Annotated in this window: 55 protein-coding genes, 1 tRNA gene and 1 pseudogene (2 of these 57 cut by a window edge); 23 read left to right on the top strand and 34 right to left on the bottom strand. The window is 56.6% G+C overall.

The genetic code is table 11. From position 1 onward, the window contains the following. On the top strand, positions 1 to 668 hold the 3' portion of the coding sequence (locus QWJ10_RS00570; protein ID WP_010797529.1) for a LysR family transcriptional regulator. The gene continues 190 nt to the left of window position 1, outside the view; only the last 668 of its 858 coding nucleotides appear in the window; its start codon lies beyond the left edge, outside the window; it ends in the stop codon at positions 666 to 668. A 40-nt stretch (positions 669 to 708) separates the two neighbouring features. Here QWJ10_RS00570 and QWJ10_RS00565 read toward each other — a convergent pair whose 3' ends face one another. Both QWJ10_RS00565 and hmpA read right to left on the bottom strand, forming a co-directional pair. Further along, positions 709 to 1,887, bottom strand: a complete 1,179-nt coding sequence (locus QWJ10_RS00565) for an HPP family protein (RefSeq protein ID WP_289923503.1) — start codon at positions 1,885 to 1,887, stop codon at positions 709 to 711. A gap of 143 nt (positions 1,888 to 2,030) precedes the next feature. Further along, positions 2,031 to 3,212 (bottom strand): NO-inducible flavohemoprotein, encoded by a 1,182-nt coding sequence (gene hmpA, locus QWJ10_RS00560; RefSeq protein ID WP_289923501.1) that lies wholly within the window; start codon positions 3,210 to 3,212, stop codon positions 2,031 to 2,033. A 142-nt stretch (positions 3,213 to 3,354) separates the two neighbouring features. On the opposite strand from hmpA, the gene norR reads away from it, so the two are divergent. Together norR and QWJ10_RS00550 are read left to right on the top strand one after the other, a co-directional pair. Beyond that, positions 3,355 to 4,905 (top strand): nitric oxide reductase transcriptional regulator NorR, encoded by a 1,551-nt coding sequence (norR, locus tag QWJ10_RS00555; protein ID WP_019366613.1) that lies wholly within the window; start codon positions 3,355 to 3,357, stop codon positions 4,903 to 4,905. A 97-nt stretch (positions 4,906 to 5,002) separates the two neighbouring features. Continuing rightward, positions 5,003 to 5,398: a hypothetical protein gene (locus tag QWJ10_RS00550; RefSeq protein WP_019366612.1), complete on the top strand. Its 396-nt coding sequence runs from the start codon at positions 5,003 to 5,005 to the stop codon at positions 5,396 to 5,398. A gap of 46 nt (positions 5,399 to 5,444) precedes the next feature. On the opposite strand, the gene QWJ10_RS00545 is transcribed toward QWJ10_RS00550, so the two are convergent. The 7 genes from QWJ10_RS00545 to QWJ10_RS00515 all read right to left on the bottom strand — a co-directional run bounded on the left by QWJ10_RS00545 (position 5,445) and on the right by QWJ10_RS00515 (position 12,479). Next, positions 5,445 to 6,560 (bottom strand): response regulator, encoded by a 1,116-nt coding sequence (locus QWJ10_RS00545; RefSeq protein ID WP_019366611.1) that lies wholly within the window; start codon positions 6,558 to 6,560, stop codon positions 5,445 to 5,447. Beyond that, entirely contained in the window at positions 6,553 to 8,313 is a 1,761-nt protein-coding gene (locus QWJ10_RS00540; RefSeq protein WP_010797535.1) for an ATP-binding protein, read from the bottom strand. The genes QWJ10_RS00545 and QWJ10_RS00540 overlap by 8 nt, the downstream gene beginning before the upstream one ends. Continuing rightward, a complete protein-coding gene (locus QWJ10_RS00535) occupies positions 8,306 to 9,292 on the bottom strand; it encodes a SpoIIE family protein phosphatase (protein WP_019366610.1) in 987 nt (328 codons plus the stop codon). The genes QWJ10_RS00540 and QWJ10_RS00535 overlap by 8 nt, the downstream gene beginning before the upstream one ends. Next, complete coding sequence (locus QWJ10_RS00530) at positions 9,283 to 9,681, bottom strand: anti-sigma regulatory factor (protein ID WP_010797537.1); 399 nt, start codon at positions 9,679 to 9,681, stop codon at positions 9,283 to 9,285. Before QWJ10_RS00530 ends, QWJ10_RS00535 begins: the two co-directional genes overlap by 10 nt. Further along, positions 9,641 to 10,063 (bottom strand): STAS domain-containing protein, encoded by a 423-nt coding sequence (locus tag QWJ10_RS00525; RefSeq protein WP_010797538.1) that lies wholly within the window; start codon positions 10,061 to 10,063, stop codon positions 9,641 to 9,643. Before QWJ10_RS00525 ends, QWJ10_RS00530 begins: the two co-directional genes overlap by 41 nt. A gap of 9 nt (positions 10,064 to 10,072) precedes the next feature. Further along, complete coding sequence (locus QWJ10_RS00520; protein WP_019366609.1) at positions 10,073 to 10,912, bottom strand: STAS domain-containing protein; 840 nt, start codon at positions 10,910 to 10,912, stop codon at positions 10,073 to 10,075. A gap of 277 nt (positions 10,913 to 11,189) precedes the next feature. Then, complete coding sequence (locus tag QWJ10_RS00515; protein ID WP_289923487.1) at positions 11,190 to 12,479, bottom strand: MFS transporter; 1,290 nt, start codon at positions 12,477 to 12,479, stop codon at positions 11,190 to 11,192. A gap of 613 nt (positions 12,480 to 13,092) precedes the next feature. Between QWJ10_RS00515 and QWJ10_RS00510 the strand changes: the two genes are divergently transcribed. Continuing rightward, on the top strand, positions 13,093 to 14,454 hold the full coding sequence (locus QWJ10_RS00510; RefSeq protein ID WP_289923485.1) for an OprD family porin: 1,362 nt from the start codon (positions 13,093 to 13,095) through the stop codon (positions 14,452 to 14,454). A gap of 35 nt (positions 14,455 to 14,489) precedes the next feature. Here QWJ10_RS00510 and QWJ10_RS00505 read toward each other — a convergent pair whose 3' ends face one another. Beyond that, positions 14,490 to 15,212: an SOS response-associated peptidase family protein gene (locus tag QWJ10_RS00505; RefSeq protein WP_122044823.1), complete on the bottom strand. Its 723-nt coding sequence runs from the start codon at positions 15,210 to 15,212 to the stop codon at positions 14,490 to 14,492. 202 nt (positions 15,213 to 15,414) lie between these two features. On the opposite strand from QWJ10_RS00505, the gene QWJ10_RS00500 reads away from it, so the two are divergent. Further along, on the top strand, positions 15,415 to 17,640 hold the full coding sequence (locus QWJ10_RS00500) for an ATP-binding protein (protein ID WP_289923484.1): 2,226 nt from the start codon (positions 15,415 to 15,417) through the stop codon (positions 17,638 to 17,640). Between the two features lie 7 nt (positions 17,641 to 17,647). Here QWJ10_RS00500 and QWJ10_RS00495 read toward each other — a convergent pair whose 3' ends face one another. The 7 genes from QWJ10_RS00495 to QWJ10_RS00465 all read right to left on the bottom strand — a co-directional run bounded on the left by QWJ10_RS00495 (position 17,648) and on the right by QWJ10_RS00465 (position 21,765). Beyond that, entirely contained in the window at positions 17,648 to 17,818 is a 171-nt protein-coding gene (locus tag QWJ10_RS00495) for a hypothetical protein (protein ID WP_289923482.1), read from the bottom strand. A 76-nt stretch (positions 17,819 to 17,894) separates the two neighbouring features. Beyond that, complete coding sequence (locus QWJ10_RS00490) at positions 17,895 to 18,191, bottom strand: cyd operon YbgE family protein (protein ID WP_010797544.1); 297 nt, start codon at positions 18,189 to 18,191, stop codon at positions 17,895 to 17,897. Continuing rightward, entirely contained in the window at positions 18,188 to 18,298 is a 111-nt protein-coding gene (gene cydX / locus QWJ10_RS00485; protein WP_010797545.1) for a cytochrome bd-I oxidase subunit CydX, read from the bottom strand. Before cydX ends, QWJ10_RS00490 begins: the two co-directional genes overlap by 4 nt. 95 nt (positions 18,299 to 18,393) lie before the next feature. Beyond that, entirely contained in the window at positions 18,394 to 19,536 is a 1,143-nt protein-coding gene (gene cydB / locus QWJ10_RS00480) for a cytochrome d ubiquinol oxidase subunit II (protein ID WP_289923477.1), read from the bottom strand. A 10-nt stretch (positions 19,537 to 19,546) separates the two neighbouring features. Next, positions 19,547 to 21,154, bottom strand: coding sequence for a cytochrome ubiquinol oxidase subunit I (locus QWJ10_RS00475; protein WP_289923475.1), 1,608 nt, complete (start codon positions 21,152 to 21,154; stop codon positions 19,547 to 19,549). Further along, entirely contained in the window at positions 21,151 to 21,354 is a 204-nt protein-coding gene (gene cydP, locus QWJ10_RS00470; protein ID WP_010797548.1) for a cytochrome oxidase putative small subunit CydP, read from the bottom strand. Before cydP ends, QWJ10_RS00475 begins: the two co-directional genes overlap by 4 nt. A 117-nt stretch (positions 21,355 to 21,471) precedes the next feature. Beyond that, on the bottom strand, positions 21,472 to 21,765 hold the full coding sequence (locus QWJ10_RS00465) for a metal-sensing transcriptional repressor (RefSeq protein WP_289923472.1): 294 nt from the start codon (positions 21,763 to 21,765) through the stop codon (positions 21,472 to 21,474). A 914-nt stretch (positions 21,766 to 22,679) separates the two neighbouring features. Between QWJ10_RS00465 and QWJ10_RS00460 the strand changes: the two genes are divergently transcribed. Further along, positions 22,680 to 23,966 (top strand): GGDEF domain-containing protein, encoded by a 1,287-nt coding sequence (locus QWJ10_RS00460; RefSeq protein ID WP_289923470.1) that lies wholly within the window; start codon positions 22,680 to 22,682, stop codon positions 23,964 to 23,966. Here the strand turns inward: QWJ10_RS00460 and QWJ10_RS00455 are convergent. Next, positions 23,953 to 24,570, bottom strand: coding sequence for a TetR/AcrR family transcriptional regulator (locus QWJ10_RS00455; protein WP_289923468.1), 618 nt, complete (start codon positions 24,568 to 24,570; stop codon positions 23,953 to 23,955). The two genes, QWJ10_RS00460 and QWJ10_RS00455, sit on opposite strands and share 14 nt — an antisense overlap. A 242-nt stretch (positions 24,571 to 24,812) precedes the next feature. On the opposite strand from QWJ10_RS00455, the gene QWJ10_RS00450 reads away from it, so the two are divergent. The 4 genes from QWJ10_RS00450 to QWJ10_RS00435 all read left to right on the top strand — a co-directional run bounded on the left by QWJ10_RS00450 (position 24,813) and on the right by QWJ10_RS00435 (position 28,670). Further along, entirely contained in the window at positions 24,813 to 27,038 is a 2,226-nt protein-coding gene (locus tag QWJ10_RS00450; protein ID WP_289923466.1) for a beta-glucosidase, read from the top strand. Between the two features lie 127 nt (positions 27,039 to 27,165). Further along, a complete protein-coding gene (locus QWJ10_RS00445; RefSeq protein WP_289923464.1) occupies positions 27,166 to 27,666 on the top strand; it encodes a UPF0158 family protein in 501 nt (166 codons plus the stop codon). A 198-nt stretch (positions 27,667 to 27,864) separates the two neighbouring features. Next, positions 27,865 to 28,194, top strand: a complete 330-nt coding sequence (locus QWJ10_RS00440) for a hypothetical protein (protein WP_010797552.1) — start codon at positions 27,865 to 27,867, stop codon at positions 28,192 to 28,194. A gap of 86 nt (positions 28,195 to 28,280) precedes the next feature. Beyond that, the gene (locus tag QWJ10_RS00435) at positions 28,281 to 28,670 is read left to right on the top strand and encodes a DUF1475 family protein (protein WP_289923461.1); all 390 of its coding nucleotides are present in this window, start codon (positions 28,281 to 28,283) and stop codon (positions 28,668 to 28,670) included. A 10-nt stretch (positions 28,671 to 28,680) separates the two neighbouring features. On the opposite strand, the gene QWJ10_RS00430 is transcribed toward QWJ10_RS00435, so the two are convergent. Then, a tRNA-Gly gene (locus QWJ10_RS00430) sits at positions 28,681 to 28,754 on the bottom strand. Between the two features lie 174 nt (positions 28,755 to 28,928). On the opposite strand from QWJ10_RS00430, the gene QWJ10_RS00425 reads away from it, so the two are divergent. Together QWJ10_RS00425 and QWJ10_RS00420 are read left to right on the top strand one after the other, a co-directional pair. Continuing rightward, the gene (locus tag QWJ10_RS00425) at positions 28,929 to 29,987 is read left to right on the top strand and encodes a M4 family metallopeptidase (RefSeq protein WP_289923459.1); all 1,059 of its coding nucleotides are present in this window, start codon (positions 28,929 to 28,931) and stop codon (positions 29,985 to 29,987) included. A 10-nt stretch (positions 29,988 to 29,997) separates the two neighbouring features. After that, positions 29,998 to 30,321, top strand: a complete 324-nt coding sequence (locus tag QWJ10_RS00420) for a protealysin inhibitor emfourin (RefSeq protein WP_010797555.1) — start codon at positions 29,998 to 30,000, stop codon at positions 30,319 to 30,321. Between the two features lie 13 nt (positions 30,322 to 30,334). On the opposite strand, the gene QWJ10_RS00415 is transcribed toward QWJ10_RS00420, so the two are convergent. From QWJ10_RS00415 to QWJ10_RS00405, 3 genes are all read right to left on the bottom strand, one after another. Then, positions 30,335 to 31,321: an aldo/keto reductase gene (locus tag QWJ10_RS00415; protein WP_289923455.1), complete on the bottom strand. Its 987-nt coding sequence runs from the start codon at positions 31,319 to 31,321 to the stop codon at positions 30,335 to 30,337. Positions 31,322 to 31,388: 67 nt separating this feature from the next. After that, positions 31,389 to 32,090: a 16S rRNA pseudouridine(516) synthase gene (locus QWJ10_RS00410; RefSeq protein WP_289923454.1), complete on the bottom strand. Its 702-nt coding sequence runs from the start codon at positions 32,088 to 32,090 to the stop codon at positions 31,389 to 31,391. Next, entirely contained in the window at positions 32,090 to 32,311 is a 222-nt protein-coding gene (locus QWJ10_RS00405; protein WP_289923452.1) for a cysteine-rich CWC family protein, read from the bottom strand. Before QWJ10_RS00405 ends, QWJ10_RS00410 begins: the two co-directional genes overlap by 1 nt. A 249-nt stretch (positions 32,312 to 32,560) precedes the next feature. Between QWJ10_RS00405 and QWJ10_RS00400 the strand changes: the two genes are divergently transcribed. Further along, positions 32,561 to 33,700, top strand: coding sequence for a glycerophosphodiester phosphodiesterase (locus QWJ10_RS00400; protein WP_289923450.1), 1,140 nt, complete (start codon positions 32,561 to 32,563; stop codon positions 33,698 to 33,700). Positions 33,701 to 33,911: 211 nt separating this feature from the next. Continuing rightward, on the top strand, positions 33,912 to 34,328 hold the full coding sequence (locus QWJ10_RS00395; protein WP_289923448.1) for an NUDIX hydrolase: 417 nt from the start codon (positions 33,912 to 33,914) through the stop codon (positions 34,326 to 34,328). Positions 34,329 to 34,800: 472 nt separating this feature from the next. Here QWJ10_RS00395 and QWJ10_RS00390 read toward each other — a convergent pair. After that, positions 34,801 to 35,079 (bottom strand): annotated as a pseudogene (locus QWJ10_RS00390) (allophanate hydrolase); the annotation flags it as partial. A 183-nt stretch (positions 35,080 to 35,262) separates the two neighbouring features. Between QWJ10_RS00390 and ung the strand changes: the two are divergent. Further along, complete coding sequence (gene ung, locus QWJ10_RS00385; protein ID WP_289923446.1) at positions 35,263 to 35,952, top strand: uracil-DNA glycosylase; 690 nt, start codon at positions 35,263 to 35,265, stop codon at positions 35,950 to 35,952. Between the two features lie 149 nt (positions 35,953 to 36,101). Further along, positions 36,102 to 37,283 (top strand): tetratricopeptide repeat protein, encoded by a 1,182-nt coding sequence (locus QWJ10_RS00380; protein ID WP_289923444.1) that lies wholly within the window; start codon positions 36,102 to 36,104, stop codon positions 37,281 to 37,283. A gap of 44 nt (positions 37,284 to 37,327) precedes the next feature. Here the strand turns inward: QWJ10_RS00380 and QWJ10_RS00375 are convergent, their stop codons facing one another. Genes QWJ10_RS00375 through QWJ10_RS00360 form a run of 4 tightly spaced genes read right to left on the bottom strand, consistent with a single transcriptional unit; the run spans position 37,328 to position 41,356 of the window. After that, positions 37,328 to 38,005, bottom strand: coding sequence for a DUF4197 domain-containing protein (locus QWJ10_RS00375; RefSeq protein ID WP_010797571.1), 678 nt, complete (start codon positions 38,003 to 38,005; stop codon positions 37,328 to 37,330). Between the two features lie 14 nt (positions 38,006 to 38,019). Beyond that, entirely contained in the window at positions 38,020 to 38,505 is a 486-nt protein-coding gene (locus QWJ10_RS00370; RefSeq protein ID WP_125888727.1) for a YbaY family lipoprotein, read from the bottom strand. Between the two features lie 24 nt (positions 38,506 to 38,529). After that, positions 38,530 to 41,031 (bottom strand): glycerol-3-phosphate 1-O-acyltransferase PlsB, encoded by a 2,502-nt coding sequence (gene plsB / locus QWJ10_RS00365; RefSeq protein WP_289923439.1) that lies wholly within the window; start codon positions 41,029 to 41,031, stop codon positions 38,530 to 38,532. 16 nt (positions 41,032 to 41,047) lie between these two features. Further along, positions 41,048 to 41,356, bottom strand: coding sequence for a hypothetical protein (locus QWJ10_RS00360; RefSeq protein ID WP_125888725.1), 309 nt, complete (start codon positions 41,354 to 41,356; stop codon positions 41,048 to 41,050). A 74-nt stretch (positions 41,357 to 41,430) separates the two neighbouring features. Here QWJ10_RS00360 and QWJ10_RS00355 point away from each other — a divergent pair, with 74 nt between their 5' ends. After that, entirely contained in the window at positions 41,431 to 41,640 is a 210-nt protein-coding gene (locus tag QWJ10_RS00355; RefSeq protein WP_010797575.1) for a cold-shock protein, read from the top strand. 56 nt (positions 41,641 to 41,696) lie between these two features. Here QWJ10_RS00355 and QWJ10_RS00350 read toward each other — a convergent pair whose 3' ends face one another. Genes QWJ10_RS00350 through dapE form a run of 3 tightly spaced genes read right to left on the bottom strand, consistent with a single transcriptional unit; the run spans position 41,697 to position 44,040 of the window. Beyond that, the gene (locus QWJ10_RS00350) at positions 41,697 to 42,077 is read right to left on the bottom strand and encodes a hypothetical protein (RefSeq protein WP_019366583.1); all 381 of its coding nucleotides are present in this window, start codon (positions 42,075 to 42,077) and stop codon (positions 41,697 to 41,699) included. 20 nt (positions 42,078 to 42,097) lie between these two features. Then, entirely contained in the window at positions 42,098 to 42,904 is an 807-nt protein-coding gene (locus QWJ10_RS00345) for a putative RNA methyltransferase (protein WP_289923434.1), read from the bottom strand. Beyond that, positions 42,901 to 44,040, bottom strand: a complete 1,140-nt coding sequence (gene dapE / locus QWJ10_RS00340) for a succinyl-diaminopimelate desuccinylase (protein WP_289923432.1) — start codon at positions 44,038 to 44,040, stop codon at positions 42,901 to 42,903. The genes QWJ10_RS00345 and dapE overlap by 4 nt, the downstream gene beginning before the upstream one ends. 135 nt (positions 44,041 to 44,175) lie before the next feature. Here dapE and tcdA point away from each other — a divergent pair, with 135 nt between their 5' ends. After that, on the top strand, positions 44,176 to 44,973 hold the full coding sequence (tcdA, locus tag QWJ10_RS00335) for a tRNA cyclic N6-threonylcarbamoyladenosine(37) synthase TcdA (RefSeq protein WP_289923430.1): 798 nt from the start codon (positions 44,176 to 44,178) through the stop codon (positions 44,971 to 44,973). A gap of 9 nt (positions 44,974 to 44,982) precedes the next feature. Here the strand turns inward: tcdA and mltF are convergent, their stop codons facing one another. Next, positions 44,983 to 46,455: a membrane-bound lytic murein transglycosylase MltF gene (gene mltF, locus QWJ10_RS00330; RefSeq protein WP_037030091.1), complete on the bottom strand. Its 1,473-nt coding sequence runs from the start codon at positions 46,453 to 46,455 to the stop codon at positions 44,983 to 44,985. A 335-nt stretch (positions 46,456 to 46,790) separates the two neighbouring features. On the opposite strand from mltF, the gene purL reads away from it, so the two are divergent. Together purL and QWJ10_RS00320 are read left to right on the top strand one after the other, a co-directional pair. Next, positions 46,791 to 50,690 carry a phosphoribosylformylglycinamidine synthase gene (purL, locus tag QWJ10_RS00325; protein ID WP_289923423.1) on the top strand — a complete coding sequence of 1,300 codons (3,900 nt, stop codon included), beginning with the start codon at positions 46,791 to 46,793 and terminating at the stop codon, positions 50,688 to 50,690. A gap of 64 nt (positions 50,691 to 50,754) precedes the next feature. Further along, positions 50,755 to 51,066, top strand: coding sequence for a YqfO family protein (locus QWJ10_RS00320; RefSeq protein WP_289923421.1), 312 nt, complete (start codon positions 50,755 to 50,757; stop codon positions 51,064 to 51,066). A gap of 49 nt (positions 51,067 to 51,115) precedes the next feature. Here the strand turns inward: QWJ10_RS00320 and QWJ10_RS00315 are convergent, their stop codons facing one another. Continuing rightward, positions 51,116 to 51,619, bottom strand: coding sequence for a L,D-transpeptidase family protein (locus QWJ10_RS00315; RefSeq protein ID WP_037030094.1), 504 nt, complete (start codon positions 51,617 to 51,619; stop codon positions 51,116 to 51,118). Between the two features lie 89 nt (positions 51,620 to 51,708). After that, complete coding sequence (locus QWJ10_RS00310; protein WP_010797584.1) at positions 51,709 to 52,251, bottom strand: NUDIX hydrolase; 543 nt, start codon at positions 52,249 to 52,251, stop codon at positions 51,709 to 51,711. Positions 52,252 to 52,364: 113 nt separating this feature from the next. Here QWJ10_RS00310 and QWJ10_RS00305 point away from each other — a divergent pair, with 113 nt between their 5' ends. The 3 genes from QWJ10_RS00305 (at position 52,365) to purT (ending at position 54,513) form a co-directional block, all read left to right on the top strand. Continuing rightward, positions 52,365 to 52,961, top strand: coding sequence for a CoA pyrophosphatase (locus QWJ10_RS00305; protein WP_197872740.1), 597 nt, complete (start codon positions 52,365 to 52,367; stop codon positions 52,959 to 52,961). A gap of 94 nt (positions 52,962 to 53,055) precedes the next feature. After that, entirely contained in the window at positions 53,056 to 53,247 is a 192-nt protein-coding gene (locus QWJ10_RS00300; RefSeq protein WP_073450372.1) for a DUF1289 domain-containing protein, read from the top strand. A gap of 84 nt (positions 53,248 to 53,331) precedes the next feature. Beyond that, positions 53,332 to 54,513, top strand: coding sequence for a formate-dependent phosphoribosylglycinamide formyltransferase (gene purT, locus QWJ10_RS00295; RefSeq protein ID WP_010797586.1), 1,182 nt, complete (start codon positions 53,332 to 53,334; stop codon positions 54,511 to 54,513). Between the two features lie 43 nt (positions 54,514 to 54,556). On the opposite strand, the gene QWJ10_RS00290 is transcribed toward purT, so the two are convergent. Next, positions 54,557 to 55,608, bottom strand: partial view of an MFS transporter gene (locus tag QWJ10_RS00290; protein ID WP_289923412.1) — the 3' portion only. It continues 259 nt past the right edge of the window; only the last 1,052 of its 1,311 coding nucleotides appear in the window; the start codon falls outside the window, past its right edge — the gene reads right to left on this strand; the stop codon is at positions 54,557 to 54,559.

Genomic DNA, 55,608 nt, shown 5'->3' with positions numbered 1-55,608 from the left:
TTGCCGGATATGCCAGTCAGCTGGTACAGACATGGGACGCTGCGCGGCGTGACCTGCCGCTGCCGGAGGGGTTTCGCAATCTGCTCACGGTAGGCGGGGAGGTCAGCCTGAGCAATCCATTGATCCTCAATTGGGTAAAGCGTTTGCGGGAGGCATTGCCTGGCTACGCGGTACGGGCTGAAATTGCCGACAGCAGTCGTCTGCAACAGCAGGTAGAGCAAGGTGTGCTGGATGCGGCACTGGTCTATCAGCCGGAATACTGGCCAGGAATGCAGGTCGAGCAGGTGCTGGAGGAAAAGTTGATTCAGGTCTGCTCGGTAGCTCAACCTGAGCCCTATATCTACATTGATTGGGGCGAGGCCTTTCGCAAGCAGCACGACGCAGCCATGCCCGAAAAGGCGAAGGCAGCACTTTCTTTCAGTCTGGGGCCTCTGGCCTTGCAGTACCTTGTACAGAATGGAGGTGCAGGATATTTCAGGACGCGCGTCGTCCAGAGCTATCTGGATAACGGCATATTGCAGCGGGTAGAACGGGCACCGGAATTTACTTATCCCACGTATCTGGTGTACTCGCGGGACAAGGAAACGCCCGTGCTTCAGGATGCGATCCAGTTGCTGCGAGACGTGATCGGTGAGGACGCAGACTGGTCCCAGCGTTGGGAGGGATGAATCCAGGAGGACGCATGGCCTTAACCATGCGCCCTCTGAATCAGGCGGCGCTTTCCTCGGAGGCGCGCTGATTGGCCGCCTCACGGTGCGTCAGTACGTTCTTCAACCAGCGTTGGTAGAGCGCAGCGATCAGGTCGGTCTGGCTGATGATGCCGACCAGGTTGCCCGGCTCATCCAGGACAGGCAGGTAATGCAGGCCCTTGTCTGAAAGCAGTGACACCAGCTCCACGATATGGGTGGTATCCCGCACACATTGCACATGGCGTGTCATAAAGCGCTCAAGCGGGATATCGCCTGGATTACCCTGCGCGTTCGGCGAGCCCGGCTCGATGGCCTTGAACAGGTCGGCCAGGGTCACGATGCCCACCAGATGCTTTGCCTCATCAAGAATCGGCAGCGCTTTCAGGTGATGAGATTCCAGCAGGTTCCAGGCATCCTGTAGCCGCGTGTCAGGATGGGCGATCTGTAGGTCCCGCGACATGATCTGAGCGGCGGTGATGGCGCCCATGCTACGACTCAAGGCGTGGCGCTCGGTCTGACGGACCAGGGACTCAAGATCGTCTCGAGTGATGTCGACAACGCCACCAAACTCTTTTATGGCAAGCTCAAGATCTGCCGTCGTAAAACCCGCACGCTGCGACGGAAGCGGGTCTCGCGTGTTATGCGGATTGGCGGCTGGCGCCGGAGCTTTCGGGTAGGGCAGGCGAGTCAGGTTGTTGTAGATCAAGGCGCCTGCCAGGACGATTAGCGAACAGAGCGCCACCGGCAGCATGATGTACAGACCAAGCTGTTGAAAAGCCGGCCCGCCCAGGCTGACTGCCACGACCACTGCAATGCCCGGTGGATGGAGGCAACGCAGGCTGAACATGGTCACGATGGTCAACCCCATCGCCACCGCGGCGGCCAGCAGGGTATGGTCGATCCACTGGCCAACCAGTGCACCAATTCCAGCAGCCACTACGTTGCCGCCGATAATCGACCAGGGTTGCGCCAGAGGGCTGGACGAGACAGCAAACAGCAGCAGGGCTGATGCACCGATAGGGGCTGCAATTCGCAGCGCAATCTCGAGTCCGTAAAAGTGAGTACATGCCAGAACGCTGGCTACCATGCCCAGGCAGGCGCCAAGCGTGGCACGGACCAGTTCACGGGGCGGGGCTTTGACGGCAACGGGTTTAAAACGCTTGAACCAGGGCAGCACGGAACGCAGTGTTTTTTTCACGATTATTAGAGGCTTTTATAGGCACGCAGGTAATAGCCTCTTTATCCTAGCGAGCCTATTGGGATCGATCTAATAAATAATAATGAGCCTTTTGCTCAATAAAAGTGAATTAAAAGGCGGGCCGTTGAGACCCGCCTCTTTACTCAGGCTTCCAACGATGCTGCTGGCCCAAAGAATTCATAGCGACTTTGCGCTTCAGGTACACCCAGCGCTTTCAGCTCACGCTTGATCAGGGCCATGAAGGGCTTTGGACCCAGGAAGTAGGCATCCAGGTCACGATTCTCGGGTAGCCACTGCTCCAGTAGTGCATGTGTTAAAAGTCCGTTTGCATCGCCCCGATCCTCGGGACGCGGATGGCTGTAGCAGAAGTAGCAGCGTAGCTGAGGATGCTTTGCCTTCTGCGCTTCGAGCCACGGGCGGAAGGCTTGGACGCCTGCGTCGCGGGCGCAGTGGATAAAGGTAATAGGGCGACGGGTTTCGAGTGCCGCTTCCAGCATGGTGAGTGCCGGAGTGATGCCGACACCAGCGGTAATGAAGACCAGAGGCTTGTCAGATGGCCTGAGCGTAAACTCGCCTGCCGGTGGGAAAAGCTCAAGACGATCCCCTTCATCTACCTGATCGTGCAGGTAATTGGAAACACGGCCATCGGCCTCGCGCTTAACGCTGATGCGGTATTCGCGACCATTGGCGCGTGCCGATAACGAATAATTACGGCGTACCTCTTCACCCTCCAGAATCAGGCGCATGCCAATGTATTGGCCCGGTTGAAAGTCCAGCAGGGCACCGCCGTCCTCGGGTATCAGGTAAAAGGACGTGATCTCGTTACTCTCTGCCACCTTGCGGGCAACACGAAACCAGCGACCGCCACGCCAGCCGCCGGGGGCTGCCTCATGAGTGGCGTACAGATCTTCCTCGGCGCCGATCAGGATATCGGCCAGCTGACCGTAGGCTGCGGCCCAGGCATCGATCACTTCGTCGGTAGCGATTTCCTGGCCTAATACCTCGCGAATAGCCCGCAGCAGGCAGGTCCCTACGATGGGATAATGTTCCGGCAGAATCTGCAAGGCGACATGCTTGTTGACGATCTGAGCCACCAGCGGGCCGAGCGCCTCCAGCTGGTCGATATGACGGGCATACATGAGTACGCCATTGGCCAGAGCACGAGGCTGGGCGCCACTGGCCTGATGCGCCTGGTTGAACAACGGGCGGACCTGCGGGTACTCGTTGAGCATCATCCTGTAGAAGTGGGTTGTCAGCACCTCACCTCCGGTTTCCAGCAGCGGAACGGTGGACTTGATGATTGTGCGTTGTTGAGCGGTTAACATGATTCAGCTCCTGCATTGGCTTTACCTGAGTAATACACGAGGCGTGCCAATAGCGAGAGCTTTTGAAATCAATAGCTTATCTAGATTCGAGTCATTTTGACTGCTTAATAGATTTGTCGAAATGACTCTATGAGAGGTCATAATGACCACGGCTCCGTTGTTGTCTGCACTGATTCCACTGGTCGCCGACCTGTCCCGAGAGCTGCCGGAGCAAGAGCGCTATCGCAAATTATTACTGGCACTTCGGGAGTTGCTGCCCTGCGATGCCGTTGCCTTGCTCAGGCTGGATGGCGATCAACTAATACCACTAGCCGTACAGGGGCTCAGCCCTGATACGTTGGGGCGGCGCTTTCGCATCAGTGAGCACCCGCGGCTCAAGGCGCTGATCGAACATCGAGGGCCGACCCGCTTTGCAGCAGACTGCGACTTACCCGATCCCTATGACGGTCTGGTTGAGGGCCATGAAGCCCTTGAAGTCCATGACTGCCTGGGCTGCCCTCTGTATGTGCAGGATCAGGTCTGGGGATTGCTGACACTCGATGCCCTGGACGAAGCGCGTTTCGGCACTGTGGATCTGGATATGCTGCAAGCCTTTGCCAGTCTGGCTTCGGCCACCGTAACAGCAGCCGAGCGGATCAATGCTTTGACGCGACGCGTGGCCGATGAAAGCCAGTTGGCCGAACTCTACAAGCAGGCAGCAGGGCAGGTGCGAACCCGTGAGCTGATCGGGCAGAGTGCTGCACACAAGCAGCTCCTGCAGCAGATCGCTCTTGTAGGGGATAGCGATCTGACCGTATTGGTGACGGGAGAGACCGGTGTTGGCAAGGAGCTGGTGGCCGAAGCCATTCACGCGCAGTCTGCCCGTGCACGCCGGCCCTTGATCAGCATCAATTGTGCGGCGTTGCCGGAAACCCTGGTCGAAAGCGAGTTGTTCGGGCATGTGCGTGGCGCCTTTTCCGGAGCGATTAGCGAGCGCAGCGGCAAGTTCGATCTGGCCAATGGCGGGACGCTGTTTCTGGATGAAGTGGGTGAAATGCCTTTGGCGGCTCAAGCCAAATTGCTCCGGGTTCTACAGAGTGGTCAGCTACAGCGGGTAGGCTCGGATCGTGAGCATCATGTCGATGTTCGGGTCATTACAGCCACCAACCGCGATCTGGCCGAAGAGGTAAAAGCTGGCCGTTTCAGGGCAGATCTCTACCATCGTTTGAGTGTGTACCCGCTGAAGGTGCCCGCCTTGCGCGAGCGTGGACGTGATGTACTGCTTCTGGCCGGCTACTTTCTTGAGGAGAACAGGGCGCGATTAGGATTGCGTAGCCTGCGCCTGAATCCTGAGGCTCAGAAGTCATTATTGACCTATGACTGGCCTGGTAATGTGCGCGAGCTGGAGCACCTGATCAGTCGCGCCGCACTCAAGGCGCTGTCGAGCCACGGCGAGCGGCCCCGTATCCTGAGTATCGACAGCCGCTCGCTGGATCTGCCCACTGCAGCACCCATTGCAGACATAACGCCTGCTGTTGAAAGGCCCGACCTGCCTGTTAGTCTTCCCTTGCGCGAAGCGGTAGATACCTATCAGAAGCACTTGATTGAAGCATCGCTCGAGCGGCATCACCATCGGTGGGCGGATGTAGCCCGAGAACTGGCCGTTGACCGTGCCAACCTGAGCCGCCTGGCCAAGCGATTGGGGATCAAGTGATGTAGCTAACCTGATCCAGATCAGGTTTTGGGTTCAAGCGCCGCTGCACCATGGGTATCCGGAGCGGTCGAATAGTGCATCGAGCAGGAGAAAGGATATGACGCAGCGACTCGAATATCTCAGCCGCGAGCAAATAAAAGCTATCGCGGCATTGGCAACCTGTACCCAACTTACCCATGACGGGTTTGGTACCGGGCTAGGGGGAGGCTTGGGATTGGGAGGCGAATCCGCCACAGGCTCATTGATCGGTGAAACACTGGCCGAACAGCGCCTGCGGGAAGCAATATCCGGTCTGACCCACGAACAACTGGTTGAACTGCTGGCGCTGGTCTATGCCGGTCAGGACTGGAGTGCCGCGCGGGCGCTGGACGAATATGCTGCCTACAAGCAGTCGCTACAGGACCTGTGCTCGGAGTTTCTTATCGACAAATGCATCGAGCACAGTCCCTATTTGCATGAGCATCTTGAGCGAGCTTTGGACGTGATCGCCTAATGCTACGGAGCCCACCGGCAGGGCTCCTTGAGCGGCAAGGCGGTAGTCAGGTAGAGGGCACCGTAGAGGGGAGGTGGACTTCTACCACGACGTGGTCATCGATATTCTTGAATTCGGCATGGCCGCCAAAGCTTTCACACAGCGCCTTGACGATGGGAAGGCCCAGGCCCCAACCGCGATCATCGCTGCGGGTGGAAATGAAATAAGGCGTTGCCAGATTGACCAGTACCTCGTCAGGCATCCGGCCCTGGTTGCGAACGCACAAGACAATGCGCTCGGCAGACATCGTCTGGCTGACGTCGATTCGCGTATCAGCTGTTCCATGCTTGGCGGCATTGATGACCAGATTGTCGATGATGCGCAGCAGGGCGTGCTTATCCCAATAGACCTGCTGTTCAGGTGATTCAAGGGTAAGCGTGATCTCGTTCTGTACCTGAATCCGCAGGTTACTGATCGCTTCGCCAAGCAGGGTGCCAAGGCTCAGCTTTTCACCATGCAGCTTGATCCCACCGCCTAGGCTGGTATGGGAAATATCCAGTACGTTCGTGATCATCTGATTCATGCGCTGCAGGTTTTCTTCGAGCAGCTTCAGCATGTCATCGGTGCGTCGGGCAGGTGTGCGACGCATAAGGCTGGCTACCATGGTCGCGGCGGTCAGCGGGGAGCGAAGGTCATGGTTCAGCGAGCGCATGAAGCGCTCCAGCATGATCTTTTCGGCCTCCAGGTTTTCACTGCGGGCAATGGCGACGTTGCGCTGGTTTTCGATGCTCGCCAGACGAGTGCTCGATTTGAGCAAGGACGAAATGGTAGCCAGGACTTCGTCCCGGTTGATCGGGTGGGTCAGGTAGGCCTGGGCGCCCTGGTTGAGTCCCATAGCCTTGTCCTTGCCGCTGACGAACGTGGCCGAAATATTGATAATGGCTGGCATCTTGTCCTGGTCCAGCTTCTTTTCAATGGCCTGGATCAGTTCAAAGCCGCTCATGTCCGGCAGGTTGATATCAATGATCACCAGGCTGGTCTGCTCGTTGATCAGCTCGAGGCCGGCACTACCGCTTCCGGCCTCGAGAATATCGAAGTCAGGCTGGGACAGTAGAATCTTCCGCAGCACATAACGGTTCGCATCCGTATCATCAATGATGACGATGCGCTTACGGTCACTCATTTCTCAAGCTCCTGGACAAACTCTGTACCTGACAGAGCAACTGCTCAAGATACCCAGGTTGGGATTTTTGCAGAATGGCATGGCAATAGGGTCTGAGGCGGGCCAGCTCTTCATCGTTCAGAGCCTTGGCTGTGTTGACCAGGACGCGACGGTGCATGGACCAGTCCATGCTCTCCAGCAGCTCTTCACCGCTGATATCCGGCAGATCGAGGTCAAGGAAGATGATATCTGGTCGCACGGCATTGAGCTTGTCCATGCTGGCCTTGGCGCTATCAGCCTCGATCATGATCGGGGCATAGCTTTCCAGGGCGCGGGTAACGATATAGCGATCGGCTTCGCTGTCGTCGATCAGCAGAATCGTCATGCCGGAGAGGGCGTTCTGCTCGAGTGTGGAGGCGTTTTCCTCCAGCGCTATCGGGATGCGCAGGTAAAACTTGCTGCCCACGCCTTCCTGGCTGGTCAGATCAATTTCGCCTTTGAGCAGGGTGGCCACCTTCTGCGCCAGGGACAAGCCCAGCCCCGTCCCTTCAATGTTCTTCCTGCCCGGTGATTTGATGCGGTAGAACTCGTCGAATACCTTTTTCTGGTTTTCTTCGGAAATGCCGATTCCGGTGTCGGCCACCATGAATTCGATCTGCTGGTCGTCCGGGCGAAAACAGCGAATCGTCACGCTACCCTTGGGCGTGTACTTGAAAGCATTGGAAATCAGGTTGCGCAGGATCTGGAACAGACGCTCCCGGTCCGTATTCAGAATGACGTCTTCCGGCAGGCGGTCGAGCCGGTAGCTGACATTCTCGTAGCGGAACGAAAGCGCGGCGGCAAAGGCTTCGATTCGCTCCAGAAGTTCATTCAGGCTGAACGGTTCAGCCATGACTTTCATTCGACCGGACTGCACTTCAGCCAGATCCAGTAGCTCATTGACCAAGGTTGAGAGTTCGGCAGCAGCATCACTGATGAATTTGACCTGACGGTACTGTTCTCCATTCAGTGGTCCGTCCTGACCGGAGATCAGGAGCTTCGAGATGTTCTCGATAATGTTGATCGGCGTCCGGAACTCATGGGTCATGTTGGAGAAAAAGCGACTCTTGGCTTCGCTGGCATCCTGCAGCTCCTGAGCGGTCTTTTCCAGCTCGGAGTACAGGGCCACAACCCCCTTGTTGGTTTCCTCCAGCTCCTTGTTGGTGTCCTCCAGTTCCTGCTGCTTGGCGCGCAGTTCCGAGGTGGTCACCAGCAGGTCTTCGCTCTGGAGCTGCATTTCCTTGTAAGGGTCCAGCGCACTCTTGTCGGTGAGCTGATGCAGCAGCCGGCTCAGCTCCGCCTCGCTGGGAAAGGGCTTAGGTACGGACAGGTATTTGGCGGCGCGGATGCGGGTACCGCTCGAAGAGGTGTCAATCTGGAAATCATCCATCAGGCGCTGGGCGCCCCGCAGACCTACACCCATACCGGTCTGAGAGACGTAGCTGCCATTAAGGATATCGTCCAGATTCTGGATGCCTGCACCGTTGTCCTGCGCTTCAAATCGCAGGCCGTTCAGGCGCCCTTCGGCAGTGGTCATCATGTAAAAGCTGAATCGACCCTGTTTGGCGTACTGGTAGATATTGCGTGCCAACTCAGAAACCGTGGTGGCAACGCGAATCTGGTCGAGCCTGGGTAGCCCAATCCAATCGGCAAGCTGCTTGGCACGTTGGCGACACCAGACGATGTCCTGTTCGCTTTCGATGCGCAGGCTAGAAATCAGGCGGTCATTAGACATGACGTACTACCAGCGCCGTGGCGTCATCCGTTGAACGCTTGAAATCACGATGAATCAGGGCGGCGATAATGGCGGGATGCTTGCCTAGCAGGCCGGTATACCCTGCAAGGTTGACCCGGGAATTGATACCATCCGAATTCATGACCAGCACGGTAGATTCATCCCAGGGATAGGAAAAGGATTGTACGCGGCCTATCTTGTAGCCAACAGTACCGTTGGCCGAGACCATGCTTCGCGGCCGATCTGCCATCAGGGTGCCGGCAATGTTGCCAACACCACAGAAATTGACGGTGCCTTGTTCCGGTAGAATTTCAGCAAAGGCCAGGGCTGCACCACGTGTACTGGTCAGAGCACGGTGCATGCGCTCCATCAGCTCGGTCAGGGGAAGGCCGGTGGGGTGGTTGAGAAATATATCCCGAGCCTTAGCACTGGCTTCTCTGGCCTGTATGCCATGCCCAAGCCCGTCACACACCATAATCCGGTTGTTCAGCACAGCCCAGCTGTCGCCACACACTTCCTCCCGCGGATGCGGGGTGCACAACACACCGTCTTCAAACTGCTTGCCTAGAGGCGAGGGCGCCAATTGCGTTCGGGAAAATACAATAGTGCCCTTGCCCGGCTGCGAGTAGATGTCGAAGCGATCAGACATACGCCGGATCGCCCCCAGTCCGGCTCCCATCGTACCCTTGGTGGAATAGTTGTCGCTCAGGCACTGCGCCACGTTGACCATGCCTGGACCGCTATCGACTGCGATCAGGTCCAGCTCATGGTTATTATGGCTCAGGTACAACTCGCCTTCGCCGGCATGGTTGACCAGATTGCGTGCCAGCTCCTGGACAACAAGGGTCAGCTTGCCCAGTACTTCTTCGTCATCGGTCAGTTCGCGGGCATGACGGATGACCGCCCGGCGCGCAGCATCCACGTGAGCAACATCGGAAACCGAGAATGTCTGGCTGCAATACAATGGGGTCAACGCCACTTCCACAACTCCACACGTGTACCCTGGCCGGGTGCACTTTCGATTGCGAATTCATCCACCAGCCGCTTGGCACCGCTCAGGCCCAGGCCCAGACCATTGCCTGAGGTATAGCCGTCCACCATGGCCTTGCTGATGTCATCGATTCCCTTACCCTGGTCGGTGATGACCAGGTGAACGGCGCTGCGGCCGTTACGCATCGTATCCTCGATCACGCATTCGCCGCCGCCGCCGTAAATCAGAGCATTACGGGCAATCTCGCTTGCGGCCGTAACGATCTTGGTCTGTGAGACAAGCCCCAGCTTGGCTGTCTCGGCAGATTGGCGTACACGCTGCCGGATGAGGACAATGTCAGTCTCCTGCTTCAGCGGAAGTATGTCTTTCTTCGCCACGCTCTAGCTCCAGGAGTTCATCATCCGCGACCATCTGTTCCAGACGGGCCATCCCTTTTTCTACATTCAATGCCGTGGCAATGCCGTCGAGTGACAGGCCTAATTCGACGAGCGTGATTGCGACGGCAGGTTGCATGCCCACGACGATGACCTTGGCGTCAAGGATGCGAGAGACATTGGCAATGTGGGACAGCATGCGGCCAATGAACGAGTCGACGATCTCCAGGGAAGAGATATCGATCAGCACGCCCTTGGCTCGGTGCTTGACGATTTGATTGGTCAAATCTTCCTGCAGGTCCAGGGCCAGTTGGTCGTGCATGTCGACCTGGATGGACAAGAGCAGGTATTTGCCCATTTTGAGAATAGGGATCTTGTCTACCATGGCGGCTCCTTAGCGTGCCGTAGCAGAAACGAGACGAACGTTGAGCTCTTTCAGAGCCATCTGGAATGCATCGGCCAGCGAGGCTTTGGTCACGACGTCACCGAGCTCTACGCCCAGATGGACGATGGTGGCGGCGATTTGCGGACGAATACCACTGATGATGCACTTGGCGCCCATCAGCTTGGCGGCGGTCACTGTCTTGAGCAAATGCTGGGCGACCATGGTGTCCACAGTAGGCACGCCGGTAATATCGATAATGGCAAGGTCGGACTCGGTCTGGACGATCTTTTCCAGCAGGGCTTCCATCACGATCTGGGTACGGTTGCTGTCGAGCGAGCCGATCAGGGGGATGGCCAGGATGCCTTTCCAGAGTTCAACGACAGGGGTCGAGAGCTCCAGCATGCTTTCCTGCTGCTCGCGGATAATCGCCTCACGGCTTTCCATGTGGCTTTCAACACAATACAGGCCGAGCTTGTCCAGTAATTTGCTGGCAATCCATACCACCTCTACCGGATTGGCGCACTGCGCCTGAATCCGTGCAAAAAGAGGCTCTTTTAGCGAGAAGACAAAAGTTGCCGTTTCAGACGGTGAAAATCCTTGTCGGCTCTGGCTGCGAGACAGACGATCCAGCATGGCCTTAACCGGGCTCCACTGGTCATGATGAAGATCATCCAGGCCTTCGGCAGCCGCAACGGTCAATAGCTTGAGCATTTCTTTAGAATTGCTCTTGACCGTCTCCTCATCAATCAGATCGGTACGAATACCTGCTGAGCGTTGCGCAGTGACCCATTCCTCTAACAACTCGCGTTCATGCTGTTGTAAAAGCTCGGCAATAACAGATGCAGGCATTGCTTATCCTCGTAAGAAGAGCGAGGTCGCCAGACGCGTACCTCATGGACATCAGATTCAACCTGAGTGTCCATCATGCAGTATTTTGCGGGCTGGCATGATGGAATCGTGGCGTCGGGTCATTGATGCTGAATAATCAGCCTTTTAATGTGGCCTTCGACCCGCGATTCAAGGGATGGTGCACACACTGAATCAAAGAATTTCAGTGGCAGACAAGCGGAGGGTAGAGCGTGCAGGGCATGAAGCGGTATGGCGTTTCATGCCCTGCCAGGGAGGGTTACTGCGAGCTCAGTACCTGCTGACCCGCGCCCTGCAGATCCTTGCGGCGGAACAGAACCAGCGTAGCCGTCAGGCCAAGTACGGCCGCCAACGTCAGCCAGATGCCCGGTGCGGCACGATTGTCCAGCGTATGGATCAGCCAGGTACAGATGACCGGGGTGAAGCCGCCAAAGGTCGCCGTGGCCAGACTGTAGGCCAACGAAAAGCCTGTAGTCCGTACGTCAGCCGGCATGACCTCAGCCAGGGCCACGACCATTGCGCCGTTATAGCTGCCATACAGGAAGGACAGCCATAGCTCGACTAGCAGCAGACGGGTGAACGAGGGCTCGTTCGTTAACCAGATCAGTGCGGGGTAGGCCGTAAAAATAGCCAGAACCGTTGCTGCGATCAGCAAGGGGCGACGCCCGATCCGGTCCGATAGCGAACCCATTACAGGCAACCAGATGAAGTTCGAAACTCCTACGCACATGGTGACCAACAAACTGTCAATGTCGCTCAGGTGCAGTTCGGTCTTGCCAAAGGTCGGGGTATAGGCGGTGATCAGGTAGAAGGATGCTGTGGTCATCGAGACCATGGCCATCCCGGCGATGATCAGGCCGAAGTTGCTGCCAATGGAGCGGATTACTTCGCCCAGAGTTGGACGGTGGTGACGCGCCTGGAACTCGGGCGACTCCTCCAGCGAACGGCGAATGATGAACAGCACGGGTACGATCAGGCAGCCAATCAAGAAGGGAATACGCCAGCCCCAGTCACCCATGTCTTCTGGAGACAGGAGACGATTGAGCATGACGCCCAGCAGGCCGGCAAAGACCACCGCTACCTGCTGGCTGGCTGACTGCCAGCTGACAAAGAAGCCGCGGCGGCCGGGCGTTGCGATCTCGGCCAGATAAACGGATACACCACCCAGTTCGACACCCGCTGAGAAACCCTGCAGAAGACGGCCCAGCAATACCAGGATGGGCGCAAGCACGCCCAGTGTGGCATAGCCGGGCACCAGTGCAATCAGCAAGGTTCCGGTGGCCATCAGGGCCAATGTGATGACCAATCCCTTGCGACGGCCATGACGGTCGATATAAGCCCCAAGAAAGATGGCGCCTAGAGGACGCATCAGAAAGCCCGCTCCGAAGGTTGCCAAGGACAGCATGAGCGAGGCGAGGGGGTTGTCGCCGGGGAAAAAGGTTTTGGCAATGGCGGTGGCATAGAAGCCATACACCATAAAATCGTACATTTCCAGGAAGTTGCCGCTGACAACCCGGAAGATGGCTTTGCCTTTGGAGTTGTTCGCCATGGGTACACACTCGATGTTGGAATAATCGGCCCTGACGTATCTGGTTACAAATATCAGGCTCTTTTGAGTCACGCAGTTGTAACCATATGTGTAATTGCTACCTTACGGCAAGGCTTGTCAGCATGCGCATTTCCAGTTATGGGTGTCTGGCATCACTATTTTGGAAAAGCAAGAGGGGCAGGCTCTGGCTCGAGACGCCAGACGGACGTGGGTCCGCCTTTCAGCAAGCCTTGGCGCTTACAAAATCGCTTGGCCGACAGCTGGTTTGTGCTCCATCAGTTTCGCTTTTGCAAAGTGTGACGGGTTGGGCGTAGTGAGGAGGATCCAACCTGCTCATTCAGCTGGTTCGGCTTTAACTGTCCCGTTTATCTCTGTTAAGACAGCACATCTCGGCCGGCACCGGTGTGCCTATAAGGTTAGTTTGCTACGCAATTTAATGGCACACTGAGCGGGCAGCGCGTCGTCTGTACTGGGCTTTTGGCTGAATTGCCGAGCCGTGGAAAGCGATGCGTACCATAAAGACAAACGACAAATGAATTGAATCTCGACTGCCAATGAGATCTTGCACCTCTCGATTTTTACGGTGCACCATTTTTAAGGAGAGCCACCCCTGATGAAGACCTTTAGACTGAGCACGCTAACCCTCTCGTTAATGGCTTGCAGCAGTACAATGGCCTTCGCCGGTCAAGCGGATTCCAATGGGTTTATCGAAGACAGCCATCTTCAACTCCTGAATCGCAGCATGTACTTCAATCGCCAGGTCAAAGGCGATGGCTACCACGAAAACGCGCATAACCAGCGTGATCCTCGCGATTGGTCCTATGGTCTTCTCGCCAATTATGAATCGGGGTTCACCCAGGGAACGGTAGGCTTCGGGGTAGATGCCTTCGGGTATCTTGCGCTTAAACTCGACGGCGGTAATGGCCATGCTGGCAGTGGCAATGTCCAGGTCAACTCGAGTGGCGAAACCCAGGATGAATATTCAAAGGCTGGCGGCGCGGTAAAGCTACGAATTTCCAACACTATTCTGAAGTATGGCGAAATGCAGCCGACGGCCCCGGTGTTCGCGGCAGGTGGCAGCCGACTATTACCGCAGACTGCACGTGGCCTGAACATCATTAGCAAGGAAATCGATGGCCTGACTCTGGACCTGGGGCATTTCACGGCGGGTACCGAACCAACCTCTACCAGCACCGATGGCGGATTGTGGGCGACCTATGCTGGCGTCGAGACCCGCAAGGTCGACTACCTGGGTGGCGCCTATCAGGTTAATGACAACCTCAGTGTCTCGCTGTATGGCTCGGAATTCCAGGACCTCTGGCGTCAATACTACGGTAACGTCAACTATGCGCTGCCCCTACAGAATGATCAGTCGCTAACCTTCGATTTCAACATCTACCGTACCAATGATGAAGGGCGCGCCGAGGCGGGCTCCATCAGTAACACGGCCTGGTCTCTGGCAGCGGCCTATAACCTAGGCGCGCATACCTTTACGCTGGCGCACCAGCGGATTCACGGCGATACGCCCTTTGATTATGTAGGCTTCGGCAACAATGGCGCAGGCGGCGGCGGTGACTCGATCTTCCTGGCTAACTCGATCCAGTGGTCTGACTTCAACGCACCGAATGAAAAGTCCTGGCAGGCGCGTTACGACCTGGACATGACGTCCTATGGCGTGCCAGGTCTGAGCTTCATGGCCCGCTACATCTATGGCTATGACATCGACGGTACTCATGCGGACGCTGGCGGTGCCTACGTATCCCGAGACGAGGCGGGTGCGGTAACAGGTTATGCCTACGATCATAATGACAAAGAGCGTGAAACCAACCTGGAGGCCAAGTATGTCGTTCAGGAGGGGCCGGCAAAGGATCTGTCCCTGCGCGTTCGTCAGGCATGGCACCGTGGCGCTGCCTCGACGGGCGGGTCGGTCAACGAGTTCCGCTTGATCGCGGATTACCCACTCGACATCTTCTGAATACGAAAGCCCGGCGCTGTCGGGCTTTTATGGGCTCATACCAACGGTTTGGGTTCTCGCTCAAGCAGGGCAGGGCTGTCGTTACGAACACTGCCGACAGCCTTGTTCACCGGATACCATTCGAACTGATCGACAGAAATCGCGCCGTCCTGGGCGATTTCCTCGGCGCGCTCGGGTGAGAGGTCTGGCTCTATCCATTCCCGGGCCGCTTCGGGCGTCAATACCAGCGGACGTCGGTCATGAATGTCGATCATGCCTTCATCGGCAGCCGCCGTGATGATGACGAAACCATCATCTTCATGTTCGTGTTGGTCGGTCCGATGAAACTGTCCAATGGCGGCAAAGAACATCGGCTCGTCTGACTTCAGCTTGATGAAGTAAGGCTGCTTGCGTTTGGGGTCATCGGCATCCTTTTTCCATTCATACCAGCCATCAGCTGCTACCAGTGATTTTCCATGCTTCCACAGGCTGCGAAACATTTTACTGGTGGCCGCTGTTTCTACTCGGGCATTGATGACAGGAGGCCGCTTGGGCTTGTGTGACTCTGGATCACGTGCCCAAAAGGGTGCGTATCCCCACGGCACTGGATCGAAGCGGATGCCTTCGGTCTCTTCATGCAGCAATTGCACCCGGGTGCCAGGTGCCACGTTGTAACGGCCAATGGGCATGGGGTCGAGTCCGCCTGCAAAGTCGACCGATGTCTTAAGTGCCTCGATATAGTCTATGGCGGTCCGGTATTGCGCAAATCGTCCACACATGAAGGGGTGCCTGGCTGCTAGTACTGTCCAGTCGACAACACCGCCTGGCATAAGAGTTCATTTTTAAGAAAGGCGCAGCAGGGCGGCGGGCGGTGCATCCTGATACAGGAGGCGCTAGAAGGCCCTTGGCTAGTAATAGTCAAACTCCCTAAAGGGGCCTAGAATTTCAAGCATATTCACCTTTGAATAAGGTCGCAGCAGTATGTCGATCCGCGCCAAGCTTATTACGCTGGTAATAGCCATCTTGGCTCCGACACTGTTGGCTTCTACATTCGCCATCTACTACGTCTACCAGGATCAGCGAAGCAAGGTGGAAGAGAGCATGCGGGCCACAACCCGGGCGCTTTCGCTGGCCGTTGACCGTGACCTGCTCAGGCGTGATGCCATTATCTCGACTCTGGCCATTTCGCCTTCCCTTGAGCGCAACGACCTTGAGGCCTTCTACAAGCATGCGCGACGGATTACCCAGACCTGGGAAAACTCCATCATCCTGTTCGACCTGGACGGGCAACAGCTAATCAATACCCGTAGACCTTTTGGTGCAGACCTTCCCCATAGCATTAACGCTGAAATCAATGCCACTGACTTCAACAAGCCATTACTGGTGAGCGGACTGTATGTCGCGCCTGTGGGGAAAGAGTACAGCTTTGCGGTCCGGCGGCCTGTTTTTCGTGATGGGCAGGTCGCCTACTTTATTGCAATGGGCTCGTTTGCCTCGCAAATGGATACGGTGCTTAAAGAGCAGCAGCTGCCCCAGTCTTGGCTGGGTGTCATCATGGATTCCAGGGCTCAAGTCGTAACCAGAAGTAGCCGTCCGCAGGACTTTGTAGGAAGACAGGCTTCAGGCCCTTTGATGGATCGACTGATGGTCGATAGTGAAGGGTTTCTCGATTCGGTCTCGCTGGAAGGCATGCCCATGCGCTCCTTCTTCAGCAAGGCACCCTTGTCGGGGTGGTCAGTGGTTATTGGCCTCCCACGCGCGGAAATTCAGCGTACGGCTATTCATGCCTCGATTGCTGTCATCGTAGGATCACTGATTCTGTTGGGGTGCGCCATTCTTCTAGCCTTCTGGATGGGGCGCAGAATCGCACAGCCGCTTCGCCTGCTGGATCAGACGGCCCAGGCGCTGGGCCGGGGCGAGGCGATCAAGCCCATTACAACAGGCATGGTTGAAACGGACCGCACTGCCAGCGTACTGGCAAAGGCCAGCGAGGAAATACAGAGCGCCAACGCCAAGATGAACCAGCGGGTGGATGAGGCGGTTGCTCAGGCCGAGCGCTCGCAGAAGGCGTTGCTGCAAGGGCAGAAACTGGAATCTCTGGGGCGCCTCACCGGCGGTATTGCTCACGACTTCAATAACCTGCTGCAAACGCTAACCATGGGGTTGGCGCTGGCTGAGAAGTCAGCCACGACACCCCGCGCCCAAAAAGCGATCGAAGCCTGTAGCCGGTCTGTCGAGCGGGGCACCAAGTTGACTCGCCAGCTCATGGCGTTCAGTCGCAGCCGGGTTGATGAGGCTCGTACAGTGGACCTGCGTACGGTCCTGATGGGCATGAGCGATCTGCTGGACGGCGCCTTGCCCAGCCGTATAAGGCTCACGCTGGAAATACCTGACCAGTCCTGGTCGGTATTCCTCGATCCGCTTCAATGTGAGTTGGCCGTCTTGAACATGGTATTCAACTCCCGCGATGCCATGCCTGATGGCGGCGAAATCACCGTCTCGCTGGTGCGCAAGGTAATCCGGACCGGTGAAGTAGAGGGGCTGGCAGGGGGAGAATACGTGGCGTTGTGCGTGAAGGATAATGGCCATGGCATGAGTGAAGATGTGCAGGCCAGGGCCATAGAGCCGTTCTTCACGACCAAAGAGGTGGGGCAAGGCACCGGGCTTGGGCTTGCCCAGGTCTATGGGTTTGCCAGGCAAGCGCGGGGGACTGTGCTGATCGAAAGCGCTGTAGGCGTAGGCACGACCCTTACAATCATGCTGCCTCTGGGGGAAGCCGTATTGATCGAGCACCAGGAGGCCGCTTCCGACAGCGCGTTGCCTGCTGCGTCTGCCCGGGTGTTGCTGGTGGATGATGACGAGCAGGTGAGGGAAGTGGTCGGACCGATGCTGGAGGAATTAGGGTTTGAAGTAACCACAGCCGCCAATGCCGACGAGGCCTTGCAGCGGTACGAGACGATGCTGTCCGGCTCGCCCAGCGTACGACCCAACATCATCTTTTCCGACATCATTATGCCTGGCCGTCTGGACGGCGTCGGACTGGCGTTGGCGCTACGCGAGCGCGATCCAGGTTTGCCGATTGTATTGGCCACCGGTTATACCGAGCACGCGGTAAAGGATTATGGCTTCAAGGTCCTTTCCAAACCCTACGATTTGAAGACCCTGGCGCAAACCCTGAGAGATGAACTCGACCGCTCTGCCGCCTAAATAGGCATTAAGCATTACCCGTCCAGGACGGATGTTGGGTATCGCTGGGCTGTACCCAACCTGCAGAGCAGAGCGTAATGGAGAAGGCCGAGTAGGATGAGGTTGAGCAACGCGATACCCAGCTGGAGCGCAAGAACCGCATCAGTAAGGTATCCAGCAGAGCGGTTGGAGATTGCATCACGGCATCCAACCGACTCGCTTATGACCACCTGACCACAGGATGCCAGCCATCAATCAGGCTGGCATCTCATACGTCAACCCATTCGGGCCTGTATCAGCAGGGCGTAGCCCAGCGCCATCAGCGTCCAGGCTAACAACGGGCCAAAGGCCCACTTCCAGACTTTCGCTCGAGGGTCGAACCCTACGCCGTGCACAAAGCCGCCCGCCACGCCCCACATCACCAGCATAAGCATGCTATGGCTGTAATGGCCTTCGGCATTCAGAAACGCAGTGGGATAGATGAGCAGCAACAGGCACAGCGGCGAGGCGAGGAGCAGGGAGAGTACCCTGAACCCTCCTCGCAGCAGCACCGGGCGGGCGTGGGTGATCACGGCTGGATCTCCTCGTCGAGATTTTCAGTCGCTTCGAGCCACAATGCATTCATGATGCCGAAGCCGCACGCCAGAGCGATACCGAGAACCCAGGTGAAATACCACATGATGATGACTCCTGAAGATATTTAGGGCCTGTCCGACCGATCCCTGGGACTGTTCTGAGCCTCCTTAGGGTCGGCCGAATGAGCAGACGAATGAATCAATAAAGGCCGTGGGGGTTGTCGTTGATATGCGCGGTAGTCACCTTGCCCCACATCTTCACGTAACCCCACAGGGTATAGGTCAGGATGATCGGGACGAAGATGCAGGCTGCTACCAGCATGATCCCTAGGGTCTTGTGACTGGAGACGGCATCCCACATGGTCAGGCTCGCCGCGGGATCAAAGCTCGACGGCATGATGAAGGGGAATAGTGCAAAACCTGCGGTGCACAACGTACCCACAATGGCCAGGCTGGAGCCGAGGAAGGCTACCCAACTGCGGCCGGAAGTCGAGGAGAGCAGGGCCATCAGTCCACCCACGATACCGATGACCGGGGCCAGCTTGGTCATTGGATATTGAGCGTAATTGGTCATCCAGCCGACGTTGGTCTGGGCGACTTCCTTGGCTAGCGGATTCAGTGCGGCGTTGGCGTCAAAGCTGGAAAGCAGGGCGAAACCGTTGATGCCACCCATCCACAGCCAGACACCCGCCCCGATAAAGGTAGCAAGGAACGCCAGCGCCAGAATCTGCGAGGCGCGGCGGGCGCGTTGGCTGATGGCACCTTCGGTGCGCATCATCAGCCAGGTACCGCCATGCAGGGCCAGCATGGTAAAGCTGACGATACCGGCCAGCAGGCCGAAGGAGTTCAGCAGTTGCCAGAAGCTACCGTGATAAGAGGCACGCAACGTGTTATCCAGTTCAAGCGGTACGCCTTGCAGAAGGTTGCCAAAGGCCACACCAAACACGACCGAGGGCACGACTGCACCGGCGAACAGCCCCCAATCCCAGGCCTGACGCCATTGGGTATTTTCCAGCTTGCTGCGGTAGTCGAATCCCACCGGGCGTACAAAAAGTGCAAACAGCACTACCAGCATGGCCCAATAGAAACCTGAAAACGCGGCGGCATAAACCATCGGCCAGGCGGCGAACATCGCACCGCCTGCTGTGATCAGCCACACCTGGTTACCGTCCCAGTGAGGCGCAATGGTATTGATCACCACGCGCCGCTCGTTGTCGGTACGGCCAACGATGGGCATCAGAATCGCCGCACCCAGGTCAAAGCCATCGGTCAGGGCAAAGCCGATGAGTAATACCCCCACCAGTACCCACCAGATCAGTTTAAGACTCTCGTAATCAAACATAAGGGTGTTCTCAGGCAATGATGGTTGGAGTCGCAGCCGCTTCCGGCGCCTGCGGCAGTTCGGTCTTTGCGCCTTTCTCAAAGTGGTAGCGACCGGTGTGCAGGCTGGACGGACCGAGGCGAGCGAAGCGGATCATCAGGTACATTTCGATCACCAGCAGGCCGCTGTAGAAGACGATCAAGGCGATCAGCGAGCCCCAGACATCACCTGTAGAGACGCTGGAAGCCGATAGGTGAGTAGGGAGCAGTTCGCCAATGGACCAGGGCTGACGACCGTTCTCGGCGACAAACCATCCCGTCTGGCCGGCAATCCAGGGCAGCGGCAGGCTGAACAGGGCAAACTTGAGCAGCCAGGTCTTGGTGGCCTCGTTGCGGCGTGCCACGGCGTAGAAGGCGCAGGCGAACAGGATCAGCATCAGGAAACCCGAGGCGACCATGATGCGGAAGCTCCAGAAGATGCCAGATACGTGCGGGATGGTGCTCTTGGCCGCTTCCTTGATCTGGGCATCGGTAGCCGATACCACATCAGGGGTGTATTTCTTCAGCAGCAGGCCATAGCCCAGGTCTTTTTTCACATCGTTGAAGGCAGTGATGTTTTCAGGGGTCTTCTCACCGCCACGCAGTTTTTCCAGCAGACTATAGGCCACCATCCCGTTACGGATGCGGTCTTCGTGCTGGTCGATGAGCTCATGAATGCCGGTCACCTGCTTGTCCAGCGAGCGGGTGGCGATAATGCCCATGACATAGGGAATCTTCACCGCATAGTCGGTGCGCATGGTTTCCTGATTCGGGAAGCCGAACAGGGTGAAGGAGGCCGGAGCTTCTTCGGTATGCCATTCGGCTTCGATGGCGGCCAGCTTGGCTTTCTGCACGTCACCCACTTCGTAGCCGGACTCGTCACCCAGCACGATTACAGACAGCACCGAGGCCAAGCCGAAGGCAGAGGCGATTGCAAAGGAGCGGCGGGCAAAGCCTACGTCACGCTTCTTCAGCAGGTAGTAACTGGAGATGGCCAGCACGAATACCGAGCCGGTCACATAGCCTGCCGCCACGGTATGCACGAACTTGACCTGCGCGACCGGGTTCAGCAGCAGGGCGCCAAAGTCGGTCAGCTCCATGCGCATGGTCTCGAAATTGAACTCGGCGCCCACCGGGTTCTGCATCCAGCCGTTGGCGATCAGAATCCATAAGGCCGAGAGGTTGGAGCCCAGGGCCACCAGCCAGGTTACCGCCAGGTGCTGCTTCCTGGACAGCCGCTCCCAACCAAAGAAGAACAGGCCGATAAAGGTCGATTCGAGGAAGAATGCCATAAGGCCTTCGATCGCCAGCGGTGCACCGAAAATATCGCCCACATAGTGTGAGTAGTACGCCCAGTTGGTGCCGAACTGAAATTCCATCGTCAGGCCGGTAGTGACCCCCAGAGCGAAATTGATCCCGAAGAGCTTGCCCCAGAACTTGGTCATGTCCTTGTAGACCTGCTGGCCGGTCATGACGTAAACCGTTTCCATGATGGCCAGCAGGAAGGCCATGCCCAGCGTCAGGGGAATGAAGATAAAGTGATACATCGCCGTCATGGCAAACTGCAGACGCGACAGGTCGACGACTTGTTCCGAGATCATCTCGGTGTCTCCTCAATTTTAAGCGAAGCGGGAGTGGCACCCAAAAGGCGTTGGCTCATTTCCACGGTGCCGTCCTTGGGAACGGTGGGCGCGTCGAACCAGAGGGCCTTGATGCCCATGAGCAGGGTCAGCTTGATCAGGAGAATCACGGCGATCTCCTTGGCCAAGCGGTGTTTAAGAAAGCTGAAGGGCGAGTTCATAGTCGATACTCCGTGGAGTATCGGCATTAGAGACGATGGCAGGGTGCTATCTATTGATCTGGCGCAATGAAATCAGAGTAGAAGCATCCCTCAAGGGATGGCAGTTTGCCGCAGGGGTCAGGTGTAGCGGATGAAAACCTCGCGAACCTTGGCCGGCGCCTCGGCACTGTCCTGATCGGGATCGCTCATGGCTTCTTCAATCAATGCTGTCAGCATCAGGCGATACGCTTTTTCTAACGCACTGCGTGAGGCAGAAAACTGCTGGGCCACCGACTCGAAGCGCTCTCCGCGTCGGATCATGGCCTGAAGGCCCCGAATCTGGCCTTCGATACGGGCCAGCCGCTTGAGCATCACCTGCTGCGCTGTGGGGTGGTCGAGTAGATCATCATTCGCGGAAAGATTCGATTTCATGAAGCGCTCAGTAAACATAACGAGGCCACGCTCTTTGAAAGCTGTTATGCCATAGGGCGAGGCGGAAAAACGTAATCAAAATCATGGCTACTGCTTAAAGACACGTCTTATCCATTAATAAAGGAGGCGCCAAAGCGGCTGATAAGCAGCAGGGCTTCCAAGTTACCTCCAGATGGAAGGGAGCAGGTTACGAGTCTAGGCCCATCAGAGCTGACGCTACAGTGGCTAGAGCCTCGCAAGGGTATGTCCGATGTAGCCTAGCAGGTGATGCCGGTAGCCCTTGCCTAGGCAGCGGACTAATTCGCTCTCGATTGACTTGAATCAATCGAGGTGACGGGCTGTGCTCTTCATGAAGCGGAGAGGCGTGTTTATTGCGGTCTACGGGGTATCCGTACCAAGGCGGCTTGAATGACATCAATCGGGTCGCGGCACATGAGCACAGCGGTTTACTCAAGGCAGAAGAGACTCGCTGCGCTGCACGCTTTGCAACACAGGGCCACTAACCTTTCCGTGTTTATCCTTCTGTCGAATCAGGCCGCTGGTAGACCTCTGAGTGCTGCCGATTTGATATTGAAGGCAACAGTTCATGAACGGCATTGATTGAATTTTTTAGTAAATTTTCATTATAAATCAATCGATTAACGTGTTTTCTTAATGGGGATTCAATTTAACGCTAAGGTTCTCAGCGAGACGGCCGTTACAGTAAAGACGATTACAGATTATTGGCGTCAAGGTGTATGCTCCGCACGCATGCTTGATATCGAATGGCCATCGCTCCGCGTGATGAAGCAGCTGTTGGCTGTGCAAGGTGCAGACAGGATCGTGCAGGTCAGGCTGCCAGGGTAGGCCAGTAACCATTCATTATCCGATTTGTTTCATCGCGTGGCGGTGAACGTAGTTATCAGGATTTTCTTGTGCGGAACCGCTTCTCTCAAAGCCCGATTCATTTTGCGCCGCCCTTGTTTCTGGCAATGGTGGCGTGGCTGCTTAGCCTGTATTGGCCGGGCACGGCTTTCATGGCATCGCTGTTCAGTGTACTCCCAACGCTTCTGGTGTTGTTGGGAGGAGCCTTTTGTGTGGTCTATCAGCGGCAGAGCCAACTGTTTTCTCTGGTCACGCTTTACATTGCACATTTTTCATTGTCGCTTCAGGTCAGCCATTATCAGCAGACCCATACGCTCAACCCTGAAACGCCCTTGGTCTTTCACCTTGCCACCGTCATGACTCCACTGCTGATTGGCATCTATTGCGTCTGGCAGGTCAAGGCGCATCTGCTGCAGGACAGCATTGCCCGGCTGACGCTACTGATTGTGGCAACAGTCGTCCCGCTGGCGCTGGGCCGTGTCTATCCCGAGGCGATGCTGCACGCGGTCGATACCATCTATTGGCCCATGCTGCACGGCGACTGGATGAAGCTGGCGCAGCTGGCCTACTTCACTTTTATCGTGGGGTTGGGGCTTGTCATCACGCGATATGTTCTTTTGCCAAGGCCGCAGACGGCGGCGCCTATTGTGGCTATTGGTTGTCTGATGTGGATGTGGTCCAAGGTCTTTATCGAGCCCCAGATCCTGGATGTAATGATCAGCTTTGTTCAGCTCATCATCATCGGCTCGGTCATCCATGAAACCTTCTACATGGCCTTCCGTGACGAGTTGACCGGTATTCCGGGGCGCCGCGCGCTCAATGAGCGCTTGAGTCGCCTGGGTAACCAGTACGTCATTGCCATGGCCGACGTGGATCACTTCAAGAAATTCAACGACACCCACGGCCATGACGTCGGCGATCAGGTACTCAAGCTGGTCGCCAGCAAGATGCGCAAGGTCGGCGGTGGCGGCAGTGCGTATCGGTATGGCGGCGAGGAGTTTACGCTGCTTTTTCCAGGCAAGACGCTGGAAGAATGCCTGCCGCATCTGGAAGCTGTACGGCGTAGCATCGAAGAGTACCCTTTGCGTATCCGGGACAAGCAGAGCCGCCCCCAGGATGACGAGCGGGGCAGGGAGCAACGTGGCTCCGGTGAGGCCAAGATTGTCTTTATCACAGTCAGCATGGGCGTCGCAGAGCGGGGCGTGGCAGCGCGCACCCCTGAAGAAGTCATCAAATGTGCGGATCAGGCACTGTATAAAGCCAAGGGCGCTGGCCGTAACAATGTCATGCCTTATGGGCAAGGCGTCCAGCCTGCTTCACGGGTCAGGCGGGCCTGACCTTGGCGCCGTGCAGGAAGAACTGCACAGCATGGTCGACAAGCCGGTCCAGCTCCTCTGAGGTAGGTGAGGGGGCCGCACCCAGGGCGGCGCGGCGCTGCGGGCCTGGAATCACCATGCCGAACAGCATGATCGACGCCTCCCTGGCATCCGGTACGTGCAGGCGTCCCGCCTGGCATTGCTGTTCGATCCACTCTGCCAATAGCTCGACCGCCTTGTAGGCACCACGCTCTTCGTAGAGACGCGCCATTTCGGGAAAGGCTTTCGCCTCCGCTAATACCAATCGAAAAAGGCCCACTGGAATCTCACCGAGCGATACATCGGCAATCGCACGCACATAGCGCCGCAGTCCTTCGGCCAGATCATCACCCGGCGTGCCGATGTAGGCTATCGCCTGACCCATATAGGCATCGATTACCGCCTCGAACAGCTCACTCTTGGAACGGACCACGGCATAGACCGTCCGCTTGGACATACCCGCCTGCTCGGCAATGGTATCCATGCTGGCGCGATACCCCTGTTCCAGCCATACCCGCAGGGCCGCTTCGATAAGGCGATCCAGGTGGCGGCGGGCTGGTTCGGTCAAGGCTTCACGTTCCGTCATTGATCCTTCCTAGAAAATTAATAAACATAACTGGAAACTAATCAGTTTCCGTTCCACTCTTTAAGCATGCTGGAGATTGGCTTCAGGCAACTAGTCCAAATCGTTTCGCGATATGGCCGTTTGAAACTGCCTGTTCAACCCGACCGGTTTCTCGCATAAAGATGACGATCCAGTCCGTACGTCATCTCCCGAACGGCTTCAAGGCTACTACTTGAACAGGTCAGATCCTAAGGACACTCATAATGCCAACAAAAGTTGGACTCAGTGGTTTCTCTCTCTCGGTACTCAGTGCAGCGCTGCTGACGGCAGGTCATTCCTGGGCTGTCGAGGTGGCAAGCCGACACGACTCACCGGACCGCCGTGCAGAGGCAGTTGTAAGTGCAATGACGCTGGACGAAAAAATTGCGCTCGTGCATACCCCGTTCGGCTATCCGATTGGCGATAGCCCCAAGCCGGAAGGTGCCATCGGTTCTGCGGCCTATGCTCCGGGTGTGCCACGTCTAGGTATTCCCGCCCTGCAGGAAAGTGATGCCAGCCTCGGTGTGACCAATCCCTACGACATCCGCCCCGGCGACAACGCGACCGCGCTGCCGTCCAGCATGATGTTGGCCGCTACCTTCGATCCCAAGCTGGCCCGCAAGGGCGGTGAGATGGTAGGCACCGAGGCCCATGCCAAGGGGATCAATGTGATGCTGGCCGGTGGGGTGAACCTGACCCGCGAGCCACGTAATGGTCGCAATTTCGAATACCTGGGTGAAGATCCGCTGTTGGCCGGACAGATGGCTGGCAATTCCATTGCCGGTATCCAGAGCAAGCATGTGGTTTCGACGATCAAGCATTATGCCTTGAATGCTCAGGAAACCGGGCGCGTGATGGTCAGTTCGGACATCAACAAGGGTGCTGCTCGTGAGTCCGACCTGCTGGCCTTTGAGCTCGCTATCGAAAAAGGCCGTCCTGGTTCAGTGATGACAGGGTACAACCGCATCAATGGCGAGTACGCCTCGCAAAACACCTATTTGATCAATCAGGTTCTAAAAGGTGACTGGAAATACAAAGGTTGGGTGATGTCCGATTGGGGCGCGACACATTCGACTGAAAAGGCTGCTCTAGCCGGGTTGGATCAGCAATCCGGGGAAAACCTCGACCCTGAAGTTTTCTTTGGCGAGCCGCTGAAACAGGCCGTGCAGGAAGGGCGGGTCCCCCAAGAGCGCTTGGACGACATGGTCAAGCGCATCCTGCGTAGTCTGTTTGCTGTAGGTGCCATCGACCACCCAGCCAAAGCAACCAGTATCGATTACGACGCCCATGCCCAGATCGCCAGGACTGTCGCAGAGCAAGGGATCGTGCTGCTGAAAAACGCCAATAGCCAGTTGCCGCTGTCCAGCAAGGCCAGACGCATCGTGGTGATCGGCAGCCATGCGGATGTCGGAGTACTCTCGGGTGGCGGCTCCAGTCAGGTAACGCCGCTGGGCAGCGTAAAGGTGCCCTCGCCATATCCAGACAACGCCTTTATAGCCAATATGGTTTACCACCCATCCTCGCCGCTCAAGGCCATCCAGGCGGAGGCACCTAACACGCAGGTGGTATTCGATAGCGGGGAAGACCCTCAGCAGGCAGCCAAACTGGCCCAGGGCGCCGATGCCGTCATCGTCTTTGCGCAGCAATGGACTACCGAGTCCCTGGATGTGAAGAGCCTGAGCCTGCCTGACAACCAGGACGCGCTTATTGAAGCGGTTGCCAAGGCCAATCCTAAGACCACTGTCGTACTGGAAACGGGCGGTCCGGTCAAAATGCCGTGGCTGGACAAGGTGCCGGCAGTGGTCGAGGCTTGGTACTCAGGTTCCAGAGGCGGCGAGGCGATTGCCAGCGTGCTGTTCGGCCGTGTGAATCCCTCCGGCCGTTTGCCGATCACCTTCCCACAGGATGAGACTCAGCTGCCGCGCCCCATTATGCGTGACCCGGCGACCACGACGTCTAATCCAGGGGAAGAACGCAAGGGGCTGTTTTCTGAGAACTACAATATCGAAGGCGCCGATGTGGGCTACAAGTGGTACGAGCGTGAAGGCAAGAAGCCGCTGTTCCCGTTCGGCTATGGCTTGTCTTATACGACTTTCAGCTACAGCAACCTGAGTGCCGAGCTGCGTGGCTCCAAGCTCGTACTCGGCATGGATGTTACCAACCGCGGCCAGCTCAAGGGCATCGATACGCCGCAGTTCTATATCGGCAATGCGTCCAGTCAAAATGGCTTTACCAGCCGTCTGGTGGGTTGGGACCGGGTCGAGCTCAAGCCTGGCAAGACTAAACGTGTCACCGTAACGGTCGATCCTCGTCTTGTGGCGCGCTTTGATGAGAAGGTTAATGCCTGGCATATTCGGAGCGGTAACTACCGCGTCAGCGCAGGCGCCAACGCCCTGGAGCGCCCACTCAAGGCACAGGTGCGCCTTACCGAGAAATACCTCGCGCCGTAACCGTGAAAAGCCGCAGCTACCGCTGCGGCTTTTCGCTTCCGCGGTATCTGCTTGTCCTATGTTGGGCACCCTCGGGCCATCCCTGGGTCATACCTGTATCGATAAGCCACAGTAAGTCAGTGCAGCCATGCGACCGATCACGATAAACCTCGAAGCGCTCAAATCAGTCCTCACCAGTGAGGCCCGACACGACCACGTACTCGATCTGGAAACCGGCAAGCTCCTGAATCTGACCGAGGATGACTTTGAAGCCGAAGAACTGCACGCCATCGAAACCCAGAAAGACCGCTACGTGCCCATCGAACCACTGGGCATCGCCGAGCGCGTAGCCATGCGCGAAGCCTTTATGTTCGATCTTCATGACCCCCATGCACATCCGGTGCTCTCCCGCGCCTTGACCGACCGCAAGCCGCTGCGCACCTTTGACTATGAACTCAAGAATTTCCCCAAGGCCCAGAAAGCCTGGGAAGCCTATGAGGCTACTCAGGTCAGCCAATATGCCCTTATCTGGCTGCACGACCACGATCTGGAGCCCGTTTCAGAAGACTACGCTTCCCAGCCTGATGTTAAAGAAGGCGTGCCCGAAGGCATTCTGCGCCGCATGAACAAGAGCAACGTTCAAGAGTAGAGCGCTACCTGATAGCAACAGGTGCCTGAATAGATGACTCAGGCGCCTGACTGGATACCTCTGATTCCCTCTACTGGCCCGCCCGTTCTGCACAAATAAATTTGATGAAGCTATCTAGCCAACCGAACTGTCATATGGGATAGATAGGATGGACAAAACATAACAAGAAAGTCATCTGTATAACGGGGGATGGAGACCATGCGTGGTTTAGTAGTAGTAAGTCTGATCACGTTACTGACAACCGGCTGCGTCATGAGCGGGCGCAACATTGACGAGCAACAGGTAGGGCAGATCGTCGAGGGCCAGACGACCCGCTCGCAGCTCATCGCCATGTTTGGCGAGCCTCAATCCAAAATCCGCAAGTCAGGCTATGAGATGCTGTACTGGTCCTATTTCAATTCAGGCTTTCTCGCTGCCTCTGAACAATCCAAGGGCCTACGCGTCCTGATCGATGAAGACGGTACGGTCAAGAAATACCAGGCAATCAACTCGAATACCAAGTCCGCACTGGCACAAAGCGATATCTAAGCGCATTCATACCGGTTGCCTGTGCGTTGCTCAGTGGCAGCGTACGGGCAAACTCATGTCTTCTGCCTACAATCCTTACAGCGGGTATGTATTTTTTGAGGGGTGATATGCGGAAGGTAACGGCGCTAACGCTGCTGCTTGGGGTGGGATGGCTGGTGCTGGTCGCCATTACGCTTCGCGGCACTGTCGAGATGGGCTTAGTGACGGGCCTGTACACCTTTGTAGGCGACTTTGCTCATCCGTGGCGAGCGCAGTTCCACTCAGACCTGAGCCTGAACGTTTTCCTGATTGCCCTCTGGCTTCTCTATCGAGCCCGCTCCTGGCAGGTTGGTCTGCTATGGGGCTTGCTGGCACTCATGGCGGGCGCCTTGTTTACGCTGCCTTACGTAGTGATAGCAATGATTCGGGCGAAGGGGGATTGGCGAGTGCTGCTACTGGGAAGGCAAGCCAGGATGTCAGCCCCGCTTGAATCATGAGGAAGCGAATTGGAGCGGGCGAAGGGAATCGAACCCTCGTCATGAGCTTGGGAAGCTCAGGTAATGCCATTATACGACGCCCGCTTCGGGAGGCGTCCTTTGTACCAGAAGCCGAGCCTTGGGTGAAGCCTCTTGATAAGGTTTTTGTGCGAGGGAGTCTAGGGCGGGTTTTGCGGTCTAACCCTGTGCCACGTAGAGTGGCGTGAGAGGGGTAGTGTTGTGCTGCTCCAACGCTGGCTGCTTAGGGAGGGCGTTCGTATGCCTCGCTTGGGTTCTGTTCAAGGTTTTATCCCCCCGTATATCCTCAGCCGTATCGTTGATCATGGCGATGAACGCCAGCGCTCCTGCGCGTTGGGTACGCTGAGTCATGTACGTACGCTTTTGCATAATCCAGGCCCGCCTGGTGTGCGTCAGGCACCGGTAAGTGAGCTGGAGCGTACCGATGATGAGCGTGCACAGCGCAGTATCTATGATGCAAAAAATGGTAACCAGTTGCCTGGTGTGCTGGTTCGCAAGGAAGGCCAGCCTGCCGTAAGCGACATTGCTGTGGATGAGGCTTATGACCATCTCGGCGCCACCTTCGATTTCTTCTATCAGGTGCTGGGCCGCAACTCCATCGATAACCGGGGCCTGCCGCTCTCGGGCACGGTGCATTACGGTCAGGACTATCAGAACGCCTTCTGGAATGGCGAGCAGATGGTATTCGGCGATGGGGACGGCGAGATCTTCAACCGCTTTACCATTTCGCTGGATGTCGTTGCCCATGAGCTTACCCACGGGGTCACGGAAAGTGAGGCGGGGCTGGTGTATTACAACCAGTCTGGCGCGCTTAATGAGTCCGTGTCCGATGTCTTTGGGGTCTTGGTTAAGCAATACAGCCTGAAGCAGCGAGCCGAGGAGGCCAACTGGCTGATCGGGGAAGGGCTGTTGACCGAGAAGATCAATGGTCGTGGTCTGCGCTCGATGGCTGAGCCGGGTACGGCGTATGATGATCCGATGCTGGGCAAGGACCCGCAGCCTGGCCATATGCGAGACTTCATTGAAACGCGGGATGATAATGGCGGTGTGCACCTCAACTCGGGCATTCCAAATCGGGCATTCTATCTGGCGGCAACCGGGATCGGCGGATACGCATGGGAGACAGCGGGCCGCGTCTGGTACGACACCCTATGCGACAGCCGCTTGACCAACGATGCTGATTTTGCGGCCTTCGCTCGACTCACCGTTTCGAATGCCGGTCGCCGCTTCGGCGCAGAAGCGCACGAGACCCAGGCGATCAACAAGGCCTGGGAAGACGTTGGGGTAGAGCTGACCTGAGGAGGTCATTATGAAAGAGCTACCGAAACTGGGACCGGATGCCTTGTTAAGGCTTTCTCGACAAGGCGGCTTTGCAGCGATCCATGCGCTGGCGCGCCCACGGGAGATCGATTTTTCCAGTTGTAATGAGGATGAGCGCGGACGAATCTGTTCCGTGCTCGAGCGTTCGCTGCCAGCCTCGGCGGAAAGCGTAGGGCGTGGCGATCAGCGGTATTACAAGATCGAGTTGCGCTTCAAGGACAAGCCCGACGAGATCACAATTACCGTTCCGGAAGACCGTGCACCCAACGAGCTGGTAAGGCTGTGGGATAAGGGCGACGCCAAGGTGCCCTGATCCCACTTCACGCCTAGTGTCTGGCCGTCTCGCCTGGCACCGGCGCATCAGGGGGCAGGACGCCCTGCTCCCGTAGTGTTGTCCAGAGTTCCTGCGGGATCGGTACCTGCATCAGTTCAACGTTTTCCCTGACCCGCTCAGGCTTGCTGGTGCCTGGGATCGTGGCGGCTACAGTAGGGTGTGCCACGCAGAATTGCAGGGCTGCAGCGCGCACGTCGACGTCGAACTGTTCGCAGACCCATTTGAGGTGCTTGGCTTTTTCCTTAATGGAGGAATCAGCCTCGGCATAGTTGTAGTTCTCGCCGCCCGCCAAAATACCCGAGTTGTACGGACCTCCTACAACAATACCTACGCCGCGCTCCAGGCATTGCGGGAACAAGGTGTCCAGCGCCTCGCGATGGTCCAGAAGTGAGTATCGACCCGCCAGCAGAAAGGCATCCGGGTCAGCCTGTTCCAGGGCAAGACGGCAGGGCTCGACCATGTTCACACCCAGCCCCCAGCCTTTGATGAGGCCTTCTTCGCGCATCCGGGTCAGTGCAACCGCTGCGCCTTTCATGGCCTGGTCAAAATATTCTCGCCATGTAGGGCCGAACTGGTCTTCAGATACATCATGGATCCAGACGATATCAATCCGGTCGGTTTTGAGGCGTTCGAGGCTGTCTTCAATGGAGCGACGGGCACCGTCTGCGCTGTAGTCCAGAATGCGGCGGTAGGGGCGTTCGTTGACGAATGGGGCTGCATTCTCGGGCTGGTCGGCCTTTTGCAGCAGACGGCCAACCTTGGTGCAGAGGGTGTATTCATCCCGGGGTTTTTGACTGAGCACCTCGGCAAAGCGAATTTCCGACAGGCCGGCACCATAATGGGGTGACGTATCGTACAGGCGAATACCGGCCTCCCAGGCCGCCTCAAGCGTGGCGGAGGCTTGTTCCTCGGTCAGCTCATGAAACATGTTGCCCAGCGGGGCGCCGCCAAAACCGAGGCGGGGAACGTGAATGCGCATACGGCTCTCCTGGCTGATGAATGATCCTTATGCCGACCGGAGTGCGCGACGAATGTTCCTCAGTGGTCTAAGCAGGGACGCCGCATGCGATTTCTGTAGCGGTAAGAGGGCGATATTCACCGGGTGCCAGGGCGGGGTCGAGCACAATGGGACCGATCCGCTCCCGGTGCAGGTGCAAGACCTGATTTCTAAAGTGCCCGAACATGCGCTTGACCTGATGATAGCGGCCTTCGATGAGAGTAAGCCGCGCGCTGCGCTCGCTCAGGATATCCAGATGGGCGGGCAAGGTAGTAAGGTCTTCAAACTTGAAGTACAGCCCGGCGGCGAATGTGGAGACGTATTCCGGCAGGATCGGGTTGGCCGTCTCGACGTAATACACCTTGGGCAGCTTGCTGCCGGGCAGGGTCAGACGACGAGACCAGAGACCATCGTTGGTGATGAGCATGAGGCCTGAGGTGTTCAGGTCCAGACGGCCGCTCAGGTGGAGATCATCCTTGTCCTGTTCGTTCAGCAGATCGATTACCGTGGGGTGATCCGGATGCTGCGTTGCGCTCACATACCCAACGGGTTTGTGCAGCATGAAGTAACGAGCAGCCTTGCCAGGTTGAAGCAGCTCGTCCAGCAGCTCGACCCGATCGAAGAAGCGTACCTCGTAGCGGCCATCACGCACAGGCACGCCATTGATCCGTACGTGTCCATGCGCTAAATGCACGCGTGCGTCCAGGCGGTTGAGGGTCGGTCGGTTACTGATGAAACGATCCAGGCGCATCAGCCGTTAGTATCCGTTTCATGTTCTAAGGTAGCACTGGCGCAGCGGGCGCACAGGCAAGCCACGTTGCGAGCGTCTTCCGGCAAGGTCTCGAGTGCTTCGGGAGCGATACGAGTGTGGAAGCACCAGCAGTCAGTCACCGGTTGGCTGCAACCGAGCTGAGCACAGCCATTGGGTTGCCCGCAGCGTGGGCAGAGGTGGGGTGGATAGGCTGTGCTCATGTCTGTCGCCTCGTGCGCCTGTAAGGGCGTACGGAAATTCAATGTAAATAGGGGTAGACCGTAATCGTACCCCGTGTGAGGCAGTACGGCTATGAAGACCAGCCGTATGGGCTACGCTTGCTTACGTTCTTTGACTGATGGCCCGCAAGGGTGGGGATAAGCGGTATCGTCACGTTAACGTCGTGTTCATGCCGCAGCATGGGCGTTGTGTATTCAAAATCCAAAAAGTCACAACAACGGGAGACACCGATGGATAGAGGTTTATGCAAGGGATTATTGGCAGGAGCGCTAATGGCGGCCATGGGGATGATGGGGCAGTCGGCTGGTGCCGCGAGCGAGCCGGCAGGCAAGGCGCTGAGCGAGAAGGCGGGCATTCCGTATCCGGCCGTGATTGCACACCGGGGGGCGTCCTATGATGCACCAGAGTCCACCGCGCCCGCGTATATGCTGGCCCGTGACTTGGGCGCCGACTATCTGGAACTGGACCTGCAGCGTACCCGTGATGGCGTCCTGATCGCCCTGCATGACGACAACCTCAAGCGCACCACTAACGTTGCGCAGCGCTTTCCGGACCGGGCGGATCAACCTGTCAGTAGCTTTACGCTGGAGGAGCTTAAAAGCCTGGATGCCGGAGCCTGGTTCAATACGGCTCACCCGGACCGTGCGCGGCCCAGCTTTGCTGGCCAGAAAATTCTGACCCTGGACGAGGTGATCGATATCGCCGAGGGTGGCCAGAACAAGCCGGGCCTATATATCGAGACAAAGCAGCCCAAACTGTTCCCAGGTATCGAAAAAGACCTGAAGGACAAGCTCCAGGCACGTGGTTGGCTGGGCAAGCCTGCGGCAAAAACATCGGATACCCCGCAGGTGCATGTGGCCTCAATGCCAGGTCGCGTAGTCCTGCAGACGTTCGAAAAGAGCAGTATGGAACTGTTGCAGCAGGAAATGCCGCAGGTGCCCAAAGTGCTTCTGCTATGGCTGGGCGATGGCAGTATCGAACCCAAGTCGAACGTGACCTTTGCCGAGTCCGGCGAAAAGGACAAGGCAGCCTATTATGCCAAGCAGGAAGTCAAATCCAAGGCTGAGTACGAACGCTGGCTGAATTGGGCGAAAGCGCATGGCGCACTGGGAATAGGGCCTTCCTCGGCACTGACAAATGGCGGTGATCAGAGTTATGCGGATCTGGTGAAGCCCTGGATGAATCAGATGGCTCATGAAAAGGGGCTGATCGTGCATCCATACACGGTGGACGAGGCCGTGGACTTCAAGAAGATCAGCGATGCGGGCGTAGATGGCTTCTTTACCAACCGCACTGCCGAGCTGTTGAAGTTTTACAACCGCCCTGCAAAGGACGGCATCGACACGATACTGAAGCGCCACGGTTATTGATAAACGCCCTTTAGCTTTATTGATGGGTACCGCGTTGCTCCACCCCACTCTAGAAGAGACCGGCTTGGACGTAGGAGGGGGGGGGCGCAGCGATACCCGTCATGTCGCCCCCTTATCCGTACAACCGCCTATGCGCTCACCGCAATTCGATCACAACATGGATAAATTGGCAGGGTGGGTCTGAAAAAGAGCTGCCAACAGGAGAGAAGTAGTGAATGATTTTTCCGGGGCTAAACTTGCCTTGTTGTGTGGTGATCAACTCCTGACCTACAAGCGAGACGAGAAGAACTCGATTCCCTTCCCAGGCTGCTGGGATTTTGCTGGCGGTGGTCGAGAGGGGAATGAAAGCCCAGTCGAGTGCGCATTGCGAGAGTTGGATGAAGAGTTTTCCCTGCAGCTGACCAAAGATCGGATCATTTGGGAAAGGCGCTACACGAGTTATACCCGTAAGCCTCTTGACGCCTACTTCTTCGTCGGCGAACTAACCGCTGAAGAGATCGAATCCATACGCTTTGGTGATGAGGGCCAGTATTGGCAGATGATGCCAATAGCGGAGTTCCTGTCCTTGCCGGACGCAGTACCTTATCTGCAAACACGGCTGCGCGACTACCTTGAGCAGATATCTTGAGATGAAATATCTGGTTACGTTGCTTAATGCCAGCTGAATGCCTGAGTGATTACAAAGGACAGGGTTTCGCAGAGCGGTAATATGCCATTACGCACCGTTTTTTAGGGCGTGGAGGATACTGTTTTGCGGCGTCTATTCTTGGCGTTAGCGTTTGCTCTACCGTTAAGCGGGTGTGTGGTCTACGACGATAACCCTTACCGTCATACCACCACGACCTACTACCGTTCATATACCCCCGTTTATGTGACACCGGCTGTTCCTGTTGCGCCGCCACCTTCTGTCATTATCTATGACCGGCCCGTGACACGTTGGCGCTCGAATTTCTATTATGGTCCACCACCGCCTCCGCCGCGGTTTCGCCCTGGTTGGGGCCCCGGTCCCGGCCCAGGCTATTGGCGTCATGGACCGAGACCGTACTGGGGGCCACCACCGAGACGGTGGTAAGCCCCGGCAGGCGATTAGCAAGCCCCTCCTATCGCTGGCTGGCCATATAAGCTCGCCAGCTACCGAAGTGGGTGATGTCCTTGGCGCCTTCCAACCCATAGGGCTCACAGATAAACCCGGTTTCTCAACTGCCATCAGCCAGCTGAACCTTGCCTAGGCCGAGCGGAGCAGGAATACCCATCAGAAACGAGCCCAGCTCGCGGCTGGGCAGTTCCCATATTTCCACGGCAATGGCTCTGCCGCCTTCGGCTACACGGACCATGCCTGGGAGGAGGGGTGGGCTGCCAGTCAAGGCATAGAGCCTGTAAGAGATGTAAGGACGTCCATAAGCGCACCGTTTACCAGGGGTAGCTTTCTGCGCCCGCTGGAGGGCATTGCTTTGTGCTTCGCACGTTTGTGGGGCGGGAGCCTGCTGGCAGGAAATGGGATGAATGGTTGACAGAGCAGATCACCTTTCCTACGGTGCGCTCGATTGACATGAGGACATAACGTGGACGACGACCGCATCAAACTGGAACCGCAGTGGAAAGCCGCACTGCGTGATGAATTCGATGCTCCTTATATGAAGCAATTGGGTGAGTTCCTGCGCAGCGAAAAAGCGGCCGGCAAGGTGATCTATCCGCCAGGCCCCTTGATCTTCAATGCGTTGAACAGTACGCCGCTGGATCAGGTAAAGGTCGTCATCTTGGGGCAGGATCCCTATCACGGCCCAGGGCAGGCCCATGGCTTGTGCTTCTCCGTACAGCCCGGTGTCCCTGCACCGCCATCCTTGCAGAATATTTACAAGGAATTGAAGCGGGACCTGAATCTGCCCATTCCCAATCATGGCTATCTACAGCATTGGGCTGAGCAGGGCGTACTGTTGCTCAATACCTCGCTGACGGTAGAACAGGCCAAGGCCGGCTCCCATGCCAATGCCGGCTGGCAGCGTTTCACTGATCGTGTGATTCAGGTGGTCAGCGAGCGACGTAACCATCTGGTCTTTCTGCTGTGGGGTGCTCACGCACAGAGCAAGGAAAAGCTGATCGACACACAAAAGCATTTGATCCTGCGCTCACCCCATCCGTCACCGCTCTCTGCCCATCGAGGCTTTATCGGCAACGGCCATTTCAGCCGGACGAACAAGTTTCTGGAGCAATCGGGCCTAGAGCCTATTGATTGGCTGTTACCGCCTTTGTAAGGAAAAGCAGTCATTTGTGAGCGCTCTCACATTGGTGTGAGACGCACATATCACTTTTTAGGTAATCGGATATAGTCGCGCACCGCCCAAGGATCGAGGCGTTGCGCGCTGCGCTAAGGGCGTTTCATCTCATTTACAAGGAAGTTATCATGGCTCGTTTTCCCAGCCGTCTTGCCTTTGCTCTCTGTTTGCTCGGCGCTAGTTACTATGCTCAAGCAACTACGGTTCCGGTTGAAGTGCTGAGCGCTACTATTAAAGATCAAAAGATTTCCAATGCAAGTGTTCTCGTCCAGAGAAATGGTGCTCAAACATATACGGCTTCTACTGATTCCCAAGGACATGCCATCCTTGATACAACATATCCTGATGACTCTGATACCCTACTAATATTAAAAAAAGAGGGTTACTCGAATCTTGTCGTAAAGTGCCCTTGTGCTGGTATGACTTATGCCATTAGCCCGGTCATGCAAAACTTGGATGGCATTCGAGTTGTTTTGACATGGGGTGCAAACCCCAGCGACCTGGACTCTCATTTTTCTTTCCCTGGCAATCATGTTTATTTTGATAGCCAGCAAGGCAGGGATGCTAATCTTGATGTAGACGATACGACGAGTTATGGTCCAGAAACCATTACTCTAGAAAAGAAACACTTAGGTGAGTCATACGTCTACGCAGTCCACGACTTTACTGATAGAACTAGTCCCGGTACTAGCCGGCTTGGTAATAGTCAGGCCAAGGTCTTTGTCTATGTGGGTAGTTCCTTAGTCCGTACTTACTATGTGCCAACTAATAAAACAGGTAATCTGTGGACTGTATTCCGTATTACACCTGAAGGTGAGTTTCAAGATATCAATACTCTTCAGGGTATAATGGCGGACGCTGAAAACATCGATAATTATTTAAAGCCCTACCAAGACTCTTCTCATCCAGTCGCCTTTATTCAGGCGAGCGAGCATGACAGTAATACCTCGCGCGAAATCAATCGACAGGGCGAAGCTGCCTATAAGGCTGGTCAACTAGATGAAGCTATTGCGCTGTTCCAGCAGGCGATTGAGCTGAATCCTAATAATGGTCAGGCTTATAGCAATCTTGGATTAACCTTCCAAAAGTCAGGGCGCGTTGCTGAGGCAATCTGGGCAAACAGAAAGGCCATCGCCTTAGCCTCAGGTAATACAGCCCACACAGTTCGTGCAAGCTCTTACTACAATATCGGCAGAATTTACGAGGCGGCAGGGCAGCTGCAGGATGCCCGTCAGCAGTATGAATGGGCTCGCCAGCAGAAGGCTAATCCCGTTTATGATAAGGCCATTGAGCGGGTTTCAAATCACTAAGGATGAAAACAAAACGCCCGAATGGGCGTTTTGTTTTTGTGTATTTAAAGCGTACTGAACACCTTTTTAGCAATATTAGTGGCTGCAGCGGCCGGGTTTTCCCGGAGTGCGCGTTCCTGGTCAGCGATTACGGTGAATAACCCATTAAGCGCCTGGTCCGTGACGTAGCTTTCAACGTTTGCACTCTTGGCATCCACCGCGCCGAAGGCAGCAGCTTTGCCAGCCAGGGCGTTGTACTGCTGAGCCAAGCCTACTTTGTCTGTTGCCTGCTTGATGATGGGCATCAATTGAGCGCGAAGCTGGTCTCGGCTGGAGCGGTCCAGATACTGCGTGGCCGCATTGTCCCCGCCGGTCAGAATACCCTTGGCATCCTGAACCGTCATACGTTTGACCGCATCGATCAGCAAGGCTTGCGCCTTTGGCACAGCGGCTTCGGCAGCCTGGTTCATGCTGGTTTCCAGCTGTTCTACCTGCGCACCCATACCGAACTGCTTGAGCAGGGCGGATGCTTTGCCCAGTTTTCCAGGCAGCTCAATACGGACTTCCGGGTTGTTGGTGAATCCTCCCGGTTTACCCAGTTGTTGAACCGCGATTTGCGCGCCTTGAGTCAGTGCGTCCTTCATGGCGCTGGCGGAATCTTGTTGGGAAAAGTCAGACAGACTCAAGGCAAAGGCGTTGACCGATAAGGTTAAGGCCGCAAGCGTAAGCGCGAAACGTTTCATCTATATCCCTTGTATCAACGGACGGGGGTCAGTTTGATTTCAACCGGCTGGTCGTTGGTGCCATTGAGTTGCACCGGTATTGCCTTTGGCGTCAGGAACAGCGGGCGGCCACCCAGCAATACGCGAGCGCTGATGGCATAGCGCTGACCAGACTTGACCTTTGACGGATCGTAGTCCAGGCGGAAAGGGATAGGCGTTTCCTGTTTCACGAAAACGGTACGTTGTGCGAGGCGCCCTGAGGGCGTATCGCCCATGGCCGCATTGTGCAGACTGACCGTCAGTTTGGCGGTAGGCGGCAAGGGTTCGGACTGTTCGAAATAGGCATCACCTTCCAGGCTACGTTTGGCCGGTGAAGGCGTACCGGGTTGCGGCATGATGACCGGAGGTTTGCTCGTGCTGGGAGTCGTAGGGGGAGGGCCAGGTTCGGAAACTGGGCGCAGCCCGCCGCTACAGGCCGTAAGCAACAGGCTGGTCAGACTTAACAGAACAATCTTGCGCATGACATAAGGTCTCTTCTGAATAGGTCAATCGGGCGTCGGAACTGAGGGCGGAATGCTGGGTTCATCTGGCCGTTCCAATGCCACGTGTCGAATCGACAAGCGTATTTCGGCTGGCAGCATTCGCTTGCCAGCCTCTTCGGCCAGCTCGCCCAGCAGTTCATGGTGGCCAAGCTTGCCTTCGGCGTTCTTGTGCAGCACGCCTTCTTTCAATAGTGTTTCGATAAAATGCCGGAACAGGCTTTTGTCAAAGAATTCCGGTGCGTTCAAGCCATGCAGGATGGAAAGTCGCTGTGCCATGACGGTACACAATTCCTCCAGTTCGCTGGCGGTCAGTCTACCCTGGCCCTGGTTTAGCAGCAGCGCAATGGTCATGTAATAACGCTGTAGCGTTTGCTGAATGCTGCGGGCCAGCAGTGCCAGACGTACAAACTGCCGTGAGCTGGGAGGCGGGCGTTTGAAGGTCTCGTCCTCTTGTTGAAGCAGGTCATACTCCACCAGCGCTGCCAGCCACTGATCAATCATGGCGGGTAGCTCGTCGCGGTCCCAGCGGATGAACAGTTCGGCTTGTAAATAAGGGTATAGCGCCAGGGTAAACCGATGAATCTGCTCTCGGCTCATGCGAGGCGTGTTCTGGAAGAAGCTGGCCAGTAACGCCGGTAATGCAAAAATGTGCAGGATGTTGTTGCGGTAGTAGGTCATCAGGATGGCATTCTGCTCATCGAGATAGAGGATACGGCCCAGCGCATCCTGTTGCTCGGCCAGCAGGTTCAGACTCTTCACGTAGTCCACCTGCGCTTGTCCGTCACTCTCGGGCAGGGTTGCAGAGGGCGAGTAGGGAACCTTTCGCAAAAGCCCTAGGTAAAGGTCTAGTACGCCAACCAAAGCGCGCTCATCCATCGCCTGTCGATGGGTGGATAGCATGATCAATGCCACCAGATTAACGGGGTTGATGGCTGCCGCATCGTTGATCCTGCGAGCCACCACCTCACCCAGGCAGTGAGTCAGCGTGCTGAACCACTCAGGGCGGCCATCATGATTAGCGGCGAGCTTACGCCAGTCTTCCTGACGTTGGTCCAGAAATTGCGGCAGGCTAAGGGGTTCGCCAAAATTGACCCAAACCTGACCGAAGCGCTTGCGCAAGGCACCCACGGCCTTGAACACATCAAAGATGGATTCCTTCTTTTTGGCCGCTCCCCGCAACTCGCCCAGGTAAGTGCGGCCTTCAAAGACCCGCTCGTAGCCAATGTACACTGGCACGAACACCAGCGGACGACGGGAGTCCCGCAAAAAGCTGCGCAGGGTAATGGCCAGCATGCCGGTGCGCGGCTGCAGCATCCGTCCCGTTCGCGAGCGACCGCCTTCTACAAAGTATTCGGTCGAGAAGCCCCGGGAAAACAAGGTGTGCATGTATTCATTAAAGACAGCGGTGTAGAGCGCATTGCCCTTGAAGCTGCGGCGCATGAAGAAGGCACCGCCACGGCGCAAAATATTTCCCACAACGGGCATGTTCAGGTTGATACCTGCTGCGATGTGTGGAGGCGTCAGTCCATTGTGAAATAACAGGTAGGACAGAAGCAGATAGTCCATGTGGCTGCGGTGGCAGGGCACATAAACGATCTCGTTGCCCTGCGCCACATTCTGGACGCGCTCGATATGGTTGACCCGTAGCCCTTCATAGAGCTTGTTCCAGAACCAGGTCAAGATGACTTCAAGGCAGCGCACTACCGGATACGAGAAGTCCGAGGCTATTTCCTGGGCATATTCTAAGGCTTGCTGCTCGGCCTGCGCCTGAGAGGTCTTTCCATGCTTCGCTTCGTGCTGGATCGCTTCGCGTACCTGAGGAGCCTGGATCAGGCTTTTTACCAGGTTTCGCCGGTGGGAAATATCAGGGCCGATAACTGCCGTTTTCAGGTTGCGAAAGTGCACCCTCAGAATACGCAGCACCATGCGCTGCGTACGCTCCTGTCCTTTGTTCTGGGCAACGAGGCGACTCAGATGGATAGGGTCAGAAAACAACACTCGCGTCATGCGGCCCAGGAAAAGTATACGTGCCAGTTTGCGTAGTCGGCCTGCAATGACCCAATTATCTGTCCAAAGCAACTTCCAAAGGCTTGTTTCACGATCAGGCGACTGCCCCCAGAACACGCTGACAGGTACGATCTGGGCATCTTCAACTGTGCTTTGGCCAACAGCTTCAAGCAGTTGGGTAAGGCAGGGCGGAACGTTACGCCTGGTAGGACGACCCAGCCAGTCAGGTGAGGGCGTTGTATAGATATAGGCATTCGGTTCGACCACATCCCCAATCGTTACGGGTGTTACCGGGCGGGGCAGGCCATTTTTGATGCATTCGGCATCCAGGACGGCCAGATCGCTTAGCGAATGCTCCTGCAAGACATAGATCACCGGCTTGCTGCGGTCGAGCTTGAGGGTTACTGCTGACTGATTGATGGTCTGCGAGCGAACCCAGGTGTACAGCAGGCGTTTGAAGGCGGCAAACAGCATGCGGCGAAAAGGGGAGCGATTCATGACATGTACCTGAAATTCAAGCGAGCAGTGTGCCGTAATGGCCCGATGGCGCAAAGCCCACGATCATCAGACTGAAACACTCATCAGCAAAACTAAAGAGGTTCAGGCACTGCTTGATTGACGCTCTTTTTTTGACATTTCGATTACGCAATTTGTTGTTATAAAGCACGAATTTTGTGCTTTCAGCCACGATTAATACGTAATTAGCACCAAAAAAGAGCAGAAAACATTTTAGTGATAAAACCTGTTGCAATTGCCTGGAAACTTTTGCTTTATACGCCGGTACGGCGGAAACGAGCATCAGTTGTTTGGCCTGGAAGGCCATGAGGATGACTCGGATCGGCTGGGGAGCTGTCCTGCAAGGGCACAGATAATAATTGCGAAGCTTGGAGAGTGGTAATGGCTGAACGTGAGACCGGAACCGTCAAGTGGTTCAATGACGCCAAAGGTTATGGATTCATTCAACGTGAGAGTGGCCCGGATGTGTTTGTTCATTACCGCGCCATCCGTGGCGAGGGGCATCGCTCGTTGATTGAAGGCCAAAAGGTGGAGTTTTCTGTGATTCAGGGCCAGAAAGGTCTACAGGCCGAAGACGTCTCCAAGCTTTGAATCCTGAAAAAAGCCCGTCAGTTGAGCTGACGGGCTTTTTTATTACTGGCAAATCTTCAGGTTCGCCAGATGATTTCTTCTATGCCGGCTGAGGTGACTTTTATCCAGCGATCGGCATCATCCTCGCCCTGTTCCTCTTCCCAGCTCCCAGGGGCGCACCGTACCTGGATATCCAGTGCGGCAGCGGCTGCCTTGGCGCAGGCCAGATCGTCTTCCCAGGGGGTTGCATCGCTTTCCAGCAGAAGGCTGTTCCATTTGCCGACAGCTTTGGGTAGCCAGGTTACTGGAATCACAGTGCCCTGGTAGTCGACCGTACACTTGTAGGTTTGCCCCTGCTGGCGCCACTCGCTGCAGGTACCCAGCGCCTGGCTCAGCCACTCGGTAATAGCAGGCTGGTCGGCATCCTTGAGGTAGATTTCAATGTCTGGCTGGCGCATGGTTAATCTCGATAGGGCTTTCAGGTCCGGGTAATCCAATCGTAGCGTACGGCAACGGTGACCTCGAAGGGTTCAGCCAGTACGCGTTCGCGACGCTCGGCATTAACACGCCAACCATGGGGTGTCATGGATAGCAGATCGGCTCGGGCTTCGCGAGTTTCCAGGCTGAGGCGAAAATTCAAGGTTTCACTGTCGGCCAATGTCAGCGCCGAAGGTAAGCCCTGTAGGTGCTTGGCCTCGTCGTAATCACGCACATCATCGTACAGCCGCTGGCGCAGTTCGATCAGATGATCACGCGCCGGACCAAGACGCAGTACGCCGCCGCCGGGCGTCACCAAGCGTACGGCTTCAGCCCAGTCAATCGGACTGAATACGCTGGTGAGGAGCTGGCAGCTTGTGTTGGGCAAGGGAATACGGGCCATGCTGGCAACCAGCCAGTTCACCTGCGGCGCCCGGCGACTCGCCCGGCGTACCGCCTCACGGGAGATGTCCAGCGCGTAACCATCGCTCTGTGGCAGTGCTTCTGCCAGACGCATGGTATAAAAACCTTCGCCGCAACCAATATCGACCCAGCGAGCCGGTGCTTTTTCCTGTGCCAGTTCCGCCAGACGCTGCGCCAGCGGAGCATAGTGGCCAGTATCAAGAAAGCGGCGACGCGCCTCAACCATCTCGGCATTGTCGCCAGGGTCACGGCTTTTCTTGTGCTGTACAGGCAGCAGGTTCAAATAGCCCTGGCGTGCACGGTCAAAACGGTGGCCTTGCTCACAGACAACACCTTGTTGTGCCTCGGTCAGCTGGGCCGAGCAGAGGGGGCAGATCAATATCATACCAGCAGCCTTACCAGGGTCTGGTAGTACACCTCGGTCAACAAATCCAGGTCACTGGCCAATACTCGCTCATTGATCTGATGAATCGTGGCGTTAACAGGCCCGACTTCAACCACCTGTGTGCCAAGCGTTGCAATAAAGCGACCATCCGAGGTCCCGCCGCTGGTAGAGGCTTCTGTTGTAAGACCGGTAACCGCCTGGATGCTCGAGGCGATAGCGTCCAGCAATTCGCCAGGCTCGGTGATGAAGGGCAGGCCCGAAAGAGACCAGTCAATGTGCCAGTCAAGGTTATGCTTGTTCAGGATAGCCTCAACGCGCGCCTTGAGTCCCTCTTCGGTCGACTCGGTGGAAAAGCGGAAGTTGAACAGGGCATTCAGCTCGCCCGGGATTACGTTATTTGCGCCTGTGCCCGAGTTCAGGTTGGAGATCTGGAACGTGGTGGGCGGGAAAAAGTCATTACCGGCATCCCACTGCTCAGCGGCAAGTTCTGCCAGCGCCGCTGCGGCCAGATGAATGGGGTTGCGGGCCAGATGAGGGTAGGCCACGTGGCCTTGCTTGCCACGAATCGTCAACTTGCCGTTGAGCGAACCGCGGCGACCGTTCTTGACGACGTCGCCTAGAAGCGTCGTACTGGAAGGCTCGCCTACAATGCACCAGTCCAGGCGTTCATTGCGTGCACGCAGACGTTCGACAACCGCGCGTGTCCCGTGCAGGGCAGGCCCTTCTTCATCACTGGTAATCAGAAAGGCAATGGCGCCTCGATGGTTGGGATGATCGGCTACGAAGCGTTCGACCGCGATGATCATGCTGGCCAGGCTGCCTTTCATGTCCGCTGCGCCACGCCCCAGGAGCATGCCGTCTGCATCGACCTGAGCATCGAAGGGGCCTTGTTGCCAGGCCTCGACCGGCCCGGTCGGCACGACGTCGGTATGCCCGGCGAAGCACAACACCGGACCTTCGCCTCCCCGGCGTGCCCAGAAATTATCGACGTTTTCGATACGCATGGGCTCGAGCGCAAAACCTGCTGCTTCAAGCCGCGTCATCATCAGGGCTTGGCAACCCTCGTCGACCGGTGTGACGGAGGGGCGGCGGATGAGCTCGCAGGCAAGCTCGAGCGTCGGAGTAAGGGTCGTCATGGATGAATCCTGAAGCAGCAAGGGCACGAAAAGTTGTCCATGGTAAAGCAAAACGCCATAAGGAGCGTCGCTCTTCGGTGATCAACAATGCCGGGGCATGTCTTTATACTATTAGCTCGTTGAGTGAGAGCCGTTATGAATATTGATCAACAACGCTTTGGTGGCATTGCCCGCTTGTATGGTAACGATGCGCTCGAGCGTCTGGCTGCCAGTCATGTCGCGGTAGTCGGTATTGGTGGCGTAGGGTCTTGGGCGGCCGAGGCCCTGGCGCGTAGTGGCGTTGGCCGTATCAGTCTGTTCGATCTGGACGATGTCTGCATTAGCAATACCAACCGACAAATCCATGCGCTGGAAGGACAGGTGGGACGGGCCAAGGTCGATGTGATGGCTGAGCGCATCCGGGCAATCAACCCGGCGTGCGCCGTCCATGCCGTGGCGGATTTCGTCACGCGGGAGACCATGGCGGATTACATCACGCCGGAGATGGATCTGGTGCTAGACTGTATTGATAGCGTCGCGTCCAAGGCTGCTCTGATCTCATGGTGCAAGCGCCGCAAGATCAACATCATCACAACCGGTGGAGCGGGTGGTCAGATCGACCCGACCCAGATTCAGGTCGTCGATTTGAACCGGACCTATAACGATCCGCTGGCGTCCCGCGTACGCTCACTGCTGCGCCGCGACTATGGGTTTTCACGTAACCCCAGCCGGCACTACAGCGTGCCGTGCGTGTTCTCGACCGAGCAGCTGCGTTATCCCAAGCCGGATGGCAGCGTGTGCCAGCAGAAAAGCTTTGTAGGGGAAGGGGTACGACTGGATTGCTCTGGCGGTTTTGGTGCGGTCATGATGGTGACCGCAACCTTTGGCATGGTGGCCGCAGCCAAGGCGGTAGATAAACTGATCGCCAAGCCTTCAAAGCCAAAGACGGTCTAGGCCCGTCGGCTACATTTCCTGCTCGGGTTCCTTTTCAGCGATACCGGGCAGGTGCATGCCGCTCTTGGCCAGCTGTGAGCCTTCCATCTGCGGCTGGGTCACCCAGGTCAGAATGTCGTAGTAGCGGCGAATGTTCTGCACGAAGTGCACCGTTTCGCCGCCTCGGGCATAGCCGTAACGGGTCTTGCTATACCATTGCTTCTGACTGAGTCGTGGCAGCATGCGTTTGACGTCCAGCCAGCGATTAGGATCCAACCCTTCGTCCTGCGCCATCTTTCGCGCATCTGCAATATGCGCACTGCCAATGTTGTAGGTTGCCAGGGCGAACCAGGTCCGATCCGGCTCCTTGATCGACTCGGGAAGCTCGCCGCGAATCTGATTGAAATACCGGGCGCCGCCCTCGATGCTCTGGAAGGGGTCGAGCCGGTTGGACACTCCCATGGCCTGGGCTGTGTTGTTGGTCAGCATCATGAGGCCGCGTACCCCGGTTTTTGAGGTCGCATCAGCCTGCCACATCGATTCCTGATACCCGATGGCAGCCAGAAGCCGCCAATCGACCTCCCGTTGCTGTGCGGCCTTGCGGAAGTGTTTTTCATAAACAGGTAGGCGTTGTTGCAGGTGCTGGGCAAAGGTGTAGGCGCCTACATACCCAAGAACATCTACATGACCGTAGTAGCGCTCCTTGAGGTGCTGAAGCGTATTGTCCTGCTTGGCCTTGTCGATAAAAGCGTTGATGGCTTTCATCAAGGTGCCGTCTTCGCGCTCGGCTGTTACCCAGGCGAGGCTTTGTCCATCTCCGAGATCAAAGGCGACGCGCACGTTGGGAAAGTAGACCTGATTCATGGCCAGCTCGTTGGAGTCGACCAGCGTAAGATCGATCTGGCCCTCATCGACCATCTTCAGCAGGTCAGCCACCTCGACCTGATCGGACTCTTCGTAGGTAAGATCCGGCTGCTGGGGTTTGAGCGCAGCCAATTGTTCCGCCTGGCTGCTTCCCTTGAGCACCATGATGCGCTTGCCTACCAGATCGCTTACCTGTGCAGGGCGCCGTGAACCATTGCGATAGATGACCTGCGGAACAACATCAAGATAGGGATGTGAGAAGTGGAACTTCTCCTGCCGTGCCGGGCTGGGCGTCAGGCCTGCCGCTGCCAGGACTGGTCCTTCAGCACTGTCGAGACGGTTGAAAAGATCATCCAGGTTATCTGCAGTTTCGATCTGCAGTTTGAGCCCCATACTGTCGGCGAAGCTTTTCACCAGCTCGTATTCGAAGCCGGTATCACCGTTACGGTCCTGGAAATAGGTCGCCGGGCTGTTGCGGGTAATAACGCGTAGAACGCCCTCCTTCTGTATCCGTTCCAGGGTGGTGGGTTGTTTGGGAGGAGCTTCGTCAGGCTCTTCGCACCCCTGGAGCAACAGAAAGATCGCAGTCGCCATGATGCAGGCGATTCGTTTCAGGCAAAGCGCATGGTGTGCAAACATACTACTCAGTATACGCAAAGCTATCCAAGTGCCATACCAGGGGAGCGCCACAGAATTTTCTATTGCCTGGATTCCACTCGTAACCAATTTTTGCTAAGCAAGGCCAAAATATCCGAGTGAAATGGGATCAGTCGCGATGATGCCAGGGTTTCCAAGGGGCGTCTTCAAGCCATCGAGAGGTCGTTATTTCTGGAGCGAAGCGCTTCTCAGGACGGCTGTATGAGTCGGTTTGACGCAGCATTAGCGAAACCTTTGTCGCCTAAAGGTGTCTCGCCGGGTCCTTTGCGGTAGAATACCGGCCCCTGAAATTCCTCTAGCCCCGAGGCTGTCCTACGATGCTGATCTTGCGCGGCGCTCCCGCTCTTTCTTCGTTTCGTCACGGCAAACTGCTCGACCAACTGACCCGTAAAGTGCCGGGTGTTTCCGGACTTTATGCCGAGTTCGCTCATTTTGCCGAGGTGGTCGGCACGCTTACCGCTGAAGAGGAGCACGTGCTTGAGCGCTTGCTCAAATACGGACCCAGTGTTCCGGTACAAGAGCCTGTAGGCCGGCTGTTCCTGGTAGTCCCGCGCTTTGGCACGATTTCGCCGTGGTCCAGCAAGGCCACTGACATCGCCCATAATTGCGGTCTGGCCAAGGTCGAGCGCATCGAGCGGGGTGTCGCCTATTATATTGCCGGCGATCTGTCCGATGCTGATGTTCAGGCTGTGGCTGCCACTCTGCATGATCGTATGACTCAGCTCGTATTGGGAGGTCTGGATGAGGCTGAAGCCCTGTTCAGTCATGCGACGCCCAAGCCGCTGACGGTCATCGATATCCTGAATGGCGGCCGTGCCGCGCTGGAAAAGGCCAACAGCGAACTAGGTCTTGCCCTGGCGGATGACGAGATCGATTACCTGGTCAAGAGTTTCCAGGGACTGGGTCGCAACCCCCATGACATCGAGCTTATGATGTTTGCTCAGGCAAACTCCGAGCACTGCCGTCACAAGATCTTTAATGCCAGCTGGGATATCGATGGCGAAGGCCAGGAAAAATCCCTGTTCGGTATGATCAAGAACACCTATGAAATGCACCGTGAGGGCGTCCTGTCTGCCTACAAGGATAACGCTGCGGTGATCGAGGGATTTACTGCCGGTCGTTTCTATCCTGACCCACAGACTCGTCAATACAGTGCCAATCAGGAGCCGATTCATATCCTGATGAAGGTGGAAACCCATAACCACCCGACGGCAATTGCCCCATTCCCTGGCGCCTCTACCGGCTCAGGTGGCGAAATCCGAGACGAGGGGGCGACCGGTCGTGGTGCAAAACCCAAGGCAGGTCTGACCGGTTTCACAGTTTCCAACCTGAATATCCCAGGTTTCGAGCAACCTTGGGAAAAGCCATACGGCAAGCCCGAACGCATCGTGACACCACTCGATATCATGATCGAAGGGCCATTGGGCGGTGCGGCGTTCAACAACGAATTTGGTCGCCCGGCACTGGCAGGTTACTTCCGTACCTTCGAGCAGGCGGTTGAAACCCCACGTGGCGAAGAGGTCCGGGGCTATCACAAGCCGATCATGCTGGCGGGCGGTATGGGTAACATCCGTGCCGACCATGTCCAGAAAGGTGATATCTCCATAGGTGGCAAGCTGATTGTCCTGGGTGGCCCGGCCATGTTGATCGGCCTGGGTGGAGGCGCTGCCTCGTCGATGTCCACTGGCTCCAGCTCGGCAGACCTGGACTTCGCTTCCGTGCAGCGTGAAAACCCCGAGATGGAGCGCCGCTGCCAGGAAGTGATCGACCGCTGCTGGCAGATGGGGGACAAGAACCCCATTACCTTCATCCATGACGTAGGCGCAGGCGGTCTATCCAATGCCTTCCCTGAGCTTGTCAACGATGCCGGTCGTGGCGGTCGCTTTGAGCTGCGCAACGTACCCAACGACGAGCCCGGCATGAGCCCGCTCGAGATATGGTGCAACGAGTCCCAGGAACGCTATGTGCTGTCCGTGGACGCCGAGAACTTTGAAACCTTCAAGGCTATCTGCGAACGCGAGCGCTGCCCGTTCGCGGTAGTTGGCGAGGCTACCGAAGAGCGCCGTCTTACGGTGGCAGACAGCCATTTTGAAAACAATGCGGTCGACATGCCACTGGAAGTTCTTCTGGGCAAGCCTCCGCGCATGCATCGCTCCGCTACTCGTGAGGAAGCGCTGGGCGATGACTTTGACGGTACCGGCCTGGAGCTCAAGGAGGCGGTAGAGCGCGTTCTTCGCCATCCAGCCGTTGCCAGCAAGAGCTTTCTGATCACCATCGGTGACCGGACAATCACCGGCTTGGTTGCGCGTGATCAAATGGTCGGTCCCTGGCAGGTTCCAGTGGCTGACTGCGCGGTTACAGCGACCAGCTACACCGCCTATACCGGCGAGGCAATGGCCATGGGCGAGCGTACGCCTTTGGCATTGCTGGATGCGGCAGCGTCTGGCCGGATGGCGGTAGGTGAAACACTGACCAACCTGGCGTCGGCGCGTATCGAGAAAATCAGCGATATCAAGCTTTCCGCCAACTGGATGGCAGCTGCCGGACATCCGGGTGAGGACGCTCGCCTGTACGATACGGTAAAGGCAGTGGGCATGGAGCTGTGCCCGGCTTTGGGTATCACCATCCCCGTGGGCAAGGATTCCATGTCCATGAAGACCCGCTGGGAGGAAAACGGTCAAGACAAAAGCGTGACGTCGCCTCTGTCGCTGATCGTGACGGGCTTTGCTCCAGTGCAGGATATTCGTCAGACCCTGACGCCTGAGCTGCGCATGGATAAAGGCGAAACGGACCTGATCCTGATCGATCTTGGCCGAGGCCAGAACCGCCTGGGTGGTTCAATTCTGGCGCAGGTTCACAACAAGATCGGCCACAAGGCACCTGATGTGGATGATGCAGAGGACCTCAAGGCCTTCTTTGCAGTCATCCAGGGGCTCAATAAGGACGGGCTCATCCTGTCCTATCATGACCGTTCCGATGGTGGCTTGATCACGACGCTCGCGGAGATGGCATTTGCCGGTCACTGTGGCCTGTCTCTGAAACTGGATGCCTTGGCCGCTACCCGTGATGAACTGACCCGCGCCTTGTTTGCCGAGGAATTGGGTGCTGTGATCCAGGTGCCTCAGGATTTCACATCCGAAGTGCTGGCGCAGTTCACCGCTGCAGGTCTTGAGGATTGCGTGGCGGTCATTGGCCAGCCGGTAAACGGTTACGAGGTCAATATCACCTATAACGAGCAGAACGTCTTCAAGGCCGAGCGCCGCTCGTTGCAGCGTATCTGGAGCGAAACCAGCTATCAGATCCAGCGACTGCGTGACAACGCTGACTGTGCTCAGCAGGAATACGACGCATTGCTCGAAGAGAACAATCCGGGCCTGTCTGCCAAGCTGAGCTTTGATCCGAACGAAAACATCGCTGCACCTTATGTCAAGACAGGTATACGGCCTCAGGTCGCGGTTCTGCGTGAGCAGGGCGTTAACGGTCAGGTCGAAATGGCTGCAGCGTTTGACCGTGCCGGCTTTGCCTCGGTAGACGTGCACATGAGCGATATTCTTGCTGGTCGTGTCGATTTGAATGACTTCAAGGGTGTCGTTGCGTGCGGCGGTTTCTCCTACGGTGACGTCTTGGGTGCCGGTGAGGGATGGGCCAAGTCGATTCTGTTTAACGCCCGTGCACGTGATGCGTTCCAGCAATTCTTCGAGCGTACGGATAGCTTTACGCTAGGCGTCTGCAACGGCTGCCAGATGGTCTCGAACCTGCGCGAGCTTGTTCCGGGCAGTGAATTCTGGCCACGCTTCGTGCGTAACCGCTCAGAGCAGTTCGAAGCGCGTATTGCCATGCTACAGGTACAGGAATCGCCATCCCTGTTCTTTGCGGGCATGGCAGGCTCGCGCATGCCGATTGCCATTGCGCACGGTGAAGGCCATGCCGAGTTCAGGGACGCTGCGGCCCTGCAGGCAGCAGATGCCTCTGGCACCGTCTCGCTACGCTTCGTTGACAACCATGGGCGTGTCACCGAGACGTATCCGGCCAACCCCAACGGCTCGCCGCTGGGTATTACTGGCCTGACCAGCCGTGATGGTCGCGTCACCATCATGATGCCGCACCCTGAACGCGTTTTCCGCGCAGTTCAAAATTCCTGGATCCCGCGTGATTGGCAGGGCGAGGACGGCGGCTGGATGCGCATGTTCCGTAATGCGCGTGTCTGGGTAGACTGATAAGTCCGAGAAGGCCGGTCATACTGTTTCAGGTATGACCGGCCTTTTTGCATCTGGAGGATTTATGTACAAGTTATGCTTCTATGTGCCAGGTAGCCATCTGGAGTCCGTCAAGGACGCGGTATTTGCTGCAGGAGGTGGACGCATCGGTAATTACGAGGCGTGCTGCTGGCAGGTCTTGGGAGAGGGGCAGTTTCGCCCATGTGCTGGAAGCAACCCTTTTCTAGGGAAGATTGGCGAGCTGGAGCGCGTGGCAGAATGGAAAGTAGAGCTGGTCGTGACCGATGACTATGTAAAGCAGGCTGTCGAGGCGTTACGCAAAGCCCACCCCTATGAGGCGCCAGCCTATGAGGTGTGGCAGCTGGCGTCATTCTAGGTCAAGGCCGAACGTTGTGACTCCTGTGCGTCAGGTGTGTACCGGAGCTTCAGGGGCGTATCTCGATCAACGTACCGTCCTTGACGAGTGTCCAGATTTCACGCATATCTGCATTGGTTAGCGCAATGCATCCATTCGTCCAGTTCAGCGAAGAAAAATACCACTCTGGGTATTCTTCATCGATAGGGGTGCCGTGAATCATGATCATGCTGCCCGGTGGCACGCCTGCTGCTTTTGCGCGTGCCAGGTCCTGTGCATTGGGATATGAGATGTGCATCGACAGGTTGAACTTGTCGCTCGTCTTTCGCCAGTCTATCCAGTAGAAGCCTTCTGGCGTGCGCTGATCCCCTTCGCGAAACTTGGGCCCCTTGGGGAATTTGCCCAGTGATACCCGGTAGGACTTGATGGTTTCGCCCTTGCTGAGCAGCTCAAGCTTGTTCATCGACTTTATGACCAGCACCTTGTCGATTGTCCGGCCATCAAGTGTTGTTGTCGTGCTGGCAAGGCAGAGGGTAGAGAAAAACAGGCAACAGAAAGCAGTAAGCCAATACATCCGGCGCATTTGAAAAATAATCCCTAGCTAAGCGACTGCAGAAAGCAGCCAAGGCGTGCTGCTGTTCACTCTGTATATATCAGCTGGAACTAGCGTTCCAGCATGGGTGCGATGCCTTCATGATGCACTGAATAGTGACCGGTTCGGCGATCGGCAAAAAAGCATTCTAGGGTACGCGCAATGGTCGGAAAAGCGAGTGACGACCAAGGGATATCTGCTTCGTCAAACAGGGCTGTTTCCAGGCTTTCTTCACCAATGCCAAACGACCCGCCGACAAGCTCGCCGCGGAACAGCATATAGACCTGATTGATATGGGGCAGGTCGAATAAGGTATAGAGCTTGAGGTTGCCGACGTTAGCGCAGGCTTCCTCCCAGGTCTCACGGGCGGCGGCCTGTTCGATCGTTTCGCCGTTTTCCATGAAGCCGGCCGGGAGTGTCCAGTAGCCGCGGCGAGGCTCAATGGCTCGGCGACATAAAAGTACTTTATCTCCCCAGACGGGCAGGCATCCCGCCACAATGCGAGGGTTCTGGTAGTGCACCGTGTGGCACTGTGTGCAGATGTAGCGAGGGCGCGTATCCCCCTCGGGAATGCGCTGAACCAGCGTGCCGCCGCAATAGTTACAGAATTTCATGATGCCTCCTCGTCGTCCTGCCATCTTGCGAGGAGCTAAGGCTGCAAGCAAGGGGTTGGGCAAGCTGGATATTCCATGCCATGATGCCTCAAGAGTAAGCGTGTGGAGAAAGCATCGTGGATGAGTTGCTCCATCGATTGCGGCATTATCGACCGCGTCACCTGGAGACTGATCGTACACACCCCGAAGCCGCCGTATTGTTACCTATTATTCGAGGTGATGATCCTGAGCTGGTTCTGACGCTGCGCGCCAGCAATCTGTCGACGCATGGGGGAGAGGTCGCATTACCAGGTGGGCGACGTGATCCGGAAGATCCGGACCTTATTCATACAGCGCTACGTGAGGCGTATGAGGAGATTGGTCTGCCGCCGGGGCTGGTCGAAGTAGTAGGGCCGTTGAGCCCCTTGATTTCTTATTATGGGATCAAGGTAACGCCTTATGTCGGCATTATTCCCGATTACGTGGAGTACACGCCCAACGACGCTGAAATCGCAGCCGTATTTACGGTTCCGCTCAGCTTTCTGTGCGAAGTGCCTCCAGAGGTCACGCCGAGGATCGATGAGCAGGGGCGACGTTCCTATATCCCAAGTTATCAGTACGGTGAGTATCGGATCTGGGGCCTGACGGCTGCCATTATCGTGGAGCTGGTCAACCTGCTTTATGATGCCGGCATTTCGCTCCATGAGCCGCCTCATTCAGTTGAGAAATGATGCCTTTTGATGCACTTCTGCCAGCAGGCCAAGTAGAATTCATGCCAACGATACGTTATCAGGCCGCTGCCTGTACGAGATGACAGCCTTGGACATGAATGAAAACGAAAAGCCTGTTCGCTCTCCCTGCGTGCAAGTCTGTGTGCTGGATGAGGCCGATATGTGCACAGGATGCCAGCGCACCGCTCAGGAAATATCTCAATGGGGACGCATGACTAACACCGAGCGGCGTAGGGTCTTGCAGCTGTGTGAGGAACGTGCCTGCGCCGCTGGCCACTATTTCTAAGGGCACCTCGGATAGCGATCGAGTGCGTTATCGCTATGAGGCAGCCCGGTTAAACCCATGACTGTATACACCAGAGGATGCTGCATGACCCAGATAGGAACTCCATTGTCACCTACCGCCACTCGCGTTCTGTTATGTGGCTCTGGTGAGCTTGGTAAAGAAGTTGTCATCGAGCTACAGCGTTTGGGTGTGGAGGTCATTGCCGTCGATCGTTATGCCAATGCACCGGCCATGCAGGTAGCCCATCGTAGTCATGTCATCAATATGCTGGATGGCGCCGCGCTTCGCGCGATCATCGAGCAGGAAAAACCTCATTACATCGTGCCCGAGATCGAGGCAATTGCCACGGCAACCCTCGTTGAGCTGGAGGGCGAAGGGTATACCGTCGTGCCTACTGCACGCGCTGCGCAGCTGACCATGAACCGCGAAGGTATTCGCCGTCTGGCTGCGGAGGAGTTGGGTTTGCCCACTTCACCGTATCACTTCGCGGACACCTTTGAAGAGTATGCCGCTGCCGTCGAATCTGTAGGCATGCCCTGTGTCGTGAAGCCGATCATGAGCTCCTCCGGCAAGGGGCAGAGCGTTATCAAGTGCAGCGAAGACATTCAGGCCGCCTGGGATTATGCTCAGGAGGGCGGACGAGCGGGTAAGGGACGCGTCATTGTTGAAGGCTTTATCGACTTTGACTATGAAATCACCCTGCTGACAGTTCGTCATGTCAATGGAACATCCTTCTGCGAACCTATTGGTCATCGTCAGGTAAAAGGTGATTACCATGAGTCCTGGCAGCCGCAAGCGATGAGTCCCAAGGCACTTGCTGAGTCCGAGCGTGTTGCCAGGGCGGTCACCGAGGCGCTGGGCGGGCGTGGTCTGTTTGGCGTTGAGCTGTTTGTAAAAGGCGATCAGGTGTGGTTCAGCGAAGTCTCTCCACGTCCCCATGATACAGGCCTAGTAACGCTGATCTCTCAGGATCTCTCTGAGTTTGCCCTTCATGCCCGTGCCATTCTGGGATTACCGATACCGGTCATTCGCCAGTTTGGTCCATCAGCCTCTGCCGTACTGCTGGTTGAAGGACAATCTACCCAGACAAGTTTCGGCAATCTGGGTGCAGCGCTAAGTGACCCGGATACGGCCCTGCGCCTGTTTGGCAAGCCTGAGGTGGCAGGGCAGCGCCGAATGGGCGTGGCACTGGCTCGAGATGAGTCGGTGGAAGCGGCCCGTGAAAAGGCGACCAAGGCGTCGCAAGCCATCAGCGTAACGCTTTAATCCTGCGGGACGACAGCCCTGGCTGCACAGGGCTGTCGCTTGATTACAATTCCCGGTCTCGTGTTTCCTTAAGGCACAGTACGGCAATCAAGCTGATCAGCGCCGCTACGGAAACATAACCGCCCACCCAACTCAAGCCTCCGGTATCGGCCAGCTTTTGCGCAATATAAGGCGCTACCGAGGCACCCAGGATGCCGCCAAGGTTATACGCGGCCGAGGCGCCGGTATACCTGACATGGGTGGGGAAAATCTCCGGTAACAGCGCACCCATGGGTGCGAACGTCATGCCCATGAGAAACAGCTCCAGCGCCAGGAAAAGTGCAATGCTACCTGTTGAGCCATGGGTAAGCAGCGGTTCCATGGTAAAACCTGATAGCAGGGCGGCGGCTGCACTGATTGCCAGAACTGGTTTGCGGCCATAACGGTCGGCAAGCCAGGCGGACAGAGGTGTGGCCAGGGTCATGAACAGAACGGCAAAGCACAGGAGCCCTAGAAAGCCCTCTCGGCTGAACCCTAGTGTTTTAACGCCATAGCTCAGCGAAAACACTGTTGAGATATAGAACAGCGCATAGCACACCACCATGGATAAGGCGCCCAGCAGCATGGGGTGCCAGTGCTTGGTAATTGCTTCGGTTAATGGAAGGCGCAGCTTTTCGTGTCGCTCCATGGCTTTGGCAAATACTGGCGTTTCACTCAACTTGAGGCGGACATAAAGGCCTACCATTACCAGGGCTGCGCTCAGGATGAAAGGAATTCGCCAGCCCCAAGCCTTGAATTGCTCGTCCGATAGCAGCACAGCCAGCGCGAGAAACAAGCCGTTAGCCGCAAGAAAGCCGATAGACGGGCCCAGTTGGGGAAACATGCCAAACCAGGCTCGCTTGTTCTTCGGCGCATTTTCCGTTGCCAGCAGCGCGGCGCCCCCCCATTCTCCGCCCAGCCCAAGCCCTTGGGCGAATCTGAGAACGCACAACAGCACGGGGGCCCAGCCACCTATGCTGGCATAGCCAGGGAGCAGGCCGATCAGCGTGGTCGAAACACCCATCAAGAGGAGCGAAGCCACTAGAGTGGATTTTCGACCAATCCGATCGCCGAAAT

The sequence above is a fragment of the Pseudomonas sp. WAC2 genome, from assembly GCF_030403525.1.
In the GTDB taxonomy this organism is placed as follows: Bacteria; Pseudomonadota; Gammaproteobacteria; order Pseudomonadales; family Pseudomonadaceae; genus Chryseomonas; species Chryseomonas luteola.
Note: the sequence above shows the minus strand (reverse complement) of the source record. Positions and strands in the feature narration are given on the sequence as shown.

What these genes read in the sequence shown, in the direction of transcription:
- hmpA (WP_289923501.1), bottom strand. Translation starts at nt 3,212, where the DNA reads ATGTTAACCGCTCAACAACGCACAATCATCAAGTCCACCGTTCCGCTG.
- norR (WP_019366613.1), top strand. Translation starts at nt 3,355, where the DNA reads ATGACCACGGCTCCGTTGTTGTCTGCACTGATTCCACTGGTCGCCGAC.
- QWJ10_RS00550 (WP_019366612.1), top strand. Translation starts at nt 5,003, where the DNA reads ATGACGCAGCGACTCGAATATCTCAGCCGCGAGCAAATAAAAGCTATC.
- QWJ10_RS00545 (WP_019366611.1), bottom strand. Translation starts at nt 6,560, where the DNA reads ATGAGTGACCGTAAGCGCATCGTCATCATTGATGATACGGATGCGAAC.
- QWJ10_RS00540 (WP_010797535.1), bottom strand. Translation starts at nt 8,313, where the DNA reads ATGTCTAATGACCGCCTGATTTCTAGCCTGCGCATCGAAAGCGAACAG.
- QWJ10_RS00525 (WP_010797538.1), bottom strand. Translation starts at nt 10,063, where the DNA reads ATGGTAGACAAGATCCCTATTCTCAAAATGGGCAAATACCTGCTCTTG.
- QWJ10_RS00520 (WP_019366609.1), bottom strand. Translation starts at nt 10,912, where the DNA reads ATGCCTGCATCTGTTATTGCCGAGCTTTTACAACAGCATGAACGCGAG.
- QWJ10_RS00515 (WP_289923487.1), bottom strand. Translation starts at nt 12,479, where the DNA reads ATGGCGAACAACTCCAAAGGCAAAGCCATCTTCCGGGTTGTCAGCGGC.
- QWJ10_RS00510 (WP_289923485.1), top strand. Translation starts at nt 13,093, where the DNA reads ATGAAGACCTTTAGACTGAGCACGCTAACCCTCTCGTTAATGGCTTGC.
- QWJ10_RS00505 (WP_122044823.1), bottom strand. Translation starts at nt 15,212, where the DNA reads ATGTGTGGACGATTTGCGCAATACCGGACCGCCATAGACTATATCGAG.
- QWJ10_RS00500 (WP_289923484.1), top strand. Translation starts at nt 15,415, where the DNA reads ATGTCGATCCGCGCCAAGCTTATTACGCTGGTAATAGCCATCTTGGCT.
- QWJ10_RS00495 (WP_289923482.1), bottom strand. Translation starts at nt 17,818, where the DNA reads ATGCAATCTCCAACCGCTCTGCTGGATACCTTACTGATGCGGTTCTTG.
- cydX (WP_010797545.1), bottom strand. Translation starts at nt 18,298, where the DNA reads ATGTGGTATTTCACCTGGGTTCTCGGTATCGCTCTGGCGTGCGGCTTC.
- cydB (WP_289923477.1), bottom strand. Translation starts at nt 19,536, where the DNA reads ATGTTTGATTACGAGAGTCTTAAACTGATCTGGTGGGTACTGGTGGGG.
- QWJ10_RS00475 (WP_289923475.1), bottom strand. Translation starts at nt 21,154, where the DNA reads ATGATCTCGGAACAAGTCGTCGACCTGTCGCGTCTGCAGTTTGCCATG.
- cydP (WP_010797548.1), bottom strand. Translation starts at nt 21,354, where the DNA reads ATGAACTCGCCCTTCAGCTTTCTTAAACACCGCTTGGCCAAGGAGATC.
- QWJ10_RS00465 (WP_289923472.1), bottom strand. Translation starts at nt 21,765, where the DNA reads ATGAAATCGAATCTTTCCGCGAATGATGATCTACTCGACCACCCCACA.
- QWJ10_RS00455 (WP_289923468.1), bottom strand. Translation starts at nt 24,570, where the DNA reads ATGACGGAACGTGAAGCCTTGACCGAACCAGCCCGCCGCCACCTGGAT.
- QWJ10_RS00450 (WP_289923466.1), top strand. Translation starts at nt 24,813, where the DNA reads ATGCCAACAAAAGTTGGACTCAGTGGTTTCTCTCTCTCGGTACTCAGT.
- QWJ10_RS00445 (WP_289923464.1), top strand. Translation starts at nt 27,166, where the DNA reads ATGCGACCGATCACGATAAACCTCGAAGCGCTCAAATCAGTCCTCACC.
- QWJ10_RS00440 (WP_010797552.1), top strand. Translation starts at nt 27,865, where the DNA reads ATGCGTGGTTTAGTAGTAGTAAGTCTGATCACGTTACTGACAACCGGC.
- QWJ10_RS00435 (WP_289923461.1), top strand. Translation starts at nt 28,281, where the DNA reads ATGTATTTTTTGAGGGGTGATATGCGGAAGGTAACGGCGCTAACGCTG.
- QWJ10_RS00425 (WP_289923459.1), top strand. Translation starts at nt 28,929, where the DNA reads ATGCCTCGCTTGGGTTCTGTTCAAGGTTTTATCCCCCCGTATATCCTC.
- QWJ10_RS00420 (WP_010797555.1), top strand. Translation starts at nt 29,998, where the DNA reads ATGAAAGAGCTACCGAAACTGGGACCGGATGCCTTGTTAAGGCTTTCT.
- QWJ10_RS00415 (WP_289923455.1), bottom strand. Translation starts at nt 31,321, where the DNA reads ATGCGCATTCACGTTCCCCGCCTCGGTTTTGGCGGCGCCCCGCTGGGC.
- QWJ10_RS00410 (WP_289923454.1), bottom strand. Translation starts at nt 32,090, where the DNA reads ATGCGCCTGGATCGTTTCATCAGTAACCGACCGACCCTCAACCGCCTG.
- QWJ10_RS00405 (WP_289923452.1), bottom strand. Translation starts at nt 32,311, where the DNA reads ATGAGCACAGCCTATCCACCCCACCTCTGCCCACGCTGCGGGCAACCC.
- QWJ10_RS00400 (WP_289923450.1), top strand. Translation starts at nt 32,561, where the DNA reads ATGGATAGAGGTTTATGCAAGGGATTATTGGCAGGAGCGCTAATGGCG.
- QWJ10_RS00380 (WP_289923444.1), top strand. Translation starts at nt 36,102, where the DNA reads ATGGCTCGTTTTCCCAGCCGTCTTGCCTTTGCTCTCTGTTTGCTCGGC.
- QWJ10_RS00375 (WP_010797571.1), bottom strand. Translation starts at nt 38,005, where the DNA reads ATGAAACGTTTCGCGCTTACGCTTGCGGCCTTAACCTTATCGGTCAAC.
- QWJ10_RS00370 (WP_125888727.1), bottom strand. Translation starts at nt 38,505, where the DNA reads ATGCGCAAGATTGTTCTGTTAAGTCTGACCAGCCTGTTGCTTACGGCC.
- plsB (WP_289923439.1), bottom strand. Translation starts at nt 41,031, where the DNA reads ATGAATCGCTCCCCTTTTCGCCGCATGCTGTTTGCCGCCTTCAAACGC.
- QWJ10_RS00360 (WP_125888725.1), bottom strand. Translation starts at nt 41,356, where the DNA reads ATGGCCTTCCAGGCCAAACAACTGATGCTCGTTTCCGCCGTACCGGCG.
- QWJ10_RS00355 (WP_010797575.1), top strand. Translation starts at nt 41,431, where the DNA reads ATGGCTGAACGTGAGACCGGAACCGTCAAGTGGTTCAATGACGCCAAA.
- QWJ10_RS00350 (WP_019366583.1), bottom strand. Translation starts at nt 42,077, where the DNA reads ATGCGCCAGCCAGACATTGAAATCTACCTCAAGGATGCCGACCAGCCT.
- QWJ10_RS00345 (WP_289923434.1), bottom strand. Translation starts at nt 42,904, where the DNA reads ATGATATTGATCTGCCCCCTCTGCTCGGCCCAGCTGACCGAGGCACAA.
- dapE (WP_289923432.1), bottom strand. Translation starts at nt 44,040, where the DNA reads ATGACGACCCTTACTCCGACGCTCGAGCTTGCCTGCGAGCTCATCCGC.
- tcdA (WP_289923430.1), top strand. Translation starts at nt 44,176, where the DNA reads ATGAATATTGATCAACAACGCTTTGGTGGCATTGCCCGCTTGTATGGT.
- mltF (WP_037030091.1), bottom strand. Translation starts at nt 46,455, where the DNA reads ATGTTTGCACACCATGCGCTTTGCCTGAAACGAATCGCCTGCATCATG.
- purL (WP_289923423.1), top strand. Translation starts at nt 46,791, where the DNA reads ATGCTGATCTTGCGCGGCGCTCCCGCTCTTTCTTCGTTTCGTCACGGC.
- QWJ10_RS00320 (WP_289923421.1), top strand. Translation starts at nt 50,755, where the DNA reads ATGTACAAGTTATGCTTCTATGTGCCAGGTAGCCATCTGGAGTCCGTC.
- QWJ10_RS00315 (WP_037030094.1), bottom strand. Translation starts at nt 51,619, where the DNA reads ATGTATTGGCTTACTGCTTTCTGTTGCCTGTTTTTCTCTACCCTCTGC.
- QWJ10_RS00310 (WP_010797584.1), bottom strand. Translation starts at nt 52,251, where the DNA reads ATGAAATTCTGTAACTATTGCGGCGGCACGCTGGTTCAGCGCATTCCC.
- QWJ10_RS00300 (WP_073450372.1), top strand. Translation starts at nt 53,056, where the DNA reads ATGAATGAAAACGAAAAGCCTGTTCGCTCTCCCTGCGTGCAAGTCTGT.
- purT (WP_010797586.1), top strand. Translation starts at nt 53,332, where the DNA reads ATGACCCAGATAGGAACTCCATTGTCACCTACCGCCACTCGCGTTCTG.